Below are 57,671 nucleotides of genomic sequence, written 5' to 3'. Positions count from 1 at the left end.
AAAGGGCTTCGACGAGAACGAGGACTTCAAGAACCTGAGCCAGAAACTCCGCGACGCATTCGCCGAATGGAAGAATATCGTCGGAGAACAGAAGTTCAAGTACCACGACCTGTGGCTCGAGTACAAGAGCGCTACCGAACGTTTCCAGGAAATGCGCCAGTGGGAATCTTGGCACAACGAAAACGACCGCGCAAACATCCTCGAAGAGATGGAAATGCTTGCGAAGGAACCCGGTAGCCAGGACGTGCTTAACAAGTTGCGCGAATACAGCAACAAGTGGAAGAACATCGGACCCGTCTCCCCGGCGAAGTTCGTGGAATTCCGCGACAAGTTCCAGGCCCTCTACACCCAAATCCGTTCGAACTGCGCGCAGTTCATTGAAGAACGCGAGGCCGAACGCCAGAAGAACCTCGAAAGCAAGGAAGCCCTCTGCCAGAAAATCGAGGAACTCGTGGCGAACACCTCCATGTTCTGGAAAGACAAGTACAAGGCCATGCAGGAAATCCAGGAATCCTGGAAGGCAATCGGCATGGTGCCCAAGGAAAGCCTGAACGCCCTTATCGACCGCTTCAAGGCGGCTTCCAACGCATTCTTTGCCCAGTACAAGGAAAGCATCAAACAAGAAGACCAGAACCGCGAAGCGAACCTCGAAAAGAAACTGATGCTCTGCGAAGAAGCCGAAGCCCTGAAGGATTCCTCCGACTGGAATGCGACATCCAACAAGATGAAGCAGTTGCAGGATTCCTGGAAGGCCACCGGCCCTGTCCCCAAGAGCAAGTCCGAAGAAATCTGGACCCGCTTCCGCAGCGCATGCGATGCCTTCTTCGACAAGAAGCGCACGCACTTCGAAGAAATGGATTCCGCAAAGCAGGAAAACCTCGTCAAGAAGGTGAACCTCTGCGACAAGCTCGATGCGATGGACTCTGCAAACATCACTCCCGAGACCGTCGAAGCCATCAAGGCTATCCGCGAAGAATGGAAGGCCATCGGTATGGTGCCGAAGGAAGCCGTCGAATCCATCAACGAGCGTTTCAACTCCAAGATGAACCAGTTTATCTCTGCGATGGCCGAAACTGACGAAGCCCTCCGCAAGCAGCTGGAAGGCATCAAGAAAAAGAAACTCGAAATGATTGACAAGGTACGCCAGTTCGCCGAAAGTGCCGGCTCTAACCAGCTTGCCGATGCCGTTCGCGACCTGCAGAAGGAATGGCGCGAGCTCGGATCTTGCGGCATCGAGGACACAGAAATTCACAAGACCTTCCGCGAAGCCTGCGACGACTTCTTCACGCGCCGCCGCGACCAGCTGGACATCCAGGAACAGGCCCGCCAGAACAACCTGCAGAAGAAGGTTCTGCTCTGCGAACAGGCCGAAGACCTGCTTGGCGACCTGAACGAAGCCAACGTCGGTGCAGCGATGAACAAGGTGAAGCACCTGCGCAGGCTCTGGAAAGAAGTCGGCGCCGTTCCGCGCGACCAGTCCGACAAGGTCTGGAAGCGTTTCAATGGTGCCTGCGACAAGGTATTCGCATTCGGCCGCAAGGACGAACCGAAGCAAGAAGCCCCTGCCGCTGCTCCGGAAGCGTAACCGCAAGCAAAAGACAATCTTAAAGGGATGGCAAACTTGCCATCCTTTTTTTATTTTTGTGCCATAATGAAGTTCCCTCCATGGACAAGCGTTTCTGAAGCTGCCGACCTGCTAAAGGCCGGCGAAGTGGTCGCCATCCCGACAGAGACCGTCTATGGGCTTGCGGGGAACGCTTACAACCCCGAAGCGCTCGCGAAGATTTTTGCCGCCAAGGAGCGCCCGACGTTTGACCCGCTTATCGTGCATATTGCCGACATCGCGGAACTGGAGAACGTCGCCCGCGACATTCCCGATGCCGCATACCGGCTGGCGGAAGCCTTCTGGCCGGGCCCGATGACCATGATTTTGCCGAAGAAGGATTGCATTCCCGACTTGTGCACAAGCGCGCTCCCTTCGGTGGCGGTAAGGTTCCCGAGCCACCCCGTAGCGCAGGCGATTATCAAGGAATCGGGCCTGCCGCTTGCAGCCCCGAGTGCAAACCTGTTCAAGCACGTGAGCCCCACGACTGCCGAGCATGTCGCAGCACAGCTTGCCGACCGCATCGCAGGCATTGTCGATGGCGGCCCCTGCTCCGTCGGTGTCGAGAGTTCCATCATATCGCTTGTCGGCGCACCGACGGTACTGCGCCCGGGCGCCATCACGCCCGAGATGTTCGCCAGCGTTGTCGGCCCCGTTGCCATCAAGGAGTCTTCTTCTAAGCCCGGGCAGGCAATGGAAGCGCCGGGGCAATGCGACACGCATTACAAGCCTTCCGTACCGCTTTATTTCGGAACCGTTCCCACAAACTACAAACTGCCGGAACATACCGTGCGCATTGCATTCGGGCAACAGGCCGGGCCGATTCCCGCCACAGTGAGCTTATCCGAAACGGGCGACATGACCGAAGCGACTGCAAACCTATATGCGTTCATGCACGACCTCGATACGCCCGACTACGACCTGATTCTCGTAGACCCGATCCCGAATACCGGAGTCGGCATGGCGCTGAACGACCGCCTGAAACGAGCCAGCATCAAGGCGCTGCCGTAACCATTTACATCGGGAACAGCGGGTAGTGTTCCTTGGTATAGGCGCGGGTGTAGGCGTTAAAGTGCCACCATTCGCTACTAAGCGAAACCCAGCCGGCGCGCTTCATGATATTGCGCAGAAGCTTGCGGTTATCGACCTGCTGCTGAGTGAGCCGCCCGCTTTCAAGAGCGGCCGCCTCGCCCACCTCGCCCGCGCAGCGCTCGAACGAATCGAAATCTGTCCCCATGTCGAGCAAAGCGCCCGTGGAATCAGCCAGCGAAAGGTCCAGCGCGAGGCCGTAATTGTGGAGCCCGCCCGTCTTTCCAGAAGACACGTAATTCGTGTACGGCGTGCCCACAACCGCCTGCTTGAGCACCGACTGCGCATACATCGGGCGGGCGGCATCGAAAATCACAAGCGAGTATCCGGGCAGTTCCTTCGCGATAAGTGAAAGCGACCTCTTCAACTTCGGGAGTGCATCCCTGTGGACAAACGCCCGCTGGATACCGCAGTACATGTCATGCCCCGTCACGTTGTTGAACGTTCCGTAACGCAGGTCCATGCGAAGTCCCTTCATGTTCGTAATCTCGACAAGGTTCGTATCCTTGCTGGCGTACTCCACCCACTGCTTCGCGGCAGTACAGAACCGCAACGGCTTTTCGGGCTTCTTGGGCTCAAATGGGATGTCTGTTTCGTGAGCCATCGCCGCTACGGCGAAGAGAAAAAACAGAATGAAGCGCATCACTAGATTCCCAGCATGACTTCGATACCGAACTGGAAGTAGAGTCCCATGCCCTTCGCCATAAACGGTTTCAGGTCATATCCATTCTGCGTATTCTTGTCGGAATCCTGTACAACCCACGAACGTTCGCGCGCATTCTCAGAACCCAGGAAGCGCAGTGCATCCACATCGAGGTTCGCGAACAAGTTATCCACTTCCAGATAGAATCTCGACTTGCGGAACCATCCCTTCTCGCGGATGATATCGAGGTTCACGCGAATATCCGTGCGGAACATGTCGGTAAATTCCTCAAGATCGCGCAAGCGGCGCGTGCCATTGTACCGGACGGTCTCCTTGCCCTGCATTTCGGCATAGGACGGCGTAATGTTGTAGTAGTAGAGCGGCCTGTGCAAGGCGGCATGGTGCGTAAGGATAATCGAGAACAGGGAATCCTTGCGCGGGTAGTAACGGAAATGCGATATGATATCGAGTCTGGAATTCGCTTCCCACGGGAGAGAGCCCTCGTCGAGTTCGTATTCACCATACACGGAACTGATATTCGTAGACATCGCAAAATGATGCCAGGTTTTCCATTCCACCTTCGCATTTGCACCGAGCACCCAAGCATAATCCACAGGAGTAATATCCTTGTACTGCGCATAGGCCTTCGGCATCGGGAGCAAGGGATCGAAATAATAGCGACCAAATCCGCTCGCCTGGGCTACCAGGAACTTGGAATTAAAGCCAAGGCCAAGCTTTGCAGATGCTCCTGTTTCCAAACGCCCGCTCAGGTCGCCATCATCGTAGAAATGCTTCCAGTCGCTACGGTAGGCCGCATTACCAAAGACACGCCAATAGGAAGAATCCTTCTCGGTCAGGTTCTTCTCGAAATCGATAGAAGCAGTCGGCCTTGCATTATGGTCCACGGCATCGGCAATCGCGCCGAGCGAGAATATCGCCTGCGAATAGTCGTTCTTCCAGTTAAACCGGCTCGTTCCCGAAAGCACGCCCGTCTGGTAGTCGCTAGACTGCGTGCCACCAAAGTCCGGATAATTGCGTTCGACCAGGTGATGCTCGTAAAGCAGAGCTCCGCTCACGTCCGACCCGAGAAGTTTCATCTTGAAATTCTTGTCGGCACCCGCGCTGAACGTGGAATGAATTTCTTCGTAGGCATCGATAAATGCCGAAGCCTCCCTCGACATGGCGTTGCTGCGGAAACCAGTCGTATCCTGAAGCGTGTCGCTCAGGTACTGGCGTACATAGCCTGCATGCAAGCTTGTCCCGAACTTCGAGGCATATTCCGCACCAATAACCAAGTAGTTCTGGTTTCCCCTGATGATATCGACCGAGTTGACCTCGTCGTAAGAAGTCATCGTATCCTGGCTTATGGAATATTCATCCGTACTATAAAGGGAGCGCAGGGCCCATGTATTGCCCATACTGTCGGAACCATTCAGCTGGGCATAGAAGTCCATCGCAGACAGGTCGAAGGGGTCCGAAGACTTTACACGACAATCCGACGTACATTCGCCGTCGCGCTTGCGGAATTCCGTAAAGAACTTCTCGCCCAGGTTCTTGAGCATGTCACCATCGAGCCTGCGGAAGGCGAAGCGGAAACTATCCCAGAACAGGAACGGCGCATCGAACTGGATTTCTTGCACCGTAAGGCCCATAGCGCCCTTGAGGCCCCATTCTCCCTTTGTCTGTTCGGGCATGTACTGCACCGAAGTCGCAAGTCCCTGGCCTATCGGACCAGTCCCGTAATGGTCATGAATTTCTATCCCGCTCAGAATATGCGGATTCACGATCGAGAGGTTTCCAGGAAAGCCGACATCGAGATGGCGCATGTTCGGAATGCGCAGGCGCCCGAGGTGGTATGCCACGTCACCCGCACGGGAGCCTTCGTAATAAAGAGCGTTACTGAAATCCTTCTGGCCCGAAATTCCGGGCACCTGGCTCAAGTGTTCCGTGAGGTCAAAGCGCATGCCCGCCGCATCTTCCAGTTTGTCCACCGACACCTTGCGGTCAGGTTCCCACTTCACGGGTTCTCCCCCGCCGACAATCGTGCTGGCCCCGAGGTCCCGCAGGTTAGACGAAAGCGTCACGACCATATCCAGCAAGTCGGCAAAATCCTGCAGGTCAACATATACGCTGTCGAATCCTTCTTTCTGGAACACGAGCGACGCATTCCTGGAATCGACCGTAAGTTCAAAGCGGCCATCCGAAGATGTCTTGCCCAACTTCTTGCCGGAGCGGTATGTAATCTGCACATCGTCGAGAGGCAGATCCGACCCAGATTCAAGAACAACACCCACAATCGGGGTTGGAGTCGCGGAATAGGCAAGCGCGGCAAGGAAAAGAGCCAGTACAATCAGGAGGCTAAATCTCATATTCCACAAATTAGAATTTTCACAAGCGCGACAACCACATTCCCTCCACACAGAACCGCCATATTTTATATTTTCTTCAGTATGCTAGACATCTTTCTGGTTCAAATGGAAGTCGCCGCAAACGACAAGGCAAAAAACTTCGCGAAAGTCGAAGCTCTCGTACGCGATATCCGGAAAAAGGCCGACGACCCAGTCAAGGGACTAATTGTACTATCCGAGATGTTCGCCACAGGCTACCTTCCGCTCCACCCGGAAAAGGCTGCAGAAAATTTTTCGACATCGGCTGCCGGCGAAACGGCACAGTTCCTGCACGGGCTTGCACAGCAGACCGGATGCATCGTGATGGGGTCCGGAATTTCAAGCTCCGACACAGGCTTGCTCACAAACCACACTAGCGTGTACACCGCAGAAAGCGACATTGAATTTGCGCACTACGACAAGCGCAAGCCCTTCTTTATGGAGCAAGGGAAATTCACCGGCGGGAGCGACGCTAGTTTGTTCGAAATAAATGAATGGCAAGTTGCACCGACCGTATGTTTCGACCTGCGCTTCCCAGAACTCTACAGGGATGCAGTAAAGCTCGGCGCCAACCTCTTTACCGTGCAGGCCGCATGGCCAGCAAAGCGCATCGCGCACTGGAATGCGCTACTCAAGGCGCGCGCCATAGAGAACCAAGCTTACGTCGCCGGAGTCAACTGCATTTCTAGCGACAGAAACTACACAGGTAATTCACAAATAGTTAACCCTCTCGGCGAAATCATCGCAGAGGCGCAGGGGAACGAGGAATGCATCATTTCTGCGCGAATTGACGCAGAATTCGCGGAAAATTATCGCAAGGAATTCCCCGTTCTCGCAGGAATCTGACGTCAGCACTAGTGACTCACATCACACCAATAATCCATGTGGAAATAATCCCTCATGGAATACTTTTTGTGTAACTCCTTATTGTTCAAAGCAATACTGACATCATCACTTAAACTCGCGTGTGAGCAATAATACACGCTTTCAAAAACACCCCTAAAACGCCCTCCTTTTTTCATAAAAAAATACTATGTTTTTAATAACGAAAAGAAGTTCAACACCCCTTCCAGAGGTTCCTATGACAACACCCGACATGAACAAGATGAATTATGCTAGGGCCCTCATCAAGGCGGGAATCACCCGTGATCTGGTGCTGAGAATTACAGCAATTTCTAATTACCAGTACACGCAGATCCAACGCGAAGTTCTTGCCGCATAGTCCTAGCACAATGCCGCTTATTCTTACCATTCCAGCGCAGCCCGCAACCCAGATGATGGAGAGGCAGGCTGCGCTTTTTGCATGTTATAAAGATGGCTCGCTGCTCCTGGATTCGACGGACTACAAGAAGCCCGCGAGATTCATGTTGACGCAGGCAGATAAATTTCCGTGGGACCAGTTCATCGAGAAGATGCTTTACATGTGGCAACTCGGCAACTACCGCGATTTACCACCGCAGTTTAGGCCCCAAAAGCGTATCCCGCAGTTCGTGCTCGATGGACTCATGGCAGAACCGACCAACAACAAGCTGAAGGTGCTCGCGGCGTTGCGCCAGCAGGGGTACTTCCCCACGTTGCCATCGCACAAATAAAAAGTTTTTATACGGGGTAAAATGCTGCGGGGCATATAAGAAGCAACAAACGGCTTTTTTATATGCCCCGTTTCATTTGCTTATTGCTATAATTTTGCATATGGACGATATGCAAGGCATTTCCAGCAAGCGCTGGTTCATGGGCAAGGGCGCAAGGATTGATTCCGTTTCGGAGGAGACCCGCGCATCTATCGCCGGATGTGCCATCTCGATCGTCCGCGTAACATTTAATGCCAGCGAAAACCGCGCACCCGATTTCTACGCCCTCATCGAAGACGAATGCCGCATCGGGAACATGCTCGAAGAGGCGTTTTCTGCGCCAGAAAAAAGCTACGCGGCAAGTTCCGGGAAAATCGTCTTCAAATGCGGTCACGATTTTACAGCAAAGACTCAGCATGGCGACCTGCAAAAAAGCCTTTCGGCAATCCGCCCGCTCGATGCTGAGCAGAGCAATTCCGCATTCGCAAGCGAGCGTCTGTTCTTCAAGCTCTACCGCAGGCTGCAAGCGGGCGCCCACCCTGAAGTAGAAACCCTTGAGCACCTAGAAAAAGAAGGCCTTGACGCCATACCGCATTTCTATGGTTCGTGCAAGTACATCGATGATTCCGGCAATGAATATGCACTGGGAATTCTCGAGGAGCGACTCACCTGCATGCAAGACGCGTGGGCGTTCTTTACACAGGGCAAGCAAGACCAGAAATCGCTCACGCAGGCAGCGTTCGGCCTAGGCGAAGCGACCGCAGAAATGCACTGCGCATTGAAAGGCCTTACAGGAACGCAGCCGCAAGCCCCCGACATCCCGTTCGACAAACTGGAACGGCTCCTGCATAATGCAATAGGCGCCGGAACTCCCGCAGGCAACGAGACGAGCGCGCTTTTAGCAAGCGTTGCAGAGAAACTTCCTCGCCTCCGCGAGATTGCGGCAAAATCATTCGACGGCACAACAGAAACGCTGTTCGCCCCGCAGCGCATCCACGGGGATTATCACCTGGGGCAGGTGCTGGTTTCTGCGCAGTCCTCTACTGAAAAAAATGCTCAGGTATTCAAGATTCTCGATTTCGAGGGAGAGCCCTCCCGCAGTCTCGAGTACCGCAGGGCGATGCGTTCCCCCGCAGTCGACATTGCGGGAATGTTGCGCAGTTTCCAGTATGCAGGCGCCACCGCAGCCTACGACAGCGCCACCTGCGAACGCGCTTTTCTCGAAGGCTACGCGCAAGCCGCCCACATCGATGCCGCAGCCCTCGAAACCGCCTGCGCGCCCTACGTGCTTGCGAAAGCCATTTACGAGGCCTGCTACGAACTGGAATTCCGCCCCGGCTGGTTCCACATTCCGGCAAGCGCGCTCCTCAATTTTCTATATTTGCAACCGCTATGACAGTCGAAGAAATGGAAAAGTCGCTCCGCGACGAGGCAAAAGCCCTAGTCGAAAAAGAACCGCTCTCCAAGCTGATGCTCGAAGAACAGGTACTCAGCCGCAAAGACTTTGCGGACATGCTCGGCGTGACTCTCGCCTGTCAGCTGGCCGGTGAAGTTATTGACCGCGACGAACTGGAAAAGATGTTCCGCGAGATTTACGCCAAGTACCCGGACCTTCTACTCTGGGCCGCAAAGGACATCAAGGCTACCGTTCTCCGCGACCCCGCCTGCACCAGCTACCTCGAGCCGCTCCTGCTGTTCAAGGGTTTCCAGGGTTTGCAGGCATACCGCGTGGCACACGCCCTTTGGACGGAAAACCGCCCCTTCCCCGCCAAGATGCTCCAGAACATCATCAGCCGCAAGTTCGGCATGGACATCCACCCGGCCGCAAAGATCGGGCACGGTCTCCTGATTGACCACGCGACAAACATTGTCATCGGCGAAACTGCCGTCGTCGGCAACAACGTGAGTTTCTTGCACGGCGTGACACTCGGCGGTACCGGTAACGAGACCGGCGACCGTCACCCGAAAATCGGGAACGGCGTGATGCTCGGTGCACACGCCCAACTGCTCGGCAACATCCACATCGGCGACTGCGCGAAAATTGGCGCCGGAGCGGTTGTGCTCTGCGATGTGCCGCCGCACACGACCTACGCAGGCGTCCCTGCCGTCGAAGTCGGACACCCGACCGACGACATGCCCAGTTTCAACATGCAGCAGGACTTCACGCGAGACTGCGACTAGCCCGTTTGCCCGCGCAACTGAGGCCGCATGAAAAAAACAGACAAAATCAAGTTCATCGGCGATAAACTAGACGAGTTGTTCCCCAACCCGCCCATACCGCTCGACTACACCAGCCCCTTCACGTTGCTCGTAGCCGTCGTGCTGAGTGCGCAGTGTACCGACATACGCGTAAACCAGGTAACGAAAGTCCTGTACAAGAAGGCGAAAACGCCCGCTGCCATGGTCAAGCTTGGGGTCGAAAACATCGCCGAGATTATCAAACCCTGCGGATTCTTCAACACGAAAAGCAAGAACATCTATAACCTGTCGAAAACGCTAGTCGAGAAATACGGCGGAGAGGTCCCCCGCACCTTCGAGGAACTGGAAGCCCTCCCCGGCGTGGGCCACAAGACGGCAAGTGTCATGATGATTCACGCCTTCAAGACACCCGCCTTCCCCGTCGACACGCACATCCACAGACTTGCAAAGCGCTGGGGACTATCGGACGGCAGTTCCGTCGAACAGACCGAGGCCGATCTCAAGAAAATATTCCCCAAGGAAGAATGGGAAAAGCGCCACCTGCAGATTATCTACTTCGGGCGCACGTACTGCAAGGCAATGGGACACAAGCCTGAAAACTGCCCCATCTGCAAAGTAGTAGGCTGTAAGTAATCCTATTAAAAGAAATAAAGATGCCCGGTCAAGCCGGGCATGACAAGTCCTAGTATCTGCAAACTGCTAGCGTTCGCCCTTAAGCAGTTCCTCAAAGTAGACAATCGTCTTCTCGAGTCCCTGGCGCAGCGGGATAGTCGGTTCCCAGCCAAGTGCGCTCTTCGCAAGGTCGATATTCGGGCGGCGCATCTTCGGGTCGTCACCGGGGAGCGGCCTATAGACTATCTTGCTCTTGGAACCCGTCAGTTCGAGCACTTCCTTCGCAAGCTCAAGCATCGTGAATTCACCAGGATTCCCGATATTCACCGGACCGATAATCTTGTCCTGGTTCATCATGCGCACAAAGCCCTCAATGAGGTCGTCCACATAGCAGAAGCTGCGGGTCTGGCTGCCGTCGCCGTAAATGGTGAGGTCTTCGCCCTTGAGCGCCTGCACGATGAAGTTAGATACCACGCGGCCATCGTTGGGCAACATGCGCGGGCCGTAAGTATTGAAAATGCGCACAATGCGGATGTCCACATTATTTTGCCTGTGGTAATCCATGAACAACGTTTCGGCAACGCGCTTGCCTTCGTCATAACAACTGCGGATACCGATGGGGTTCACGTTTCCCCAGTAGTCTTCGGTCTGCGGGTGCACTGCCGGGTCACCGTAGACTTCGCTCGTTGAGGCCTGCAGAATACGCGCCTTCACACGCTTGGCCATGCCAAGCATGTTGATGGCACCCATCACGCTCGTCTTGATGGTCTTCACCGGATTAAACTGGTAATGGATAGGGCTTGCGGGGCACGCGAGGTTAAAGATGCGGTCCACTTCCAGCAAAATCGGTTCCGTAACATCGTGGCGGATGAGTTCAAAACTCCTGTTATCACGCAGGTGCGCGACGTTCGCCATACGGCCCGTAAAATAGTTATCTAGACAGATGACCTCGTGGCCATCGTCCAAAAGCCTTTCACACAGGTGGCTACCCAAAAAGCCGGCACCACCAGTTACCAAACAGCGCATAGATTCTCCAAATCAATAAACGTACAAACTACAAATCAATCATCCGGTGCAGATGCGCCCACCGCCTGTTCCAGCGTGGTAAGGCCCTGCAGAGCCTTGTTGATGCCATCCATACGCAGCGTAATCATGTCGCATTCCTTCATGGCGCAACGCTTGATTTCGTCACCGGAGGCACGCTTGATAACCAGGTTACGCACGGATTCGTTCGGCACGAGGAACTCGTAGATACCGCAACGGCCCTTGTAACCCGAACCATCGCACTTGTCACAGCCCTTGCCATGGTAGAACTGCATGTCGGGAGAGAGGTGCAGTTCTTCGCGCAGGGATTCGGAAATTTCCACAGGCTCCTTGCAGTACTTGCAGATGCGGCGCACAAGGCGCTGTGCAAGGATACCCTTGATAGCGGTAGACACAAGGAACGGTTCCAGGCCCATTTCCAGCAAACGCGGGAACGAACCGGCAGCGTCGTTCGTATGCAACGTACTGAAGACCAAGTGACCCGTCAATGCGGCTTCGATAGCCATGGACGACGTCTCCTGGTCACGCATTTCACCGATCATAATAACATCCGGGTCCTGACGGAGCAGGGCGCGAATGCCCGCCGCGAAGGTAAAGCCTGCGGCGTTGTTAATTTGTCCTTGGTTAACGCCATCGATGTTCAATTCCACCGGGTCTTCCATGGTAGAAATGTTAATCGTGGAATCAAGAATCTCGCGGATAGAAGCGTAAAGCGTAGTAGACTTACCGGAACCAGTCGGGCCGGTAACAAGCACAATGCCGTTCGGAGCGTTAATCGCATCGATAAACTGCTTGAACACGCGCGGGTCAAAGCCCATGTCCTTCAGCGGGAACTGGCCGGAGTTCGGGTCCAAGATACGCATAACAATCTTTTCGCAAACACCGCGCTTACGCAGCGAAATCGGGAACGAGCTCACACGAAGGTCAACTTCGGAACCCTTGTAGCGCACCGTGAAACGGCCGTCCAAAGGTTTACGCTTTTCGGCGATATCCATCTTCGACAAGAGCTTGATACGCGAAAGGATCTGCGGCATGAGGCGCGCGGGAATCGGCGCCATCACCTGCAGGTCACCATCAATACGGTAGCGGAGCTTGAGGAACGTTTCCTGCGGCTCCAGGTGAATATCGGATGCGTGGCGGGCAATGGCTTCGTGGATAAGCGTCGTCACGATCTTCACGACCGCACGGCCTTCTTCGTCACTCAGTTCGGGTTCGTCGTTTCCCCCTTGGCCACGTTCGACAGTTTCGAGTTCTTCGCCGTCCTTGCTTTCGCTGATAAGTTCGGCAAGAGATTCTTCTTGCGGACCATGACCTGCATAAACGCGCTCGATAGTCTTCATGACATCCGCTTCAGACGCCATCACGACATCCACGTCCATCTTGACCTTGAACTTGACTATCTGGATAACGCGCATGTTGGTCGGGTCGGTCATCGCAAGCGTCAGGGCCTCGCGAACCATCTTGCGGTCATCCTCGGACTTCGAGACGAACAGCGGTACCACCTTGTACTGCTTGCACATTTCTTCGGGCAGGTAGGTGTAGGCGTCGTTGTCGATGGAGAAGTTCTCGAGCTTTACGTACGGGACTTCGAACTGGCGGGAAAGGATTTCGACAAGCCTTTCTTCGGGCATGTAGCCCAGTTCCACCAGCGTACGGCCAAGACGCTTGCCCGTAGTCTTCTGCGTTTCGAGAGCCTTGTCCAGTTGCTCCTGCTTAATGTAGCCCTGCGCAAGCAGCATTTCGCCGATGCGCATCTTGGTGGCCGACTGCATCTGTACACCAAGAATGCTGGTGAGCGTATCTTCGGAAACCATCTGCAGGCGGACAAGCACCTTCGCGAGCGAAAGGCCCGTACGCTTGTGTTCCGAAATGGCATGGGCCAACCGGTCTTCGTCAAGGACATGCTGACGGAGCAGGAGTTCGCCTAAGTTCATTTTCACATTACTTATCATAAATGAGACCAAGCCTGTGCTTTAACAAACCTATTTTCCCCATCGGAGCAGCGCATACGGACTCCCGAACCATCTACTACGGTCCCAATCCTGAACACGCCTCCCGAAAGGGCGTCATCTCTTGGAAATATATCATTTTTGACAGATACGGTGAAAAGAAGTTCGTATTCTTCGCCACCATTTAACGCAAATTCAAGAGGGTCAAGGCCATAGCGCGCAGACAGGCGCAAAACCTCGGGGTCGACCGGGATATAGCGTTCCTCAATCTCGATTCCCACGCCCGACGAAAGGGCCAAGTGGTTGAGTTCCGAGGAAAGCCCGTCGCTTATGTCCATGCAAGCCCCGCGAACGCCCATTTCTACGAGCCTTGCGCCACAATGTTCGTCTATCGTGGGGGCCAGGTGGTAATCGACAAGCGTCGGAAATTCATCCTTCGCCTCCGGGTGGTTCATCAGGAGCCAGAGCCCCGCGGCAGACTTCCCGAGAGTGCCTGCGACAAACACGCCGTCGCCAACCTTGGCACCGGAGCGGAGCAGGGGGTCGCCCTTATCCGAGATTCCCAACAACGTTGTACTCAGCATTCCGCAATCCGCCGAAACGGTATCGCCGCCAATCAGGGCAATCCCGCGCCTCGCAAAGCCCTCGGCTACGGCATCGCCGATACGCTTTCGCGTCTGGGCGTCCCACGACTTGTTGATGCAGATTCCCGAGAGAGCAAACTTCGCAGACCCGCCCATCGAGGATATGTCCGAAACGTTCGAAACGATGTGCTTCTCGACAGCCTGTTCCGGAGTAGACCAGTCCATGCGAAAATGAGTCCCTTCGACCGAGAGGTCCTTCGTCACGAGCCAGCCGTCGAATATGGCGCAGTCGTCCCCGGCAGGGAGCCACGACCTCGAAACGGGCGACACGGGCGCCATCGGGGAGGCCTTTTTTAGCAAGGAATCGATGAACTTGAATTCGGCCAGATCAGGGAACATACCACAAATTTAAATAACTCGGAAGACCCCTAAAAAAACAACTTGGCGACAAATGGTGGATAAGTTGGCGATAATTATGGGGTAGAAAATAATTTTTCAAAATAGGGCAAAAAATCTATTCACAGCCCGTAATAAATACCTATCTTTTAGGCCATGGGACACATTTTCTTCATTTCGCCGTCTTCCCCGGGGAGCCTTGACAGGATGAGCCAGTGGACTCTCCAGTGGCTTTTGGAGAACGACATGGCGGAAGATTGCACGATGTACACCTGCAATTCCGTCGAAGAAGCTTCCGGAATTCTCGAAACGGCACTCATCGTCGGCGAAACCCCGTCCCTCATCATTTTCGACCATGCGGACCGCCCCACCGAAGTGAACATCGAGTTCAGCAAGAGGCTCCACAGCAGCATTCCCGAATCGTGGATCGTCGAAATCGTCCCGGATTCCATGCCCATCCAGAAGGATAACGACAACAGCCTTTACTGGATACGCCGCCCGCTCGACGAAGACGAATGGCGCGAGACCCTCGAACAGGTGCTCCGCAAGACCCCGACCCCGCAGTGGGCCAACGACTAATTCGCTCTAAATACTAAATTCTACTCATGATTAAAGGTGTAAGCTACTTTGGCGTACGCTCGCCCAAGCATGTTTTGGCCGACATGGCCGACATCAAGGCGGCGGGTTTCAATGCGGTTCTCCACACGTGGAGCGAAGAAGACCAGCAGTATTACTACGGCACGATGAAGGATATCGTGGACGCCTCTGCGGGCATGGGCCTGAAGGTCTATGTGAACCCGTGGGGTGTTGGCCGCGTGTTTGGCGGCGAGGCGTATTCGGAACTTACCGCCCGCAATCACGACTTGTGCCAGGTGGCGCTTGACGGCAAGCCCAAGGTGGCCGCCTGCCCGAACCATCCGGAATTCCGCGCGTACATGCACAAGTGGATTGAATCCGTTTGCGCGACAAAAGTAGATACGATTTTCTGGGATGAGCCGCACTTCTATTTCGAGAAGGGCGGGCTTAGCAACTGGAGCTGCCGCTGTGAAAAGTGTCGCGAGCTGTTCCGCGCACGCTTCGGGTACGAGATGCCCGCAGAACTCACCGACGATGTGAAAAAATTCCGCGAAGATTCGCTCATTGATTTTCTGAAGGAAATGACTGAGGACGTGCACGCCCGCGGGAAGCGGAACTGCGTGTGCATGCTGCCGCCGTGGTTCCCCGCGGGGCTCGACGACTGGAGCCGCGTTGCAGGCCTTGAAAGCGTAGACGAAGTGGCAAGCGACCCGTACTGGGAACGCGGGGCGACCGAAGAATGGGTCCGCGAGAAGTATGCGGAAACCGCGCGCAAGTTAGTGGATGTCGCCCGCAAGTATGGGAAGGCCGTGCAGATGTGGGTGAAGGCGTACCAGATTGAAGCGGGCCGCGAGAACGACCTCGCGATTGCTGTCGAAGAGAGCCGCGCCGCAGGTATCGACAACATCTTCGCGTGGAGTTACCGCGGCACCGAGACGCTCAGCTGGCTAAAAAGCGACAACCCGGACGAAGTCGCCCGGGTGTTCAGGAAATCGCTCGGTCTCTAACTGAACGCACAATCGCTAATTATTTCGTCACGCGTATCGTCGCAGAACCTGCGCGGGATTTCGCAATGAACATGCCGCCGGTCTTCACGAGGGTTTTCGCGCTGGCCCGTAGTTCCTGCATTCCAGAGGCTCGCACCTCTCCCAGATAGTTGCCGTTCATGTCGAAGATGCGGTAGCTTTCGGCTCCGGTCGCATGCGATAGCGCAGGCCTTACAAAGTCTGTGCATTTATCAACGCAAACGATTTCGTCTTCTCCGAACACAAAGTAATCCACGTCCATCCAGGAACCGGTTACCGTAAAGCGCAATATGTGTTCGCCCGCGGGAAGATCCACTTTTGCCATAACCTTACTGTAGTCATCGTAGTTGTCCTCGCCTTCGTTTTTCGGGACAGAGATCACGTCGGTGATATTCTTGCCGTCGAGCGACATCTGGAAGCCCGAAGTCTCGTTTGCGGATGCAACCGCCGCCAAGAAAGCGTACTCGCCCGCTTCCTTGACATTCACGCTGTATTCGAGCCATTCGCCTTCCTGGTTGTAACCCACGATGTACCCCGTCGCCTTCTTGTAAATGTCGACGCCCGTCCCTTCGCGGTAATTGGTACCGCCATGGTCTTCGGAATCGTTTTCCTTGTAGGAGTCGTTGCCCGAGCCGACACCCGGAATGTCGAAGTCTTCTGCCTCGATCTTGCCGGGAATTTCAAACGGTTTGCCCTTGAACGGCTTCTGCGGTTCGGGAACTATCGGAGCGCGGTTGATTGCCTTGAGCATCTGCTCCGCATAGCGCTTGCCGAACGTCACGTAGGCATCGTGACCGAAGTGGTAGCGGTCCACGCCGTTGCCGTCAAGGCCTTCGGACGACGCGTAATAGGTATTGTCCATCGAATTCGGGAGTTTCGATACGCGGTCGGAATAGCAGCAGCCCGAACGCAGGAGTTCGCCCGCCACGAACGGCACCGTATCGGAACTCATGCCGAGCGCCTTGAGGATATCGTCGCGGGTTTTCTTCACGATTTTCGGCCAGTCCGGGTAGCCGCCGTCGGTTTCGCCCTGGTGGAAGATGAAGCCCTTGATAACGCCCACCTGTTGAGCCTTCTTCGCGATATCGATAATCGTCTTGGTGACGTTGCCGTCGCTCGCGTATTCCTTCGCGTAGTTCTTCAGCCAATCCTCCGCCGTGGAGAGGTAACTCGCGTACTGGTCCTGGTCAAAAAGCTTGATGCTTGCGCCACCCACCGCGACCGGGATAATCCCGATGGTCACGTCGGGCATGCTGTCGGCCATAGTGCGCCCGAACCAGTCGGCAATGGAGATCGTGTTGCCGCAGTTGAAGAGCGATGGCACCGCCGGGTAGACCTCGCCCAGCGTGTTGCGGCCCTTGCCCGAACATTTCTGCGTCGCGAAAATCTTGAAGCGCGAATTTTCGACCTTGTCGGCGCTCTGGGCATCGGCAGTGCCGCCCATGTTGGACTGGCCGTACGCAATATAGATGTGGAAGTTCGGGTCCGGAGCGGCCTCTGCAGGCGCAGTCCCGAACGCAATGAAGCCCGCGGCAAGACACGCCACGGACGTAAACCGTGAGAGTTGTTTAAAAAATCCCATACATACTCCTTTCAAACAACACTCTAAATCTACCCTCCAAAACGCGAAAAAGGCGCCCGAAGCGCCCTTGTTCCATAGACAGATTGTCAATGCGTAAACTTTTTGAAAAAGTTAGGGATCGTCTTTGAGGCAACGGACAGAATACCCGTAGTACTTGACTATGACGCTCCAGCTCGCGCCATCGTAGTACAAATACATGTTGTACGCGAAATTGCCCGTCCACTCAGTAGCACTCCAAAAGTACGCGTAGTCGCCCGCGTTGCTGTAATACCCATCGCTACCATACCTTTTGCCAGCAGGGAGCGCCGAAAACGAGAAATCATCCGTGCCATTGCCGTTTCTGTTCCACCCGGACGTAGACTTGAGTTTTGTCCCTGCGGTTGATTTTCCATCGACTGCCGTGAACAAGGTTTCCCATTCGTCCTTGCTAGGCAGGTGCCAGCCCTCGGGACAAACTCCACGCACTGGATTTCTCTCCAAGCACGTTTTTCCATCACCGCAACCTTCACCATTCGCACTCCATGTACCAGCGCTGTCCATGGCAGCAGCCCATGTGTAAAGGCGCCCATACTTGATACAGTTGCTGGCGTTATCGTTGTAGCAGTAGCTATTTGCTGTTTCGTAGTTGAGGTTCTGAGCCATCCAGATCTGCGTGCCGATAGACACAGTCTTGTAAACCTGCCCATCGCGGCCATCCACCAACTCGCCGTACTCGCAGTTGTCTTCCGTTTCAGTCTTGCACGGAGTCGCCAATGAAACCAAATTCGACGAAGACCCGCCCGAGGGCCGAGTCGCAGAATCGCTGCCGTCGTCACCGCAGGCGACAAACATCGCTGCACAAACAAGAACTCCAAGCCAAAGGGAACGCATATATCCTCCTTAAAATACCTATTCAAGGCAAAACATAACAAAAAAGAAGCCTGATTTTAGCCTCAGGGCGTATAAAACCGGCAAAACAACGCGATTTATACGCCCCTTTATACGCGAAACAGCTCAAAGGCTCGCATCAAAACACCAAAGGGGCATATAAAACAGAACAATGAGCTTGATTTATACGCCCGAAAATTGCAAAATAGCCACAAATGCTACACACAACATAACAAAGGGGCGTATAAAAACCATTTTTCAATCATTTTATATGCCCCAACACCCTAAAGCGACCATTTTGATGGGGCAACACAAACAAAAAGCCCCGTCGCAAGGACGAGGCGAAATTTGTATGGATCCTATCGCGCTACGCGCTCCAGGATGACACGCTAAAATTACCGTGAGCAACAAGCGCTCGGTATTAACCGAGCGTGGTTGCGAGAGCGAGTGAGGAACCGGAGGTTCCGCACCCGAAACGACGAACGAGCGGTCTTATTTCGCGCGTTCGAGGTAAGAACCGTCGCGGGTGTCCACGCGGATCTTGGTGTTGTTCTCGATGAACAGCGGGATCATCACCTTGGCGCCGGTTTCGAGGATGGCTTCGCGCATCACGTTACCGCTGGTGTTGCCCTGCACTGCCGGAGGAGCTTCCACGATCATCAGGTCGACGAAGGTCGGCGGGATGACTTCGATGGGGAGCGTAGAACCGCTCTTCGGGTCCTTCCACCAGGTCACTTCGACGGTAGCGCCGTCAAGCAGCCACACTTCGCAGCCGTTGAGAGCTTCCTTGGCGATTTCCATAGTTTCCTGAGTGGTATTGTCCAGGAAGTACCAGGTAGAACCGTCGTTGTAGAGGTAAGTCATTTCGGTGTAGGTCACGTCGGCTTCTTCGACAGTGTCGCCGCTCTTCCAAGTACGTTCGAGAGTACGGCCAGTCACCAGGTTCTTGATGCGAACGCGGTTGAAGGCCTGGCCCTTGCCCGGCTTCACGAACTGGTTCTCGATGATTTCGTACGGCTGACCATCAACCATGATTTTTAACTTCTTGCGGAATTCGTTGGTGCTTACAGTACCCATATTATCCTCTTGTTGATTTTGATTCTAAATTTAGCAATATAATGGACGACGCCACAAAAGTTTTCACGCAAATTTCTGATTTTTTGGAATATCTGGGCCCGGAATGCGCGGCAGCCGTCGCAAATGCGGCCCCGCACGGCAAACTAGACTTAAGCCCCAAGTTTCCCTTTGTGTGCTCGAGGCACTACGCCGACCTAATCAAGAAGGCGGGCGAGCCCGAAGCACTTTTACGCGAAATCCTGCCGCATGTTGCCGAGCGCGAAAATGTCGCCGGATTCGTGGACGACCCGGTAGGCGACCTGCCCGCGGGCAAGGCGGACTGCGTCATCCAGAAATACGACCGGCGGGCGTTGATTGTCTCGACCGCCACCTGCGGTGCGCGTTGCCGCTTCTGTTTCCGTAAGAACTACCCCTTCCAGAACATACCCGATGTGGCACGGCAGGTGAGCGACTGGCTCGACACGCACAGCGACATCTGGGAAGTCATCCTTTCGGGAGGCGACCCGCTCATGCTGGGCCCCGGAGAATTCCGCGACCTGGTGGAAGCGATTGCCATGCACGGCTCTGTCACCACACTGCGCATCCACACGCGGCTCCCCATAATGCGGCCCGATGTGGCGATGCAGCACTTTGAACTGCTACGCGAACTGCCCGCACGCTTCGAGTGCGTACTTACGGCACACGTAGACCATCCGGACGAGCTCGACGAGGAATCGCAGATGGTTTTCGGGCAGCTGAAGTACTCCGGCTGGACGCTCTTGAACCAGAGCGTGCTCCTGAAGGGAGTGAACGACAGCGCCGAGACCCTCGAAAAACTGAGCCGCAAGCTGTTCACGCAGGGCGTGCTCCCCTACTACCTGCACCAGCTGGACCACGCAAACGGCGTCGCGCACTTTGAAGTCAGCGATGAAAACGCTCGCGCGCTGATTGAAGAAATCCGCAAGCGCCTGCCCGGATACCTCGTGCCGAAGTTGGTGAGGGAAATTGCGGGTGAAAAGAGCAAGACGCCTGTGTAAAAGATGCTCGCCTTCGCGAGCATGACGAAAGAAAGGCTCGCGAGCATGACGAGCTCCATCTAGAACAACGTTTTTACGCCGAAGCCGATGATACCGTCGAGGAAGTCGCTGCCGTTATGCAGTGCGTAATACAGGTTGATGCTCCAATTTCCGCGGTACTGCGTAAAGCCCACACCGTAATTCTGTTCGCGTGCCCAGCCGTGGCCGGGTGCGAGCCTGCGGTATAGTCCCGGCTGGTAGAACGCCTCGATGCTCAGGTCATAACCGTCCTGCCACAGGATAGCAAGTTCCGAAAGGCCGTAGGCGCGACTGCGCAGAGAGCGATAATGCATTCCCTTGAAATCGCCCGGGCCGCCAAGCGCAAACAAGTCTGTGCGCCGGAGCGTTGCTCCACTCGGGAATATTCCGCCGGCCATACCCGAGAAGCGGCTGATGAAGTTGCCATACAGCGGGTAATACGCCACCACGCTCGCCTTCGCCGACAAGAAGTTATCGAGCGAATCGGGTCGGGCCATTTTCCATGTGGCAGAAGCATTCAGGCGCCAGCCACTGCGGGGCAAAACAAACCTGTCGAGCGACACATACGACATCTCGAACGAGGAATGCTTATCGTCTTCGCTTATACCGAAATACACGCCGATGCTGAAATCGAACCCGATATCGCGCGTGATGCCCACCTCGCCCACGATAACCCTCTCGATGGTAGAGTCTTCAACCGTCTCCTCGTCGAAGTTCCCGCGCAGCACTACATTCCAAGCGGTCCCGAGAATCCACGGTTCCTTGTAGTAGCCCGAAAGATGGCGAGAGTCTTCGCCGGTAAAGCCTTCCAACTGCAGGTCGCGCGCCGTCCCCGCGATGTTGAAGAGGCTTACATCCAGTTTGCCCTCCCAGACATTTTCTTCGCTCGAATAGGTCAGCACACCTTCTGCCGTAGAAACGTTCGCCTTGCGCATGCTGTATGCGGGGAAAATCCTATTACGCGACGGATCGCGGTAGAGGCGCGCGGGAGCCGTCCTGTCGAAATAGCCGATGCGTGCAAGCCTGCGTTCGCTGCGTTCCAAGTCCGTAAGGGAAACGGGCGCGCCTTCTACAATGCCGGCAAGTCGCCGGAACACGTCCGCTTTTGTCCCGCTGGAATCCAAGTTTTCGGCAGGCGCCCACACCCAGGCAGAACCGCGGTCCAGTTCCAGCGTCAACACGTGCTTCCCGCCGGCACCTTTTCCGCCTGCGTCCTTCCCGCCGGCTTCAGCTACGTCGCCCTGCACGCGCGCCGCAATAAAGCCGTTATTCTCGTAATAGCGGACAAGTTTATCTGCCAGCGGTTTCCAGGCGTCACAGGGCTCGCCCTTCGCGCCATTCATCTGCAGTTCGTCAAATTCAGAATGTTCTCCGGCCCAAGCGATGCTGTCGACGGTACACACGCCCTCGCCCTTCGCCATCGCGAAGGCTGCAAGCAGCAATATGTATATCGTCAACCGTTTCATCTTCTTTAAACTACAAATTCCACATTACACATCACACACTTCACATTTTTCATCAAAACACCGCCTTCGCTTCTGTACTCAACTTCTGGAAAATATTCTCTTCGGCATCGCCAAAGCGCAAAATGTAATGCAGGCCAAAAGAAATATTCTGGTTCAAGGTAAACGAAAGGGATGTTTCCAGGCGGAACGTGGTCCCATCGCTGTAGCCCGACATCATCTGGTACGGGATAACATCGCCACCAGTTTCTACCTGGACAGTCGAGAAACGCACGAACCCGTCGAAGCGCTTAGACTTCGTGTAACCAAACCGCAAGCAGGCTTCCCAGAGGTAGGCATCGAAACCGGCGGCATAGCGGTCTTCACCTTCGCCATAGCGGTAGCGGCCCCCAGGTTCCAGGCTGAATCCGTCCAAAAAACTGAAACGGTAACGGCCCGCGATGCTCCTGATATTCCATTCCAAATCCTGCAAGGCCTGCAGTTCAACATCTTCCATAAAGGCTTCCGCAGCCACGTAATGGTTATCGTTAATCCTGTAACCACCTGCAATTTCGTGATGGAAAAGCGATTCATAATACTCGATAGCCGAAAGTTTCTTGTCGAACGAGGCGGATGGCCTGTACGCAATCATTGCTCCCGAAGGGTGAGCCCATTCCACATTCCCCGTCCACTGTATTGACCCCGAAGTAAAGTCGTGAAGCGTCGAAGGCAACACCATCGGGAAGTAAATTATCTTGCCCGTAGTATCTTCGGTAACCGTATTAAAGGTGCCGCCCAGCTTGATATCGCGAAGGATTCCGTGATTTATGCCAAAGGTCCTGCCCGGAATCCACTCGAGGCTAGCACTAAACGATGCATTCGAGGCGAGCACCGCCCCGACAGAATCATTACGGCCCATACCTTCATAGACAAAGTCTCCGTTATCCACACCCTCGATAAACGTCCCCGTCAAACTGTCGTAGCGCACGTCACCTGTCCCCTTCGCAACAGCCTTGTAGATGGCGGTATAGGTCTGTTCTTCGGTGAGCCCCATTTTGTGCGAAATAGTCCCTGTGAGTCCGGAATTGCTATTGCCAAATCGTGCGTTCAATTCACCCGTCCAGGCATGTTCTTCGGCAGATTCCTCCAAGTCGCGGTGTTCGTACTGAAGAAAATGAGTAAGTTCGATATTCTTGAAATGAATTTCCGCGGACTGGACCCACCTTATCTGCCTCAACGAATCGACCCAGTCGTCAAAAGTTTCCTCGCCCGTTTCAAAATAGGAATCGCCACCATGGCTAATATCCCAGATTTCAACAGCCTCGCGTACATTCCAGGTGTTCCCCTCAAGCAGAGTTCCCACCTTGCCCCTTACCGAAAGTTCCGCGTCATTTAACGCAGCGCTGTCACGCTCCGTATAACGGACGTCCGCAGTAACAATCGGCTGGATAAGCCCGCGGATAAATTTTTCGGAGAATGAAAACTGGTAACGTTCACGTTCCACATCTGTCGCACTCTGCACATACACTAGGGAAATTTCGCCCACACTGCGCTCCCGTTTATGTGTCAGGCTACCCTTCAAGCGCGAAGAACTCCAGTCCAGATTATCGCCCTGGCGACACCCCCACGACAGATCACCGAACCATTCCGGCCCCAAGCGGACCCGCAACGAAAATTCATCGTGCCTAAAATTCCCTCGCGAAAGCAATGAACTGTCTAAATCCCACTCGTCCTTTAGCTTGTACGAATTCCAGTCGTCATCGTCACCCTTGAATTCCGAAATATTGAAGCCCTCTTCTACATAGTTCCCATATACCGAAAAGGCCACCGGGAAATTCTTCATCGCCGACGAGGAATCCGTAGTCAGGAACCAGCGGAAAGCGCGCCCTTCAGGGCCTCCGATATCATCTGAAACGGTATTGGTATCGCGCCGCGACATCGCCAGTTCAAAATCAAGAAAATAGCGATGCTGCCCCTGGAAGCGCAACCTCGCGCCCGCCATATCTGTCTTTGCTGGCCGCGGAAGCGCCCCGAGACTATCTTCACGGACAAATTCACTTCCATCATCGCGCTTGAGCATCGCATAGTCTTCGTCGGTCCACACGCCCTTCTTGAGGCGGTCTACGTCGTTTTCGAGCCTAAAGCCCGATACATCCAAATAGAGATTCGGGTGGCGGTACTTGCCAGCCGCCGCATAGAGGTTCATCACGTTGTCATCTTCGTAGGCATCGTACTCCACACGGATTTCGTCTTCGATTCCGGGCATGCGCAGGCCCTTGAAATTCAAGAGACCGCCGGCATAGTTCACCTCGTAATCCTTGCCGCGCACGAGTTTTTCGCCGTTTATCCATACCGATTCGGATTGCGGGACAACCGAAATGTAGCCGCCGTCATCACCCAGGGCATAGCCTTCGCGCTGACCGCTCACTCCCGCAAAAGTACGTACAATGCGACTCACCTCATCTGTGCCGACGGCCGCCCGCGCATCAGAATACTTTGTACGAAATCCAACCATACCTCCAAGCGAGGTCCGCTCCAGCGAAAAAAGTCCCAGGTCGGCATCCTTCCATGTGAAGTCGCCCAAGTGGAGCATCCAGTGCCGCGAGGTCGCCCTGAAATAGACCTGGTCCACCTCCTGGAGCGTCGCCGTCGTCTGGTCGCCCGCCTTGCGGTCCACATCGCTGAGCAAGGCGTCTATAGCGACGCTATCGCCCACAATTCCCTGAATGGAGAGTTTGAGTTGTTGATCGACCTGAGTATCGCCATCGCCCACCGTCACCTGCATGGTCTTGTAACCATGCGTTTCCAGATTATTCGTCACTTGCACCGTGTCGGGAGGCGCCGCAGTTTCAACCTTGTTCAAAAGTTTATCCGGATTCCAAACCGGGAGCGAATCTATATCGAGAGCAAACGCCCCCGCCGGGAACGCGAGCAAACAAAAGAGCAGGGCGCCTGACCGCAGCAAACGCCTCATCGGGACTACCTATTGGGTTCAATGCGGAACTGCCTGCTCGAAAGCAGTTTGCGCCCCGCAACAAGGTCTACACTCCACTCGCCCGGCTTCAGGAGTTTCGGGGCAATCTCCGTATGGCAAACGCCTATCCCGGATTGCGATGACTCCTTCTCGTCGAGGCCCTTGTGAAATTCCGCCGCCTTGATGATGCAGCGTTCCGTCTGGATAGTGTCGGTACCCCAGTACCAGATATGCAGAAGCGTATCGGAAGAATAGCGCATGGAGTTCGATATCGTGGAATAGAAGTACAGCCTCGTGTTCTCCTCGAAAACGCTGTCGACACCGAAAGGCGTACCGCGCACAACGTCGCGGCAGACAACGCTCTGCGAGGGCGAGAGTTCGGCACCCGAGAAGCTCTGGAGCGAAGCGTCGTCCATCCAGAAGTTGACGATGCGGTGCGCAAAAAAACCTAAAAAGACGAGAGCAACAACAGCCGTCGTCTTTCTTAACTTGCGAAGTGGCGGAAGGCCTGCCACGGTAAACCCCTTTTACCTGAGTTTACTTGTGTTCTGGGTGAAAGCGGGAACAGCGTCCACCAGCTTTTCGACAAGCAGGCGGTTGAAGTCGTCGATGCGGTTCGGGAGCCTGGAACCGGGGAACACCTGCACCAGCAGTAAAGCCTCGTCTACGGGGGATATGTAGATGGAACGCTTCTCACCCGAGTACGAAACAGACTGGAACGTCTCGCCGCCAAGCATCATGCCCACCTGGCGTGCGGAGTCGAACGACGCTGTGCTAAGGACCGCGAGCGGAGTGGCGTCGATACCGAGCGTACCGACTTCGGCGATAATGGAACCGTCGCGGTGGCAAAGGACAATGTAGTCGGCCTTGACGCTAGCCTGGTAAGCAAGCATCAACCGGCGAACCTTCCCCACATCATCAGAAAAAATCGTAAAGTCGCTCATTCAAACCTGCTATAACCGTTTAAAACCAACTACTTCTTCTTGGGCACGTACGGACGCAATTCAATTTCATCGTCCGAGACCTCGGCATTGCCACGATCAACCGCACGGCCAAACGTCGGCATGCGCGGCGGCTGCGGAGTCGCACGCGGACGGCCAAACGGGGAGGACACCGGCTTCTGGAACGGACTAGCACCACCGGACGCCATGCCACCCACGGGGGGCTTGGCCGCAAACGACGGCATCTTGAAAGGCGTTGCAGCAGGGGCAGCAGGAGCGGCGGGCTGTGCAGGAGCCGCAGGAGCGGCCTGGGAAACAGACACGCCTTCCTTGGTGAGGCTCACGTCGTGCACGCCGGTGTTGTTCACACTCTCGGCAGCCTTGCGGAGGAACCCTTGCTTGACGTTGAACTTTTCAATCACCAGCATGGCGATGGTCTTGAGCGTAGTCACCACGCCCTTTCCGTTGTGTGCCGTTGCCGGGAAGAACGGGACGTTACGGAGGTTGAGTTCCGCATTCATCTCGTCGAGGGTAAATACGTTTTCCATGTCGCGCTTGTTGTACTGCAACACGAAGGGCATGTCGTCCAAGTCCATGCCATAGTCCTGCAAATTCTGGCGCAGGTTCTGGAGACTTTCCAAATTCTCAGCCTGACGGGAGCGCTGCGAATCAGCGACAAACACGATCCCGTCTACACCGCGGAGCACAAGCTTACGCGTGCTATTGTAGTAGACCTGACCGGGAACCGTGTACAACTGGAAACGAGTCTTAAAGCCTTTGATATCACCAAGATTGAGAGGAAGGAAATCGAAAAACAGCGTACGGTCACCTTCGGTTGCGAGGGACACCATGTCCGTACGCTTGTCCGAAGGCATCTTCTGGTGGATTACCTGCAGGTTCGTGGTCTTGCCACTAAGCCCAGGCCCATAATAGACCACCTTACAACTGATTTCGCGTGTAGCAAAATTGATTGAAGACATCACTAATCCTTGATACTTGCGACTAATCTAGTAAAAAAATGGCGTATCTGTATGCTAGTCAACGCAAAAAAGGGCTTACACGCACCCGTGGGCCAATCCGGGGTTTTGTTTAAAAACAGAAAACATCGGTGCACATAAATGCACCGGTATTAAGACCGTTTCAAGCCTTGTTACGCCCGATTAGGCGAAACCGTTGACGAGCTTTGCGACCTTAGCCTTGTAGTTGGCAGCGCGGTTGGCATTGAAGCCAGCGCGGCTCTTGTTGGCAGCGACGTCGAGAAGACGGAAAAGCTTCGGCATTTCGGCAAGGGCGGCATCCTTAGAGGTAGCAGTACGGATGACCTTGAGGCTTGCGCGAATTTCGGCGCGGGCTGCACGGTTCATGGCATTGGCCTTTTCGGCCTGACGCAAACGCTTTTTGCAAGATTGATGTTGAGGCACCTTATATCTCCGGGTAAAACCTACTTAAAATTTTTTGTAGGGACAAAGATAGCAAAGATTGGGAATTTGTCAACCCCCTAGAATAGGCCAAATTTGCTAAATTTAGGGCATTATGATGCCATTCGTGAACCTGACAGGGCAAAGAGAGGCCTATCGAGAAGAACTCGAGGCCGCAGAACGCGCCGTTCTGGACAGCGGATGCTACATCGGCGGGCCGGAGGTCAAGGCCCTGGAGGCGGAACTTGCGGATTATTGCAATTCTGGGAATTCGGATGCCGGAAAGCAAGGCTCTTTTGCTGGAAAAGACCGTGCGGAACCCGAAACCAGGGCCATCGCATGCGCAAGCGGCACCGACGCCCTCACCATCGCCCTCATGGCGCTCGGGCTCAAACCGGGGGACGAGGTCATAGTCCCCGACTTCACGTTCATTGCACCGGCGGAAAGCGTGGCATATCTGGGTGGCATACCGCGGTTCGCCGACATCGACCCCGAAACGCTGCTGATTGACCCGGAAAGCGTGAAGGCGCTGATTGGCCCCAAGACGCGCGGGATTATCGGCGTGGACCTGTTCGGGCAGTGCGCGCCATTCACGGAACTGCGCCGGATTGCAGACGAACACGGGCTATGGGTTATAGAAGATGCGGCACAGGCCTTCGGGGCGACCGCCGGCACACAACATGCCTGCACATTCGGAGACATTTCCATCACGAGTTTCTACCCAAGCAAGCCTCTCGGTTGCTACGGGGACGGCGGCGCTTTATTCACGCAGAATAACGAACTCGCCACAAAAATCCGTCAAATCGCGAACCACGGGAGCAGGGAACGCTACCTGCACGAGACCTTGGGCATGAACAGCAGGCTCGACGCCCTGCAGGCAGCAGTACTCCGGGTAAAGCTCCGCCACCTCGAAGAAGAACTGAAGGTGCGCCGCGAGAACGCCCGCAAGTACGACGAATTTTTCGCGGAATACAACGCGGGTATTCGCGCTTCCGGCGGCAATGACGGCGCAAAAATCGTGCCGCAGCACATCGAATACGGATGCACGAGCACCTACGCACAGTACACCGTGCTGGCTGATGACCGAAATTCGTTTATCGCAAAGTTGGACGCCGCGGGAATCCCGCACTGCATCCACTACCCGCAGCCGCTGCACGAACAGCCCTGCTTCAGGGGGCTCGCACAGGGCTGCGAAAACAAGAACGCCATCATGGCGAGCCAAAAGGCAGTAAGCCTCCCCGTCTGCGCCTTTACCGATGTAGATTTTATCATAAACAAGTTGAGGTCCGTTCTATGAGAAACACAGGCCTGATACCCAAAATCGCCAACGACAAGACTCCCCGCAAGGTCTCGGAGTCCGCGCTGGAATCGCACGCCATCGTGCACCCCGTCGACACGAACGCGCTGAACAACGCCTTCGGGGGCTACCTGATGAGCCTCATGGACGAAGCCGCCTGCATCGTCGCCTTCAAGCACGCAGGCCGCAAGGTGAACACCGTCTCCATCGACGGAGTGAGGTTCTTCCGCCCGACGGCGGTCGGCACCATCCTCAATATCCACGCGAGCATGAACCGCGTGTTCAACACCTCCATGGAAATCGGGCTCAAGATAACCGAGACCGACCCCGAGAACGGAGCCGAACTTCCGGTCGCGCACGCCTACTTCACATTCGTCGCCATCGACGACAACGGCAGGCCCACCGCCACTGCCCCCGTGGAACCTGAAACCGCCGAAGAAAAGCGCCGTTTTGACCAGGCCCTCATCCGCCGCGAAGCAAGGATTGCGCTGGGGAAGAAACTCCAGTAAAAGATCCTCGCCTACGCGAGGATGACGTTTTAGCTGTATACAGGCGGAACCATTATTTATGTTCGGGGCTCTTTCGCGGGCCCCTTCCCATTTCTAAAATTGTGCCATGCGCGGACCCAAAAAAGACGTCAAAGACCGCTCCCTGATAAGCCTCTCCTGGCCGCTTATCCTCACGTTCGCCGTGGGCATGATCCAGCCCATGATGGACAGCTGGTTCCTCTCGCGCACTTCCGAAACCGCAGCCGCCGGCGTCGGCGCCATGCTCCCGATTCTCGGGGCGCTCTTTACCGCACTCCACGCCTTCGCGCAGTCCGGCGCAAGCATCGTCTCGCAGTACATCGGCGCCAAGCAGAACAGCCACGCGAGCAGCACGCAGACGATGGTCCTCTTCGGGAGCATCTTGCTCGGGGTCGCCCTCACGCTCGTCATCTTCCCGCTTTCGGGGCATATCCCGCAATGGATGGGCCTTACCGAGGAACCCGCGAAATACGCGATGATGTTCCTGAGCGTCGTCTCGTTCGGTTTTGCCTTCCGCGCATTACAGACCATCCTTACCGCCCTCATCGCCACGCACGGCCTTACCGTATGGAACCTCGTGGGCAACACGCTCACCATCGCGAGTAACGCCGCCCTGAACGTCGTGTTCCTCGAAGGATATTTTGGGCTCCCCAAGATGGGCGTTTACGGCGTGGCCCTCGCCACAGCGCTCTCGTGGCTGATATCTTCGTGCATTCTGTGGATGGTGCTCAAGTTCAAGGTAAAGCACCAGAGCAGGGCCCGCGACTGGAAGCGTTCCCGTATTCTCCTCCCCGACTGGGTGCGCATCGGCCTCCCCGCCGCCGCCGAGCCCATCAGTTTCCAACTATTCCAGGTGTTCATCACCGCGATGGTCGTGTACGTGGGCACCACCGCGATGACCGCCCGCGTATTTGCGGGTAACTTCGCCGCCCTTTCCGTGATTCTCGGGGTCGGCCTCGGCAGCGGAAACCAGATTCTCGTGGCACACCTCGTGGGCGCGCACGACTTTGTGAAGGCGAACCGCCGCGTCTACCAGACGCTCGCCGTGGGCGTCGCGAGCGGGCTCTTGCTCTCGATAATCGTTGCACTTTTGGGCGAGCACCTGCTACGGCTCTACACCGACAATCCCGAAGTTCTCAGGCTCGGAAAAATCTGCCTATGGTGCGACGTAGCCGTGCAGCCGTTCAAGGCGATAAACTATATCCTCACCACATCGCTCAGGGCCGCGGGCGATTCCAAGTTCCCCGCAATTGTCGGGAGCGGCATGATGTGGACGCTCGGGCTTGCGACTTCGCTTATCCTCGCGTTTGTCGTGGGGCTAGGCCTCCCCGGACTCTGGCTCGGCATGGCAAGCGACGAATTCTACCGCTCGTTTGCCAACATCTGGCGCTGGCGCAGCGGCCGCTGGAAAAGCAAGGCAGTTGTTTAGTCTTGGATGCAACGAACAGAGAACCAGTTGTACTTATCGTAGCCGACCAGGTCCGCATTGAGGTAGTAGTAACCCAAGCCCATGCCGTACGCGTCGTAGCTATCGTACTCTGTAGAACTCCAAAAGTTCGCGTAATAGCCCTCGTTGCCGTAACCCTTATCGCCGAACCTGCCGCCAGCAGGGAGCGTCGAGAACCCGAAAGCATCCGTGCCGTCGCCACTTTTTTCCCATCCAGACATGGACTTAAGCACCTTGCCTGCCCTCGATTGTCCGTCGACTGCGTTGAACAAAGTTTCCCATTCGGCCCTACTAGGCAAATGCCAACCACCGGGACATACACCCTGAATGATTCCTGATGGCAATGAACATCTTTTGCGATAGCCACATTCGCTCTCCGACTTGCCTACTGCCACGCTCCATAAATAAAGACGACCATACTTCTCACAATACTCGACAGAATCGTTGTAGCAGAAACTAGAATCTACTTCGTAATTCAGGTTTTCCACCATCCATACCTGGCCCCCAATCTTTACGGTTTTGTAGGTCTGACCATCACGGTCATCCACCAACTCGCCGTATTCGCAGTTGTCTTTACTTTCTGTCTTACACCGAGTCGCTAAAGTGACCGAACTCGACGAAGACTCTGCCGAACTGCTGCTCGTCATGGCGGCCTCCGAGCCGCCATCTCCCTGCTTTTTACTGGACGAAGACCCGTCATCGCAGTCCTCGCACACGCTCGACGACGACCCGCCCGAAGGCCGCGTCGCGAAACTGCTATCGTCGTCACTACAGGCGACAAAGAAAAATGCCAAGAAAAGCGCAAGTACAAGATGCATGGATCCTCGCCTACGCGAGGATGACAACACTCTAGGATGACACATAAAATTCGCCACAATTTCTCCTATTTCCCACTACCCAAAATATAAGAAAAAGCCGTTTAAAGGAAAACCGAAGGGACTAACAGTCACAAGGTTTTCCTCCCGCCGCTCATTCCCTACATGCGCCATAGCAATAAACTATTCCCAAACAGAGATTTTATCGTTTTTTTTGCGGAGAGGGGCAATTCGCAAAGCGAACACTTAAACGAAGTGATCGTGTGAGCGTGCGAAGCGCCCCTCGTAGCAAACATTATAAGCAAGTAGATCCCCGCCTGCGCGGGGATGACAAATAATTGCTATCTTTGGGCGCATGCCCTTTTACCCGGAAGAAGTCATTCAGCAGCTCAAGTCGCAAGCAGATATTTCGCTTGTGATCCAGCAGTTCTTGCCGCTGAAGCGCACGGGTACAAACCGCTACGTGGGCGTATGCCCCTTCCACGACGACCACTCCCCCTCCATGAATGTGAACCCAACCGCAGGCTACTACAAGTGTTTTGCGTGCGGTGCCGGCGGCGATGTGTTCAAATTCGTACAAGAATACGAAAAAATTGACTTCAACGGTGCGGTGGAATGGGTCGCAAACTTCGTGGGTTTCGACCTGCCGAAATTTGCTTCGAAGGAGAACGCCGAGGTCACCGAAGAACGCGCGATGGTGCGCAAGCTCAATGAACTCGCCTGCGAATGGTTCGAGCAGCAACTCACGCTCAGCCCCAAGGCACTCGAGTACCTCGCCAAGCGGAGCGTCAGCGAGAAGACGCGCAAGGAATTCCACATCGGCTATGCCCCCGACGGGCGCGAAAACTTCATTGCCTACGCCGCGAAGAACGGCTTTTCGCCCCGCGACTGCGTGAAGGCGGGCCTAGCCACCGAAAAGCAGAACGGTGGCATCTCGGACAAGTTCCGCGACCGCCTGATGATTGCCATCCAGAACCAATCCGGCGTAGTAGTCGCCTTCGGCGGGCGCGACCTGGCCCCGAAACAAGAAGGCTTCGAGCGCCCCAAGTACATGAACAGCCCGGACACGGCGCTGTACAACAAGAGCGAAATTCTGTTTGGCCTGAACCACAGCCGCGCCGCCATCTCCAAAGAAAACGCGGTCATCATCGTCGAAGGCTACTTCGACCTCATCAGCCTTTACCAGGGCGGCGTGCAGAACGTGGTCGCGGCATCGGGAACCGCGCTCACCGAATTCCACGCAAATATCCTCGCCCGCTACGCGAAAACCGCCTACCTCGTATTTGACGGTGATGCCGCAGGCCAAAAGGCGACAATGCGCTCGCTGGAAATCGTACTTCCCAAAGGCATCAACCCAAGAATTTTTGCGCTCTCGCGCCCCGACGGCACCAAGATAGACCCCGACAACTTCGTGAACGAGCAGGGTGCCGACGCCTTTCGCGAGCAACTGAAAAATGCCGAAGACTGGCTCAGCTATCTCGCCCGCAAAAAAGATCTAAGCAGTATCGAATCGCGAGCCTCGTTTGTCACCTACGTCAAGTCCATCGTCAAGAGCATCCAGGACAGCGAACTGCGCAACCAGTATGTGAAGCTCATCTCGGAACGTTTCAACACCACCCGCTCGCTGGAAGGCATACAGAGCATCAAGCCGCAGAGGGCGCCCAAGGCTCCCGCGCCCCAACCGCAGCCAAGCCCAGAACTTGCGGAATACGGTGAAATGCCGCCGGCCCCCGAGCCCGAGCGCATCCCGTGGGAAATCCTCCCGCCGGTCGAAATCCGCTTCGCGAACCTGCTCGTGAGCAACCCCACCCTGATAGACCGCGCCTGCGAATATTTCGACGTAGAACTTGCCGCCAGCGGGATACAGTTCTTCGAATCCTCCCTCATCGAGGAATTCGTGAACACGATTATCGCAATCTACAGCGAAACGGGATACTTCTCCCCGAGAGTCCTGTACGAGCAGCTATCTCCACTACTCAAGCAGTTCATGGAGAACCTGCCCGAAGAATCGTGGACGCCCCCGAAAGAAATCATTGAGCTCTACGAAAGCCTCATGGTGCTCACCTTCAGGCTGTGCGACCGTTTTCGCAAAAGCATCGCGCTCGACACGCCAGAGGGAGTGCAGAAGCGAATCGAGCTCAACAAGTTCATGCAGAACATGGAAAAACTCGACAGGCAGTACAAGGATGGCAGGCTTTCCATCGACATGCTCGCCGACCAGCTCATCAGAAGCAAGACACCTTTAATCAATACCCTCTCCGTCACGAAAGGATAAAAATATGTTATCGATAAAGAACCTGAAAGCAAGTATCGAAGACGGGACACAGATCCTCAAGGGAATCGACCTCGAGGTAAAACCCGGCGAAGTCCACGCCATCATGGGCCCGAACGGTTCAGGCAAGAGTACCCTTTCGAAGGTCATCATGGGCCACCCTGCCTATCACGTAGACGGTGGTTCCGTGGAACTCGACGGCAAGAACCTGCTCGAGATGGAAATCAGCGAACGCGCAAACTCCGGGCTGTTCATCAGCACGCAGTACCCGACAGAAATCCCCGGCGTAAACAACGTGGAATTCCTCAAGATGGCGCTCAACAGCAAGCGCGCCTACCTCGGACAGCCCGAAATAAACGACGACGAGTTCAAGAAGCTCATCGACGAAAAGATGGAACTGCTCGAGATGGACGAACGCTACCGCGACCGCGGCGTGAACGACGGCTATTCCGGCGGTGAAAAGAAGCGTAACGAAATCCTCCAGATGGCGATTCTCGACCCGAAGGTGAGTTTCCTGGACGAAACAGACTCCGGCCTCGATATCGACGCGCTCCGCATCGTCGCAAACGGAATCAACCACATCATGACGCCAGAGAAGGCGGTCATCCTCGTGACGCATTACCAGCGCCTGCTGGACTACATCAAGCCCACCTACGTGCACGTGCTCCGTCACGGCAAAATCATCCTGAGCGGCGGGCCGGAACTCGCCCTGAAGCTCGAAGAACAGGGCTACGACTGGATCGAGGAGAAGTAATGGACGCACTCTCCCGCATCAAGCAACTCGGAATGCCCCGTCGTAACGACGAACTGTGGACATTCTTCCCCATAGCAAAGATTCCCGCGCCGGAGTTCCCCGATGCGTGCACCTGCGATGAGGACTTTTCACAAGAAACCGACTTCGCAGCACTTCTCCCGATAGCACAAAACGCACGCCCGATGGTCAGGGATATTCCCGATGGCGCAAACGAGATGGCACTCATCAAGTGCAACAACGACTTCGGGCACACCGTCTTGAACATCGGCAAAGGCGCGAAGGCGAGCATCGAGATTCTCGACAACAAAGTATTGCACGCACTCGACGCCGAACGCTTCGACATCAACGTGGGCGAAGGCGCCGACGTAGAAATATTCTTCGCGAACCCGGCAAACGACCTTCCGCTCCGCTTCCGCCACTTCCGCATCTCGCAGGCAGCGAAATCTACGGTGAGGTTCTCCGCCATCGAACGCGGGAACGGCATTAGCCGCGTAAGCATCGACACCTTCCTGAATGCCGAGGGCGCCAATTTCGAAATCCGCACGCTTAACGTGCTCAGCGGTAACGCCGAAAGCCACCACAGGCTGCATATCTACCACAACGCCCCCGAGACGACAAGCACGCAGCTTTCCAGGAACCTGCTCGACGGCAGTTCCCGCGCCAGCTACGACGGCAGCGTCATCGTGGGTAACGGGTGCACCAAGGCAAACTCCAGCCAGCTCGTGAACACCATCCTTCTTTCCGAAGACAGTTCCGTCTCCGTGAAGCCGGTGCTCAAGATTTACCACGACGACGTGGAATGCACGCACGGCAATACCGTGGGCGAACTCGACGCCGAACAGATGTTCTACCTGGTGAGCCGCGGAATCCCGCAGGAGACCGCAAAGAAGATGCTCATCTCGAGCTTCGCGAAAGAGACCTTCTACCCACTGCCGGATTCCCCCGCCAAAAAGCGCCTGTTGCAAAATATCCAATAAAAAAATTTGAAAAGCATACAGAAAAGGCAGCCCAGGTGGAAACGGGCTGCCTTTTTTTGGAGGGAGTCGATTAGGTTTTTAAACTACAGAACTGAGCAAGAAGAGCGTAACACCCATAAATGCTACCATGTATTTCGCGATGAAGGTCGGCTTGGAGAAATCCTTGATGATTTTAGTTTTCATATTCAATCCCTTTCCTTTATGTCTGTAATATAGATTTGCGCGACGCAGTTTCAAAGTAAGGCGAATCACACTGCGACGTGGCTCACATTGACTTGCGACAAAAAAAACAGATTTCACCAAAACAAAAAGGAACGGCCGCGTGACCGTTCCTTTTTGGATTTTGATTGGGAGTCTCTACGTAAGAGTATTCAAGAGATAGAGGGTCACACCCATAAAGGTGACCATGAAGTTTGCAAAGAACGTGGTGGAGGCGAGGTCTTTCATGATTTGTGCTTTCATCCCGATTCCCTTTTGTTTTTTGATTGTAGCCCAAATATAAAATGGAATATTCCAAATTACAAGTAACGCAAATCACACTGCGACACGGCTCACATCCAAACGCACCGGGCACAACCCAAACGGGAAGAAAGCCCCCAAAAAAACAGGGCTTGTCACAAAAAAAACAGAAAAGTTATTTCTCTTCGATCTTGACGATGGGTTCGTCCATCATCTTTTCGGCGATGACTTCGGGAGTCTCTTCGGCAATAGCCGCGTTAGATTCCTCAGGCATCCAGGGCTTGTCGAGGCTCTTTTCCCAGGAAACCGTAGGCGCCGGCTGCACTTCGTGAGAAGCATCGACAACAGGCAGGCCAAGCAGTTCGCGGGCACGGTTGAGTGCTGCATCAATGTTACCGAGAGCATTCTCTTCGCCAAGCTGCTTCAAGACACCGGCACGAGTAAGCGCAACCACCGGCTGGGCATGCACGCCACTGAGCAGGAGTTGCGTCCCTTCGCGCTTGCAACGGCTAAGCAAATCTTCAATCATCTGGATACCGGCGGCATCGATGCTCGAGACACTACGCATACGCAAGATGAGGATCTTCGGCTTGTCGGAAATGCGCGCCATCGTGTCCTTGAACTTGTCGACCGCACCGAAGAACAGGGAACCGGCGAGTTCGTAGACCACCACGCCCTTCGGCACCTGGCGGCTCAAGTCGTTGTGGGCGGCTTCCTCGTCGTCTTCCTTGAGGGCTTCGGTCACCGTTTCCATCTCGGAAACGTCGCTCATGCGCTTGATGAAGAGCACCGCGGCCAGCAAAACGCCCACTTCGATGGCGACCGTAAGGTCGATAATCACCGTGAGGAAGAAGGCCACGAGCATCACGATGACGTCGCTCTTGGGGGCCTTGAACATCTTGATAAAGCTGCGGTAGCCGCACATGTTGAACGCCACCTGGAAAAGCACTGCAGCGAGGGCCGCCATCGGGATCATTTCGGCATACTTGCCGAGCACGAGCATGATAAGGAGAAGGACAACCGCATGCTCCAGGCCCGAAACCGGGCTCACCGCACCGTTACGGATGTTGGTCGCCGTACGGGCAATCGCACCCGTAGCCGGGATACCGCCAAAAATCGGGGAAAGGATGTTCGCCACGCCCTGGCCAAAGAGTTCGGTATTGGAGCGGTGCTTGGTACTGGTCATACCGTCGGCCACAACTGCCGAAAGCAGGGATTCGATGGCACCGAGAATGGCAATCGTGAGTGCCGGCTGGAACACCTTCTGCATCATCTCGAGGCTAATGTTAGGCAGGTGCGGAGTCGGGAAACCGGTCGGAATGTGGTTCTTCATGCCGATGGTCACCACACCGTGGCCCGTAATCGGGTCGTCCCAGCCGAGGACCTTCACCATCACGGTAGCAACGATAATCGCAATCAGGGAGCCGGGCACCTTCGTGGTAATCTTGGGCCACAGGATGCATACGGCTAGCGCCACGAGGCCAACGATGACGGCATATATATTAACAGTGTCAAAGGAAGTCGCATAGAGCTTGATCTTGCCGATGGCGTCGGCAGGGTCCTTGGCCAAAAAGCGCAGCCCGAAGAAGTTCGGGACCTGGCCAAGCGCGATAATGATGGCGATACCGGCAGTAAAGCCCACCGTCACGGGGAACGGGATGAACTTGATGATGGCGCCGAACTTCGCAAGCCCGAAAATAATGAGCAATATGCCCGCAAGGAGCGTCGCAGATGCCAGGCCGTCGTAGCCGTACTGGCTCACGATGCCGTAGACAATCACGATGAAGGCACCCGTGGGGCCGCCAATCTGGAAGCGGGAGCCGCCCAGCAGGGAAATCGCAAAACCCGCGATAATCGCCGTGTAGAGACCCTGTTCAGGGCCGACGCCGGAGGCGATGGCGAACGCGATGGCGAGCGGAAGCGCCAAAATGCCAACGATGACACCCGACATGAGGTCGCTCACGAAGTTTTTCTTGGTGTAGCCCCTGCGAAGAGCCCTCACGGACTCCGGGGTGACGGTTGCCTTGACACCCGAAAGGAAGTTCTTGAAGGATTCCTTGGCGTGAATGTTGGTCATCTTGCACTCCGATCTGGAAGAACGGCGCCAAATTTAGAAATTTTTACAAAACCCGTTAAGGGTGAAAATGAAAAAATAATTTCTAGATTTGCACCCGAAATGAGGATCCCTGTACAGCTAGCCATCATCTTTGCCATCTGCCTTGCGGGCGAATTCCTGAACCGCATCGTAGGCATTCCCCTCCCGGGGAACATCATCGGCATGGTGCTGCTGCTTATCCTCCTGTGCCTTAAAATCGTCAAATTGGAGCATATTTCGACCGTTTCCACCGTATTCCTGAAGTACCTTCCCCTGTTCTTCTTGCCCCCGAGCATCGCCATCATGGCCGTAGGCGAAGACATCCTGAGCCGCTGGCCCCTATTGCTGGCCATGTGCATCGCTTTTACCGTCGTTACGATGGCCATGACGGGCATTTCCACGCAGTTCCTGATACGCCTGCAGGAGCGGCACGAAGGCCAAAAGGCTAACGCAGGCATAGACGGCGCCGGCGGGGCAACCCCTAGCGAAAAAGGGGGCAAGGAATGAGCGTCCTCATCGACACCCCCCTGTTCGGCATCCTCCTCACGCTCGTCGCCTTCGAAATCGGCGTCCTCGTGAGCAGAAAGTGGAAATACGCCATCCTGAATCCCATCCTCATCGCGAACGTGCTCATCGTGGGGTTCCTGCTTGCAACCGGAATAAGCCTCGAAAGCTACAATATCGGCGGAAACTACATTTCGCTCTTTCTCTCCCCCGCCACCGTCATTCTCGCAGTCCCGCTCTACAAGCAGATCTCGAAGCTGAAAAGTTACTGGAAGCCGATCCTGGCGGGCATCGCCATAGGAAGCCTCACATCCATCGCGTGCGTCATATTCTTCTGCAAACTACTCGGGCTAAGCGGCATACTCATGCTCTCTCTGCTGCCCAAGTCCATCACCATCCCCATGGGCTCCGTGGTTTCCGCACAGATTGGAGGCATCCCTTCGGTGACCATCATCGCCATCACGGTCACGGGAATCACCGGGGCCGTCACGGCACCCATCGTATGCAAGTTTTTCCGCATCAAGAACAGTGTTGCCCAAGGAGTAGCCATCGGTACCGCAAGCCATGCGCTCGGGACAACCAAGGCCATGGAAATGGGCGAAGTGCAGGGGGCGATGAGCGGCCTTTCCATCGGGCTTGCAGGGCTATTCACGGCCATCGTCGCACCGGTAATCATCTCGCTGCTATAGGCAGCATATTTTATATAAACTAACGTCCGACCAGCACTTCGCAAAGGAGCGTTTCGTTCTCGGGGAACCTGCACGCCTTCTTCAAATCCTGTTCGCAGAAGAACGGCTCGCGACGCGCAAACTTGCCGAGCCCGCGGGCCGATTCGCGCAGCATTTCCGCCACGTAGCCGGCGTTCATGTTCAGGTAGCGGTAGGCGCGCTCCCCAAGCATCTTGCAGGCTTCCTCCAGGTCGGCAGAGAACAACACCGCAAACGAAACATTCCTTACCGAATCCCCGTCCAGATGGCACTTCGCGAACTTGTCGCGGTCCTTGAAATTCGTACGCAGGTAGAGCGTCTTCTTGAGCGGCAAATAGCGATATAGGCCCGGGTACACGAGCTGCACGTCGAAGGATACAACCCAGATTTTCAGGAGTCCCGCTCCGAACGAATTGAGGTTGCAAATTTCCATCCAGCGCAGCACCGTCGAAAAGTCGTCGAGCGATGCCTTCCAGGGCTTGAAGTTACGGAAACTCACGGCGCCGGGCCCGAGGAACTCGTACTCGCGGAAAAAGTATTCGTTCGGGAACTTGAGCGGCGTTAGCGGGAATTCCTCGCCTTCGACAGGCTGGCTTACCACGCGGCACACCTTCATACAGCGCGAAAGATCGGTAATGCATTCCACGCGGTTCTGCATAAAGAACCGGGCCATATAGCGGCCACCGCTGCCCGCACTCTCGGGCAATTCACTGCGATTGCTATAGGCGAATTCGGATATGGTCTCGTATTTTTTTAGGGCCTTCGGCATTATGCTTAGGGCGGCAAGCGGCACCTCCGAAGGCGAAAGCGAAAGCGCCACCGCGACATCGTCGTCTACGAACGCGCTGAACGGGATGGCGGTACCCCCGAGCGACCTCGCCAAAATCGAGACAAGCCCCGCATAGCTGCCCGCGTCAATCTGCAGTTCCCTGTAGGCGGCCTCCTTGTATCGCCATACGATGCGGTCGAATATACCCGTAAAGAACAGCGTGATGTTCGCCCCGCGAATAAAGTCCCCCGTCGGGAACGCGGCATACAGGCTCTCGATATTCGCGCGGCGCGCCTTCGCGTTCTCGGCAGGCAGGGCAACCAGTTCGCCCGAGACGCTATCGAAATAATAAAGCCCGTCGGGAATGCGCTCGCCCTGCAGCAGGGCATACACGCCTATGGACCTGAGGCCGTCGGCACACACGTCGTTCTGCAACTGCGAAAAAAGCCTGTTCAGCATCGAAGAGGGTGTGCCCACAAGCGAAAACAAGTCGCCATCTACCGGCGAGCCGTGATTCTCGGCAATAGAATACCGCTTGGCTCCCGGGTAGCTCTTGTCGGGCGGCATGCGGGACTCCCAATGCAGCGTAACGGGATCCCCCGCAGAACGGCGGGAATACCGGACAGACTCGTGATATGCGACGGAAAAAAAAGCCACTGGCGCAAAATATACTTAGTTTTTGGCCCCCTTTTCAAAAAAAATGCCCCATTAGGCTCTTTTTTTGAAATTTTTCCCAATCCATCCCAAAACAAAACACTTGATACAGTTTGGCATTTTTACCCCCATTCTCACGTTTCAACACCCCCTCGGGAATGTATATTATGTTTGTAAAATAACATGCGAGGCTAATATGTCTTTCAAGAAACTCATTACCACATCGACCGCAAGCGTAATCGCACTCTTTATTGCCGCCTGCGGCGATTCCGATTCCGGCTTACGCCCTGTCAACGAAAACCCCGACACCCCCTCCAGCGAAGCCGCTGTCGACCCGAGTTCCTCGTCCGTCGCAGACACCTCCGCCCAGATTCCGCCTGTCACCGGAACGGGCCTGCTCATCGACGACCTCGAAGACGGTGACGGCAGCACACTCATCGGGTCGGGCTGGTACACTTACGACGATCACGACAACGGCGGTGCATCCGTTATCACGACCCCGAACGTAACAGAGAAGGGCGACCCGCTCCCCACGGCAACAGACAACGGTTCCCTGTACGCATTTACCGTCAACTACACGCTCGACAAGGGCGATTACGCCTACGACCCGTACGTGGGCTGGGGGCTCCTTGTTCCCGATGCTATCGACTGCAGCAACTTTGGCGGCATCAGCTACTGGTACAAGGGCGGCAAGCACGAAATCCACGTGGAAACCACCGACGTGACGGACTACGACGTGCATCTCGCAACCGTGCCCGCATCCAGAGAATGGAAGCAGGTGTCCATCCGCTTCAAGGACCTGGCCCAGGGCGGCTGGGGTGAAGAAGTCGCATTCGATCCTTTCCACATCAGGGCCGTCAGCTTCCAGGCGAAGGGCGACAAGGTAACCGACTCCCTCTCGATTGACAATCTCTACTTCCAGGACACGAGTGAAGTCGAGAAGGACAAACCCGACATGACAATCATGGACCCGATCATCCCCACGGTGGTAATCCCCGAAGATCTCACCATCAGCAGTCCGCTCCAGGAAAAGGCGATGAAGTACCTCAACAAGGGCATCAACATCACCAACTGGCTTGAAGAAAACAAGGCCTACTTCAAGGGCAAATTCAAGTTCGACGAGAGCGACGTGAAGCTCATGGCCGATAACGGAATCAAGTCGCTGCGCTTCCCCATCGACCTCGACAGCTACGCCACCAACCGCGATGAATTCGTGGCCGACACTACCGACACCGTCGAACTCAAGTTCGACGACGAGAACCTGTTCGCCGTACTCGACTCCTTCGTGGAATGGACCGGCAAGCACAACATGTCGTTCGTAATCGACTACCACGAATACGACAACAGCTACAACATCACCAGTTCCAAGAACGCAAGGTACATCAAGATGATGGCCAACGTGTGGAAGCACGTGGCGGCTCACTACGCAAGCAACGAGCGCGAAGACATCTTCTACGAACTCCTGAACGAGCCCGACATGACAAACGGCGCCGTAAAATCCCCAGCCTGGCACGCAGCCGCCCAGGAAGACGTAGACTCCATCCGCACAGTCGATACAAAGCACACCATCATCTTTGGCGATGCGGAATGGTACTCCATCTCGGTACTTTCGAAGAGCGAACCGTTGAATGACGACAACGTCATCTACGCCATCCATACCTACGAACCGTTTATATTCACGCACCAGAGCGCCAGCTGGGCCGAGACCAAGACCATCAAGAACCTCATGTTCCCCTACGACAAGGAAAAATGGTCCGAATACAGCGCCGACTTCGGTGTAACCAAGAGCACCCCATCGCACATCAAGAACAGCCTCAAGAACTACAACAGGACTGGCAGCATGGAAGCCATCCTCAAGAGTGTCGTCCCGGCAAAGAAATGGGCCATAGAACACAATGTCCCGGTGATTATCAACGAGTTCGGCGCCTACAACCTGAAGACCGACAAGCAGTCCGTGCTGAACTACATGTCCGCCATGAGGACTATCAGCGACACGCTCCAGATTCCGCTCACGCACTGGGGCTACACCGGCGGCTTCGCCCTGTTCGATTCCGAAGACGGCGTGAAGGGCACCAAGCTCATCGATGGCATGAAGGAAGCCTACGGCCTGTAAAGATTCTAATCGAGTACTCCTCCTAATAAACAACGAACCGTGCGGGCAACTGCACGGTTCTTTTTTTAGCCCCAGCCCAAAACTTTCATTTTTCTTACAAAATAAGTTCTCGATACTTACAAATGATTTTTTTCATTACAAACTGCAGTCATCGAATCCATCCAAACTAAACTAATCACTTTGTCTACAAAGCAAATAAGTTAAATTTGGGCAAATTAAAAGGTTTACCCCGAGGGACCACCATGCCCACACGATTCTACATGCTATTCCTTTGCCTCCCCCTGCTCCAGCTCGCAGCATGCCTCCAGAATGCCGAAAGCAGCAGGGTTCCCGTACGCTACACGGTCCTTGTGCGCGACAGTTACACCGGAGAAACCATCGAGGGCGCCGAAGTCGCACTTACGGGCGAAGATGAAACCGAACGCAAACTCAAGACAAACGACGCCGGAAGGGTCGTTTTCCCCTCCCTCGAAAGCTACGTGAACCAGGTTATCGTAACCAAGAAGGATTACATCCCCACCGATACTGTAGATGTCGTGACTGTATCCGACACATCGCTGTCGTTAATGTTGCGTACCCTGAACCTCACCCTCACGCCCAAGGATTCGGCATCGGCCGATTCCACGACTGATTCGGAATAATGCCGTTCGTTCTCAAGACACCCCCTCCCGGGAAATGTCTCCGCACGCTCCCGCGCGAGCTCATGGAACGCTATTGCGTGTTTCCTGTAGCGCTGGACGAGACGGCCAACAGGCTTTCGGTCGCCATGCCCGACATTTACGACTACGACCTGGTGGCCGACCTGCAGATGGCCTCGGGGATGCTAGTCGTTCCTGTAGAGGCAGACACTTCTAACATTCTGGAATGGATTGCGACGTTCGTAGAAAAGGATTCCAAGTTCAAGGCTAACGGCAGGCAGGCGGGTTCTTCGCCGGTCATCCGCCTGGTCGACGAGATTATACAGGAGGCCATGCACTCAGGCGTCTCGGATATCCATTTTGAACCGGGGGAAAGGTCATACAATGTACGCTTCCGTAAAGACGGCGTGCTACACCTGGCCCGCAGGCTCCACGTGCGCCAAGCCGCGGAGGTTACATCGCGCCTGAAAATCATGGCGAGCATAGACATCGCCGAAAAGCGCAGGCCGCAAGACGGGCGCATCCATTTTGACGACGGGAGCAAGGCGGTCGACATCCGTGTATCGGCGCTGCCCACGGACTACGGGCAGAAGATGGTGCTCCGCCTGCTCGACAAGGGGCAGATTATCCACAGGCTCGATTCCCTCGGCATGCAAGAGAAGGACATCGCGCAGGTAGACGCCGAAATCCGCAAGCCCTACGGGATGTTCCTCATCACGGGCCCCACGGGTTCGGGCAAGACGACGACGCTCTACACGCTGCTGCAGATGATCCGTTCGCCCGAACTGAACATTTCCACTATCGAGGAACCTATCGAGTACAAGCTCGAAGGCATCACGCAGACGGCGGTGAACCCGAAAATCGACCTTACGTTCGCGGCCGCACTCCGCACGCTGCTGCGCCAGGACCCGGACGTTATCATGGTGGGCGAAATCCGCGACAGCGAAACCGCAGAACTCGCCATCCGCGCAGCCCTGACCGGGCACCTCGTGTTCTCGACGCTGCACACTAACGACGCCGCTTCGGCTATCGTACGCCTTACGGACATGGGCATCGAGCCGTTCCTCGTGGCATCGGCAGTGAACTGCATCGTGGCCCAAAGGCTTGTGCGCAGGACCTGCCCCAAGTGCGGCGGCAAGGGCGGGAACTGCCTGAACTGCGGCGGGAGCGGGTTCCACGGGCGTCTCGGATTGTACGAAATTCTACGGCTGGGCGAACCCCTGCGCGAAATGATACACGCGCGCAAATCCGTATCGGAACTGAAACAGAAAGCCATCGAACTCGGGATGAAGACCCTTGCCGACGACGGCCACGAAAAAATCGCACTGGGACTTACGACAGAGGCAGAAGTCGCCTCGGAGGTTGTCGCATAATGAATACTATACTGAAGCTCATCTTGGGAATCGCGCTCTGCACTGTTACCGCGTTTGCACAGGCGCCGGTAAAGCCGGAACTCCCCGCGCTCCCGATTCCCGACTCGCTCGTGGTGAAAAAGCTGAACGTGAAGAACACCGAAATCCGCGACCTGCTGCAGGGCATGGCGGTGCAGTACGGGCTGAACCTTTTCCTCGAGAAGGACGTCTCGGGCCCGGTGACGGTCAACTTCAACAACCAGCCACTCAAGGACGCTCTCAAGGTATTGCTCACAGGCAACGGCTACGAATACCGCATCGAGAATGGCGTGATTCACGTGTACAAGCCCGTGCCACCCGAGCCCGAAAAACCGAAGCCGCCCGAGAAAAAGTTCGAAGTCAAGTGGGAAAACGAAAAGCTCTCGCTTGATGTAGAAGACGCGCCCCTCAACGTGCTCGTCCGCAAGGTCATGGAGATTACCGGCAAGAACGTGTTCGTGGAGCAGAACATTGAGAAGCCGATTACGCTGTTCATAAACGAGATGGAATTCGGCAAGGCCATGCAGTATATCGCGCGTAGCCTGGAACTTGACGCCGTCGAAGAAGAGGGCTCGTACGTGATTACCAAGGCGAACTGGACCATGGGCGGCAAGAGCGACGCTTCTGGCAAGTTCAAGGTCAAGTATGCCGATTCGCTCCTGAGCATCGACGCCATCGAGGCCCCGCTTTCGAACCTCGTGAGCGAAATCCTCGCCCAGACAAAGATTAACGCCATGGTCTACGGCAAGCTCGACGGCAACGTATCGGCACATGTCGAAAAGATTTCTGTCGAGAACGCGCTCAAGTTCTTGTTCCGCGGGACATCTTACACCTTCTGGAGCCGCGACGGCGTGTACTTCATTGGCCCGCACGAAATGCAGACCGCCGACAACTCGCTCCTAATCAAGCTCAAGCACTTGAAGGCCGAAGATGTCGTTAAGCTTTTGCCCACAACGCTCACCAAGAACACACAGATTCAGGTGGTGAAATCCCAGAACGCACTGATGGCGGTAGGCCGCTACGACGTGCTCGACGCCATTTCGCAGTATGTCGAAAAGATGGATCTGCCTGTCGCGCAAATCCTTATCGAAGTGCTCGTCGTAGACATGGATATGGAAAAGGGCCACAGCCACGGCATGAACATGCTGTTCGGCGACGCCGCGAAGGTGCAAGGGTCCGAGACGCTGTTCCCGAGCGTCGACCAGACATTCAACCGCAAGCAGGTGCAGAGGCTGTTCAACGGCATCGGGCTCGGCGACATCATCTCCGTCCCGAAGGACTTTGTGCTCAAGCTGCAGGCGATGGAACAGGAAAAAATTCTCGACGTGAAGGCGCGCTCACAGATAGCGACCCTCAACGGCGAAACGGCCGTACTCACTATAGGCCAGACGCAGTACTACATGCTGAGTTCCGAAGTGGACTACAACCAGGGCGACGCCGTGACTGCAAAAACAACGCAGCGGTTCGAAAAAATCGAGGCGAACTCGAACATCACCGTGACCCCCTACGTGACCGGCGAAGGCGAAATCACTTGCGAAATCGTGCCGGACTTCTCGGAGCCCGAAGGTTCGTTCAGTTCCGAAGTGCCGCCTACCCTGAACAAGCGCTACGTAAAATCGTCGGTACGCCTGCTCGACGGCGAAACCATCGTGCTCGGCGGCATGGTCAAGGAAAGCCAGAACGACGTTTACCGCGAATTCCCCTTCCTCGGTTCCCTCCCCATTATCGGATGGTTATTCAGGAACGTCGAAAAAGTCAAGTCGAAGAGCCAGCTGCTTATTTTCGTCACTCCGCACATCTACTACGGCAAGGAAGGCAGCGTAGACGTGAAAAAGGAAATCGAAAAGCTGGAAAAAGAAGGGGTGATATGAGCCTCTCCGTTTTCATGGGGCGATTCTGGTGGTGCCTAGAGGTCCACGAGAACTCCGCCAGCATTTCGCGCGTCGTAAAAAGAAGGGGCAAGCCTGTTGTAGAATGCACCTTCAGCGGCACGCTTGAAGCATGCCGCAATTACCAGAACGTGAACGGCGGCTCGGCCGAAGGCGTCATCCTTATAGACGATGTCACGCCCGTCAAGGTGGTCTTCGAAAAAGAATCCTTCACGCTTCCGGGTTTTGAAACCGAAAATTTCGAGTTCGTTGATTCCGTTTCTGGAGATTTTACCGTAGTCGCCGCCAAAAAGAGCGTCGAGAAGGCGGTAGAATCGGTGACAGCCGCGGGCTTCAAGATTTTATTGCACACGCCCGCCGTCTGCTACAAGGTGGCACTCTCGCTAGAATCCGCCCCCGACGGCAACTCCATTTTTGTGCAGGAGCAGGAATCGAGTTCTGACCTGTGGGCCTTTACCGACGGCGAATTCCGAGCCTACTACCGCATTGCAAAAGGGAGCGGCTCCGTCGAATCGCTCAAGAATTTCGTGACCAGCGAATACGGGATAGAAAACGCCCCCGTAGAAAATTTTGAGGCAAGCCTCGCTCCCGCTGTCGCAAACGACGCCTGGGTTTTCAAGACCACCGCGATGCCGGCGTTCTCGACCCTGCCCGATGCCGCCAGCATGAAGCGCCTGCACGAAGCCTCGCTGTTCCGCAAGACCTTGAAGGTTGCGGCCATTTTCGTTGCACTGTCGTTCCTCGGCACAGGCGCTATCGGAATCATCAACCACATTGAAGAATCCGGCAACGAAAAAGACCGCATTGCCTACGAAAAAGAACTCCAAAACGAAAAGGAATTCAACGAGCTGGTAAAGGACCTGGAAAAGCGCACCGAACGCATACGCAAATTTTTGGCTCACCGCTCCAGGACCGCATCAAAAATGGCGCTCGTCGGCGAAACCATCCAGCAGGATTCCTGGATTACACACTGGAAAATAGACGGCAAAGTCCATTCCATCCAGGGGCTCGCCGCAAACGCGAACGAGATTTCGGCAACGCTCCAGGCTCTTGAAAAGTCGAACAACTTTGTGAACGTGCGGTTACGGACAACCGAAAAGACAACCTTCAGGCGGAAACCTGTAATCCGTTTTGACATCGTAGCGGAGGCAATGTGAACAAGCTTTACCGCTACAAGTACATTTTCTTGACGGTGCTCGTTATCGCCGCAGCGCTTGCCGCCATACTGGGCATCTGCGTGCCCTACATTATGGAAGAATCGTCAAACTTCCAGAAACTCAAGGGCCAGCGCCAGCTGTACGAACTTGCCTCGAAGCAAGAAATTTCGGCAGATTCCCTGCTCAGCGAGTACCGGGATATCTCGGGCAAAATCAATTCGCTTGTCCGTACATCCGTCTCGTCGTCCGAAATCCTGATGATGATTCACGGGAAGGCGGCAGAGAACAACGTAAACATGATTGACCTCACCACACAGGAATCCCTGAAGGGGGACGGCCGCATAGAATACCCTGTTTCGTTCAAGGCCGTTTCGGAATATACCGATTTCCTCAGGTTCATCGAAGCCCTCGAAAACGAGGCCTTCTGCATTTCTGTAAATTCCATTGACATGAGCGGTAACGGCAGCGGCAAGGTTACTGCCGCAGTCAGGCTTGCCGTACTGGGAGGTGAACAATGAACAAGTTTATCGCCCTCGTCGTCGCGGTAACCCTCCTTTTTTGGGGAGCGCTTTTGTACAAGCTCACCGGAAACCAGGACAGCCCCACGCAGGAACAGGCAAGCAGCCTTGAAGTCGGCAAGGACCTGAAATTCAACGATCTGCTTGACCGCCTTAAGCACCAGACGCTCGACACCAAGGGCATCCGCAACCCGTTCGAACAGCCGGCAGCGCCCAAGCCCGTAGTCAAGGTGGTCAAGGAAGTTGCCCGCGACACCGTTGTCGAAAAGCCCAAGCCGGTAAAGCCAAAACCCAGAATTACGCTAGACGCTATCCTCCCGGGCGACAACCCCGTCGCTATCCTCAAGCACAACGGGGAATCTGCCGTGGTGAGCGTCGGGCAAGATATCTGGAATGTCCATATCGAATCCATCAGTGCCGACAAGGTGACCATAGCGTATGACGGCGGGACGCTGGAACTTGCGCCGTAAACACGGCTACACCTTGTCCCTGGCAATGATTGTCCTGCTGATTGCAGGCAATATCGGCCTCGCCATTTTTACGATGATAAAGTCCGAAAGGATTGAATCGTTCCACCGCTATGTAAAAAGCCAGGCGGAACTGGATATCGAAAGCGCGCTGGACTACTCGCTCGTCAAGTTACAGTCGAGCAAGGAACCTTGGCGTACGGACAGCCTCGCCTACCAATCAACCGACGGAAACATTCGCTTTTCGCTTTCGCACAAGCAAAAAGGGGCATACGCCCTGCTCGATATTTTCTCCAAGGATTCCCTGGAGGAATCTTCTGTGTATTCTGGCTTTGTGCAGGCAAACCTCCCCGCCGTCACGGTGCTTTCAAAAAACGCCACGCTCGCGCTGGCACAGGGTTCCAAGATAAAGGGCGGAATCGCCATCCCCGGCGGGCAGGTCAACTACAGTTCGCATTACAAGATGATGGCCGACAAGTCGACATCGTACGATACCGTCTTTTCTGAAAAGGTTTTCACGCTGTTCGATTCGTTGCAGTATTTTCCGCAAAACACGCGCGACCAGTTTGATTCTGTTTTCAAAAAACGGCTCTGTGAATTCGACGCAAAAGACAGAATTCCAAATGATTTAGTTTGCAAAAAAGTCATCGTCCAGGGGGACGCCCTGTGCGACAGGTGCTCCATCAATGCGGAATCCATCAAGATTATCGGGAATTCCATTTTCAAGAAGGCACAAATAAAGGCACGTACCGCCGAACTTGGCGAAAATGCCTCCATTTCGGGCGTAGTTTTCGTGCAAGATACTTTATCTGTAAACTTACGCAAGGAACAGGAACTCCCCCTGAAGCTGATCCTGCAGGGGCGCAAGACCGGGCCTGCCGAATACACAGGCACCATGGACATCGAAATGTTGCGTGCAAAAAATGCCCTGGTCATGTTTGTCGGCGACAACTGGGACGAAACCATGCCGAATGTTCCCGTACGTATTTCGGACAAGTGCAATATCGTCGGGAACCTAGTAAGCAAGGGCACGGTCAATTTCCAGGGAACGCTGAAGGGCAGCACCATTGTTTGGGATTTCGGGTTCGACGAAGGCGGCACCCGCTGGCGGAACTTTTTACGCAAGGCATCGTTCGAAAGGGATTCTACCATAACGATACTCATGCCCGATATTTTCCACATGGGGGGCGATGCTTCGTATGAAAAACTGTAAGGGATTTACACTCATGGAAGTTCTCGTCAGTTTTGCCGTACTGACAACTACGGGCGTGGCGATGTTCAGCTTCTTGTACCCGGGGAAAATCGAAAACCAGGCCTGGGTAAACGACTACGGAGCAGAACTTTCCAAGATAACGCTGTTATCGGCCCCGGCACTGAAAGATACTACATACCAGCACATCGACGGCAACGGCATACACTGGGAAATAAAGTGCATAGTATCTAGCTTCGATACGGAAACATGCGCGACGGCAGTTTCCATACGCAACAAAGCAGACACCACCAGGGCACAGCACCTCTGCAGGTTCAGGAGCAAAAAATGAAAAAGGGATTCACGCTCATTGAACTTGTAGTAACCATAAGCGTAGCCGGGATATTCTCGACATTCGCCATGAACTACTACCTGCAAGCCATCAAGGCCAAGCAAGCCATGGTCGAAAAGCACGACGAATACTTCGAGTACAATGTAGTCAAAAGCAAGCTGAAGCGCGCCCTGTTGGATTACGAAGGCGAATGCAAAGGAGGCAAGTACACCTTCAAGGCCGATCAGAGCAATTTTGAACAGCCCACAGTCCCTGCCGCAGGGCTTGAATGCAAGGTTCTCGACCACAGTCGCGTACTCGTTTACTACCTGGGGAAGCTGGATTCGAGTTCAAAAAAACTCGTTGGGTTCAGCACAGTCCTTGCAAAATAGCCCTGAGTTAATTTTTTAGTGCCCAAAAAGTGGGCGCAGGGGCCCGAATTTCCTAAATTAGGGGTAGAATGTTTTTTGACGCGAAGAAATTTTTGTGTTGTGCTACGGCACTCCTTGCGGTAGCCGCGAATGCTGCCGGTTTTTACGGTAACCAGAGCGATATCAAGTGGAAGACCGCCGGCACGACGCACTTCCAGTTTATTTACCCGCAGGAATATACCGAGCACGCCTCTCGCCTTTCTTCGTATGCAGAAGCCGTCTACGATTCTGTCGTGGGCCGCTACAAGAAGGATTTACCGGGCCGCGTGAACGCCGTGCTCAATAACGCGCTCTACAGCAACGGCAGTGCCGTCCCGAGTGAAAACGCGCTAAACCTGTGGCTCACCAACTGGGATTTCAAGGTCCGCAGCAGCCACGGCTGGATTGCCGACGTCATCACGCACGAATTCAGCCACTTGGTAAGTATCGAAAACGGTAGCAAGCTGCTCCCAAATATCTACGGCCTGCAAATCGGCTACACCGACTATTACAACGAGCGCATCACCAGCGACTTCACAAGTTTTGTCCCCTTTACGCTGCAGCCGCTCTGGTTTGCCGAGGGCACGGCTCAGTTTGAATCCGCCCGCATGGGGTTTGACGCCTGGGACAGCCACCGCGACATGCTACTGCGCGTCGCCGCACTGAACGATACCCTGCTCCCGCTCGAATACATGCACGACTTTGCCGACAATTCGCTGTTTGCCGAACTCGGGCCCTACACGCAGGGGTTCGCACTCGTACGCTACATCGCGAAGCACTACGGTGAAGATGCCGTCCCGAAAATCTGGACGGAGCTTTCGAATCCCTACCGCGTAACACTCGACGGAGCGCTTAAGAAAATTCTCGGAATTGGCGAAAAAGAACTCTACGAAGCCTGGAAAAAAGAAATTACCGAAGCTTACAAGGCGCAGAAGGATTCCCTCGGGCCACTCGTCGAAGGCAAGAAGCTAACTACCGAAGCCTTCTGGCAGGACTTCCCCGTAGTCGCAGGCAAGAACCTCTACGGCGTTTCCAACTTTGGCGGGCCGTGGTTCGACGGCGCGGTTTTCAAGATGCCGCTAGAACCTGATTCCGCTTCCGAGGACTCTACCGCGAATAAGATTCCCGCCTCCGCGGAGATGACGAAGAAAAATGAAAAAGTTGACGGTGTCGAAATCGGGCAGATTTCCATCGAGGAAGAGGAAGGCGACTCCACCATCGACATTAGCGACTACGCGAAGAGCGGGTTCCGCGCGAAGAAGCCCTGGTTCGACAAGGGCATCGACGTGTACGACGCCCCGGAAAAAGGCCCGATTCTTGCCTACGTGACGTTCCAGAACCGCGACAAGGACGGACACGCGCACTTTGACATCGCCGTGAGTGACACGAACAAGAACAAGCTTACTCTGACTTACCTTGTAGATGCCGTCTACCCCGCATTCAGCCCCAAGGGGAACGAAGTCGCCTTCGTGCGGCGCGAACCCTTCAGCACGCGCTTCGTTTTGAGCAAGGTCCCCTTCACCGCAGACTTCAGTGAATACACGGCAGAAGACCCGATAGACATCTACGTGCCCGACGCGAAATTCAGGTACTACAATATCTATAGCCCCAAGTACAGCCCCGACGGCAAGCGAATCGCCTTCAGTTTCTTCGACGACGTGCATCGCGGAATCGCCGTGATAGACGCCGACGGCAAGAACATGAAGGTCGTGAGCACCGAAGGCTACGACGAGCGCGACGTGAACTGGATTGACGACAGCAAGATCGTGTTCGCGAGCAACAGGAACGGGATATTCAACCTCATCGAGAAAAACATCGATACCGGGAACGAGCGCCCGCTCACGAACGTGGTCGGTGGCGCATTCACGCCGGTACTCGCAGGCGACACGCTCTACTTTACGCAGTACGACAAGGACGGATTCTCGCTCTACAAGCTCCAGTACACTCCAGTCGCGATGGTAAACGACACGACGGTGAACGTGACGGAACGCGACAGCGTATTGCAGGTCGCCGATACGGCCTGGAACAACTGCGAAGCAACTGATTCTACAAAGATCCCCGCCTCCGCGGGGATGACGAAGGAAGGGGCATCCGCGGGGATGACGAAGGAAGATGCCCCGGTTGACTCTATCGCGGCGCTCGCAAACTGCACGACAGAGCCAACTGTAACGATGCGCGACAGCATTATCAAGGTGTACGACACGACATACACAATCACGCAGAGGCCCGCCCCGAGCGAAATCGTGCTCAAGGGAACGCTCCCGCCCAAGATCGAGAAGCATATCGAACTCGAAGACCGCGAATTCGCTGGCGCCGAGCGCGACTACAAGCCCATCCCGACCGTTCCGATGTTCATCCCCATCCTCTCCTTCAACGAGAACGCCCCCGACCTGACCGTCTTCGGCGAAGGCCAGCTCAAGGCGAAAGCGGGCCTAGCAGTCATCCTTTCCGACCCGCTCAAAAAGAACACCATCCAGCTGGGGCTCCTACTTGAACTCGGGCAAGGCTTCGACTACATAAACACCGACGGGCTCAACCCCAAGCAGGAGAAGGAATTCTTCGTCGCATGGGAAAACCACAGCACGCCTATTGACTTCGCACTCAGCTACACATATGCGAACTACACGAGCATGGACACCGTCCGCTACGAGGATGTGCGCCAACATGACGGCGATAGCCTGGGAATGGACCATTACGCCATCCCGATGCAGGCAATCGTAGGTGGAGCAGGCTACAGCATATTCAAGTCAAGCGACACCCTGCAAATTGCACTCGGCTACGACTGGGCAGACTTCAACCTCTACGAAGACAACTTCTCGTGGACATACCAGAAGCGCTTCACCGCGATGGCGCTCTTCGGGCTCTACGGCGATGAAGAAGGCGAAGACGGCACGGGAATCAGCGGCCAGGGGAACGGCATTACAGCATACTACCAGTATTCCAACAGCAACCTTTACCGCCCGGGTACATTCGCCGAAAGTTTCTACGTCACCGAAAGCGGTTCCATCAAGCCCAAGTACAGGAACTTCAACATCAACGAGTTCGGCATCAACCTCTACGGCAGCATCCAGAGCCCGCTCACCGGTGCACGCCTTGCCGCAGGCGCCAAGCTCGCCGGAATTTTCCATTGGGATACCGACGCGAAAGAGGATACGCTCGACTCGTACTACTACAGTCCCGTACTGCTCGAAGGCTACCCCTACCTGCGAAATTCCGAAAGTTATACGCGCGCAGGCACCAAGACCGCCATGGCCGAACTCCACTACCTATTCCCCATTTACGACGACTGGCGCAAGGGATTCTGGATTTTCGAGACCCGCGGATTCTACATCGACGCCTTCGCACAGATTGGTGCTGCGTGGAATTCCAAGTGGTTCGATACGGACAAGTTCACTGACCACGATTTCTGGGACCGTTCCGTCGGCCTCTCGTTCCGGTGGAGCAACAAGATTTTCTATAGCATTCCGTTCGACATCTCGCTCACGTTCGCACGCGCCCTCAGCCGCATCGGCGACGAGAACGGAAGGGACGGCAGCTGGAAGCCCTCGCCCATCGATGTTCCGCTACTCCCGGATGTAGCCTCGCCCACACGAATCAAGTTCGCGATAGGAATGGGATTCGTCAATAGCTGGCAGTAAGGGAGATCCCCGCCTTCGCGGGGATGACAATCATACAAGCAGGGATGACAATAATGCTCACTTCGTTGACGCAATGAGTTTTGCTTTTGCGTCAGGAGTGCGAGAAAGCACGCAGTCCTCTAGCAGGCAACTCAGCCTGTACGGAATTTCTTCGTAAACCGGGAACCTTTCCGCATCCATCACGATAAAGTCAAGGTCGGCCTTTTTCGCATGGTGCAAAAAGACCGAGCGCAGCCCCGCCTGGATTTCTTCGTCATCAAAAGCAAGCCCAAGCATCGAAGCATCGCCCAGCACATGGGCATAAGGCAAGTTCGCCTTCACGTAGCGGCACACCTTGAAAAGCATGTTCACCGGGTCTTCAGCAGGCATCTTCGGTTCAAAAACGATGTCTTCGGCAAGGAAGTTCAGCTTGCCCACCAGCAGGCGGTACATGCGTTCGACAATGGCGGTTTCGCGCTCGAACGTTTCTGCAGGGCCATTTTCGTCTTCGGCAAAGCAAACTACGGCAAACCCGCGCTTGCGGATTTCGGCAGCCTTCACGAGGAACACTTCTTCGCCTTCGGCAAGGCTAATAGAACGGGCTATACCCTTGCCCTGCACGCATTCCATGCCAGCAACAAGCTTGTCCCATTTCGCGGATTCCACCATCACGGGAATGCGGGAAAGGTGCGCGTCGGCAATAGCGCCACCCGCATCCAGGTTTACCGCAAGGATTTTCACGCCGTCTTCCTTGCCAACCATCACGCAAGGGCCCTCGTTCGCAATATCCATCGGGTCGAGCCCGCTCAGGAGCATGTTGTAGCGCCGCGCCGGGACACGCCTCGAACGGCACCCCTTCAACGCCTTTACAAAGAACCGCACCGTATCGGGTCCAGCTCCGCGGTCACCACCGACAATACTCACGAGCCCGTCGTCGGAATAGCGCCAAATCCTTTTCGCGCATTCCTTGACCGACTCGCTATCATGCGGCTTGACTGCCCCGAGATTGACACCTTCCATTACGCTCATGCGGACAGGAGCATTCCCCATGCCCTTCAGGTAGGGGAAAACGTCGTGTTCGTCACCGGCGCCCTCCAGCCCGATGCAGAACACCGGGAAACTACTCACACTGTACCGCAGGGCATCCACCGTCTGGCCCGACGTCATGCGCCCCCCGGGTTCCGAAACCATTCCCGAAACCATAATCGGGACAAGTTCATTACGCTCGTTGCACACCTTATCTATCGCATACAGCGCGGCCTTCACGTTCAGCGCGTCGTTCACGCCATCTAAAAGCAAAATATCCGCGCCTCCGTCCAGAAGCCCGCGCGCCTGTTCCGCGAAGGCATCTACCAGGTCGCGGAACCCGCATGCACAGCCCTCGCCCTCGGCACAAGATATCGGCCCCATGCAGCCCGCGACAAACTTGCGTTCCACGACCTGGCCAAGCTTCCCTGTACGGCAGTTCAGCACGTCGTCATTGTATTCTGCAAGCGTTTCGCAGGCAACTGCCGCGCCGGCCTTCGCGATATCGTACGCCATGTTCTCCAGGCGGAACGCAGATTGCCCAAACGATGTCGCATTGTTCGTGTTGGTACGAATAATGTCAGCGCCCGCCTCCAGGTATGCGCGGTGAACCTTCTTCACACGGTTCGGCGCCGTAACGCAAAGGATTGCATCGTTCCCCATGAGGTCTACCGAATGGTCCGCAAACATTTCCCCGCGGAAATCCTTCTCCTTGAGCATCTGGAGCGATAGCTGCGAACCGAAATCCCCGTCCATGACGAGAATACGTCCATTGCACGCACGTGCCAGATCTTGGTAGGCCTGAGAAAGATTCACGACAACCTACCTTCTCCGGGTATTCGGGACCTCTCCGGGTAGCAACTGCCCAGGGCTCGTGCGCTGACCGTCACGGCCTTTAAAATTCGGATTATACTGCTGGATTTGCGCCTTCTTCACCTCGGACTGCACCTCCATCAGGTGAGTTTCCCAGTCCTTCATCGCGTCGTCAAGTTCCCCGCGCGCCTGCAGCATGAGATCGCGCAGCTGGATAAGTTCCTGCATCTGTTCGCGCTTCATTATCCAGAGTTCCTCTTCTTCGGGCATGCGCTCGATATTGAAGAGCAGGTTCAAGTAACGTTCCTCGGCTTCCTTGTACGCCCTGTACGTTTCCTTGTACATCATGTAACGGTCGTCGACCATCGTCTGCTGCGGGGACGGGTGCGATGTGCAGCCCGCAAAAAGCGCCGCGACAGCAACAGCAAAAAAGGCACAGGCAATGCGGGCATAACGATTCATAAACTACTCCGCAGATTCGCCGCGCTTGATGTTGTAGAGGCGTTCGTGGGTGATATGGCTTACAAAGGTCGCCGTATCGTTGGTTACGGGGTTCACCATGGTGTGCTTGCCCACCTTCACTTCGCGTTCCTGGCAGGGCACGCCCGTCTCGGGGTCCATCATCACCTCGTATTCGGTATCATATTCAGCCTTGTGGCCCTTGGTGTAGGCCATGAACTTCTCGGGAACAATCTTGCTGTTCACGTGCTGCTCCCAGATGTAGTACGGGAAGCTTTCTGTTTCGTGCAAGTAAATCTTGTAATCCAGGCAATGGCGGTGGTCGCGGTTTTCGAACCCGCGGGTCACCACGGAATCTATCTTGATGAGGGCGAAATTGAGGCGGCCCTGGTCCTTGAGCATCTGCGTGATGTTCGCCTTCACGGGCACGGTTCCCGTAAGCAGGTGGTCCATTTCCCAGCGGTGCTTTTCGAGGCGCCTCAGGTGCGGCTTGTAATCCGGGTTCAGGAGCTGCTTGCGCCAGCGTTCGGGCATCGGGATATGCGCGAGCAGCGTGTCGTAGCCATCGTCGAGGCCTTCAACAGCAATCACGTCGCGGTCAATTGCCGCAAGGTCCACTTCCTTCACGCGCCAGGCAAGTTCCGAGGGCATGAAGTTCTTAAGGTAGCCGCGGGAATTATTCACCCTGTAATAGCGCTTCACCTTCGTAGTATCACCCGATGTCGAATAGTTCAAGTCCACATAGGCAGCAGTAATCGTGCCCATCTGCTCTTCGCCCTTCAGGTCAATCGTCGCGAAGTAACTTTCGGTATAGACCTCCACGTCCACAGGCTGTGCAAGCTTGTAGTTGAGGGTTACCTCGGATTCCCCGCACCCAGCAAGGAAAGCTGCAGGCAAAAGACCTAAGACACCGATGATTTTTTTATAAAGCATGAATCTCCCATAGCGAATCTATTTTCGCAATTGAACACATCCAGAAGGCCGGTAGACTACGGCTTGTTCTTCACAAGCATAATCTCTTTCACGGCAAGGAGCCTATCGCCCGAGGTCGCCTCGATGACAATTGGGCCAGGAGCCCTGTGGCGCGTAAGTTCAGCAGCCGTCATGAGCCCCCCGCGTTTGGAGTGGCCCTGGAGCGTGTAGACGCTTACCTTCTGGTTCACCTTGGTTTCGTAATTCCAGATTTCCCGGCCCTTGCTCTTTTCCGTACCTTCGTAGAAGGCGATCTTGAGCGTCGGGAAGTCAAAACCCGTGCCGTAGCGGAACTGCACGATCATCGGGTTGATAAGTTCAAATTCGCTGGTCGTATCGGCCACCAGCTGCAGGGCCGGATTCCATTCACGGCCACACACGATATGCGGGT

At 55.1% G+C, this 57,671-nt stretch carries 50 protein-coding genes and 1 pseudogene (2 of these 51 only partly in view); 30 read left to right on the top strand and 21 right to left on the bottom strand.

All coding sequences use genetic code 11. From position 1 onward, the window contains the following. Together B7994_RS02770 and B7994_RS02765 are read left to right on the top strand one after the other, a co-directional pair. A protein-coding gene (locus tag B7994_RS02770; protein WP_088636935.1) for a DUF349 domain-containing protein crosses the window boundary here: on the top strand, window positions 1-1,585 show its 3' portion. 1,316 nt of this gene lie to the left of the window's left edge; only the last 1,585 of its 2,901 coding nucleotides appear in the window; its start codon lies off the left edge, out of view; it ends in the stop codon at window positions 1,583-1,585. A gap of 66 nt (window positions 1,586-1,651) precedes the next feature. Next, window positions 1,652-2,614, top strand: coding sequence for an L-threonylcarbamoyladenylate synthase (locus B7994_RS02765; protein ID WP_233142961.1), 963 nt, complete (start codon window positions 1,652-1,654; stop codon window positions 2,612-2,614). 4 nt (window positions 2,615-2,618) lie between these two features. On the opposite strand, the gene B7994_RS02760 is transcribed toward B7994_RS02765, so the two are convergent. Further along, on the bottom strand, window positions 2,619-3,296 hold the full coding sequence (locus B7994_RS02760; RefSeq protein ID WP_233142959.1) for a M15 family metallopeptidase: 678 nt from the start codon (window positions 3,294-3,296) through the stop codon (window positions 2,619-2,621). A gap of 41 nt (window positions 3,297-3,337) precedes the next feature. After that, window positions 3,338-5,704, bottom strand: coding sequence for a hypothetical protein (locus B7994_RS02755; protein WP_088636932.1), 2,367 nt, complete (start codon window positions 5,702-5,704; stop codon window positions 3,338-3,340). 81 nt (window positions 5,705-5,785) lie between these two features. Between B7994_RS02755 and B7994_RS02750 the strand changes: the two genes are divergently transcribed. The 6 genes from B7994_RS02750 (at window position 5,786) to nth (ending at window position 10,125) form a co-directional block, all read left to right on the top strand. Continuing rightward, window positions 5,786-6,568, top strand: coding sequence for a nitrilase-related carbon-nitrogen hydrolase (locus B7994_RS02750; RefSeq protein WP_088636931.1), 783 nt, complete (start codon window positions 5,786-5,788; stop codon window positions 6,566-6,568). Between the two features lie 235 nt (window positions 6,569-6,803). Continuing rightward, window positions 6,804-6,944: a hypothetical protein gene (locus B7994_RS14140; RefSeq protein ID WP_173824323.1), complete on the top strand. Its 141-nt coding sequence runs from the start codon at window positions 6,804-6,806 to the stop codon at window positions 6,942-6,944. Between the two features lie 10 nt (window positions 6,945-6,954). Beyond that, entirely contained in the window at window positions 6,955-7,314 is a 360-nt protein-coding gene (locus tag B7994_RS02745) for a hypothetical protein (protein ID WP_088636930.1), read from the top strand. A gap of 100 nt (window positions 7,315-7,414) precedes the next feature. Continuing rightward, window positions 7,415-8,689, top strand: coding sequence for a phosphotransferase (locus B7994_RS02740; RefSeq protein ID WP_144063719.1), 1,275 nt, complete (start codon window positions 7,415-7,417; stop codon window positions 8,687-8,689). Next, window positions 8,686-9,474, top strand: a complete 789-nt coding sequence (cysE, locus tag B7994_RS02735) for a serine O-acetyltransferase (protein WP_088636928.1) — start codon at window positions 8,686-8,688, stop codon at window positions 9,472-9,474. The genes B7994_RS02740 and cysE overlap by 4 nt, the downstream gene beginning before the upstream one ends. A 27-nt stretch (window positions 9,475-9,501) precedes the next feature. Continuing rightward, window positions 9,502-10,125 carry an endonuclease III gene (gene nth, locus B7994_RS02730; protein WP_088636927.1) on the top strand — a complete coding sequence of 208 codons (624 nt, stop codon included), beginning with the start codon at window positions 9,502-9,504 and terminating at the stop codon, window positions 10,123-10,125. 66 nt (window positions 10,126-10,191) lie between these two features. Here nth and B7994_RS02725 read toward each other — a convergent pair whose 3' ends face one another. The 3 genes from B7994_RS02725 to thiL are packed head-to-tail and all read right to left on the bottom strand — an operon-like array spanning window position 10,192 to window position 14,080. Further along, window positions 10,192-11,130, bottom strand: a complete 939-nt coding sequence (locus tag B7994_RS02725) for a UDP-glucuronic acid decarboxylase family protein (RefSeq protein ID WP_088636926.1) — start codon at window positions 11,128-11,130, stop codon at window positions 10,192-10,194. A gap of 35 nt (window positions 11,131-11,165) precedes the next feature. Further along, window positions 11,166-13,082, bottom strand: coding sequence for a GspE/PulE family protein (locus B7994_RS02720; protein WP_233143006.1), 1,917 nt, complete (start codon window positions 13,080-13,082; stop codon window positions 11,166-11,168). Between the two features lie 14 nt (window positions 13,083-13,096). Next, on the bottom strand, window positions 13,097-14,080 hold the full coding sequence (gene thiL, locus B7994_RS02715; protein ID WP_088636925.1) for a thiamine-phosphate kinase: 984 nt from the start codon (window positions 14,078-14,080) through the stop codon (window positions 13,097-13,099). Window positions 14,081-14,233: 153 nt separating this feature from the next. Here thiL and B7994_RS02710 point away from each other — a divergent pair, with 153 nt between their 5' ends. Both B7994_RS02710 and B7994_RS02705 read left to right on the top strand, forming a co-directional pair. Continuing rightward, window positions 14,234-14,656, top strand: coding sequence for a hypothetical protein (locus B7994_RS02710; protein WP_088636924.1), 423 nt, complete (start codon window positions 14,234-14,236; stop codon window positions 14,654-14,656). Between the two features lie 26 nt (window positions 14,657-14,682). Then, entirely contained in the window at window positions 14,683-15,660 is a 978-nt protein-coding gene (locus tag B7994_RS02705; RefSeq protein ID WP_088636923.1) for a hypothetical protein, read from the top strand. 19 nt (window positions 15,661-15,679) lie between these two features. Here the strand turns inward: B7994_RS02705 and B7994_RS02700 are convergent, their stop codons facing one another. The 3 genes from B7994_RS02700 to efp form a co-directional block, all read right to left on the bottom strand. Continuing rightward, a complete protein-coding gene (locus B7994_RS02700) occupies window positions 15,680-17,260 on the bottom strand; it encodes a sialate O-acetylesterase (RefSeq protein WP_088636922.1) in 1,581 nt (526 codons plus the stop codon). Between the two features lie 111 nt (window positions 17,261-17,371). Next, window positions 17,372-18,130, bottom strand: a complete 759-nt coding sequence (locus B7994_RS02695; RefSeq protein ID WP_088636921.1) for a fibrobacter succinogenes major paralogous domain-containing protein — start codon at window positions 18,128-18,130, stop codon at window positions 17,372-17,374. 489 nt (window positions 18,131-18,619) lie between these two features. After that, the gene (gene efp / locus B7994_RS02690) at window positions 18,620-19,204 is read right to left on the bottom strand and encodes an elongation factor P (RefSeq protein ID WP_088636920.1); all 585 of its coding nucleotides are present in this window, start codon (window positions 19,202-19,204) and stop codon (window positions 18,620-18,622) included. Window positions 19,205-19,245: 41 nt separating this feature from the next. Here efp and B7994_RS02685 point away from each other — a divergent pair, with 41 nt between their 5' ends. Further along, entirely contained in the window at window positions 19,246-20,220 is a 975-nt protein-coding gene (locus B7994_RS02685) for a KamA family radical SAM protein (protein ID WP_088636919.1), read from the top strand. Window positions 20,221-20,279: 59 nt separating this feature from the next. Here the strand turns inward: B7994_RS02685 and B7994_RS02680 are convergent, their stop codons facing one another. From B7994_RS02680 to rpsT, 6 genes and pseudogenes are all read right to left on the bottom strand, one after another. After that, window positions 20,280-21,704, bottom strand: a complete 1,425-nt coding sequence (locus tag B7994_RS02680; RefSeq protein ID WP_088636918.1) for a BamA/TamA family outer membrane protein — start codon at window positions 21,702-21,704, stop codon at window positions 20,280-20,282. 52 nt (window positions 21,705-21,756) lie between these two features. After that, window positions 21,757-24,615 (bottom strand): hypothetical protein, encoded by a 2,859-nt coding sequence (locus B7994_RS02675; RefSeq protein ID WP_233142957.1) that lies wholly within the window; start codon window positions 24,613-24,615, stop codon window positions 21,757-21,759. Between the two features lie 44 nt (window positions 24,616-24,659). Beyond that, window positions 24,660-25,169: a hypothetical protein gene (locus B7994_RS02670; RefSeq protein ID WP_088636917.1), complete on the bottom strand. Its 510-nt coding sequence runs from the start codon at window positions 25,167-25,169 to the stop codon at window positions 24,660-24,662. 12 nt (window positions 25,170-25,181) lie between these two features. After that, complete coding sequence (locus B7994_RS02665) at window positions 25,182-25,598, bottom strand: roadblock/LC7 domain-containing protein (protein WP_088636916.1); 417 nt, start codon at window positions 25,596-25,598, stop codon at window positions 25,182-25,184. Window positions 25,599-26,011: 413 nt separating this feature from the next. Further along, window positions 26,012-26,575, bottom strand: a pseudogene (locus B7994_RS14415) (ATP/GTP-binding protein); the annotation flags it as partial. Window positions 26,576-26,755: 180 nt separating this feature from the next. Continuing rightward, on the bottom strand, window positions 26,756-27,016 hold the full coding sequence (gene rpsT, locus B7994_RS02655) for a 30S ribosomal protein S20 (protein WP_072808151.1): 261 nt from the start codon (window positions 27,014-27,016) through the stop codon (window positions 26,756-26,758). A gap of 112 nt (window positions 27,017-27,128) precedes the next feature. On the opposite strand from rpsT, the gene B7994_RS02650 reads away from it, so the two are divergent. The 3 genes from B7994_RS02650 (at window position 27,129) to B7994_RS02640 (ending at window position 30,266) form a co-directional block, all read left to right on the top strand. Continuing rightward, window positions 27,129-28,310, top strand: a complete 1,182-nt coding sequence (locus B7994_RS02650; protein WP_088636914.1) for a DegT/DnrJ/EryC1/StrS aminotransferase family protein — start codon at window positions 27,129-27,131, stop codon at window positions 28,308-28,310. Beyond that, on the top strand, window positions 28,307-28,819 hold the full coding sequence (locus B7994_RS02645) for an acyl-CoA thioesterase (RefSeq protein ID WP_088636913.1): 513 nt from the start codon (window positions 28,307-28,309) through the stop codon (window positions 28,817-28,819). The genes B7994_RS02650 and B7994_RS02645 overlap by 4 nt, the downstream gene beginning before the upstream one ends. Before the next feature lie 106 nt (window positions 28,820-28,925). Next, window positions 28,926-30,266 carry an MATE family efflux transporter gene (locus B7994_RS02640; RefSeq protein WP_088636912.1) on the top strand — a complete coding sequence of 447 codons (1,341 nt, stop codon included), beginning with the start codon at window positions 28,926-28,928 and terminating at the stop codon, window positions 30,264-30,266. On the opposite strand, the gene B7994_RS02635 is transcribed toward B7994_RS02640, so the two are convergent. Further along, window positions 30,263-31,102, bottom strand: coding sequence for a fibrobacter succinogenes major paralogous domain-containing protein (locus B7994_RS02635; RefSeq protein ID WP_158213051.1), 840 nt, complete (start codon window positions 31,100-31,102; stop codon window positions 30,263-30,265). The genes B7994_RS02640 and B7994_RS02635 overlap by 4 nt on opposite strands. Window positions 31,103-31,454: 352 nt before the next feature. Between B7994_RS02635 and dnaG the strand changes: the two genes are divergently transcribed. Genes dnaG through B7994_RS02620 form a run of 3 tightly spaced genes read left to right on the top strand, consistent with a single transcriptional unit; the run spans window position 31,455 to window position 35,102 of the window. Next, window positions 31,455-33,374: a DNA primase gene (gene dnaG, locus B7994_RS02630; protein ID WP_088636910.1), complete on the top strand. Its 1,920-nt coding sequence runs from the start codon at window positions 31,455-31,457 to the stop codon at window positions 33,372-33,374. Window positions 33,375-33,378: 4 nt separating this feature from the next. Continuing rightward, window positions 33,379-34,125, top strand: a complete 747-nt coding sequence (sufC, locus tag B7994_RS02625; protein WP_088636909.1) for a Fe-S cluster assembly ATPase SufC — start codon at window positions 33,379-33,381, stop codon at window positions 34,123-34,125. After that, window positions 34,125-35,102, top strand: a complete 978-nt coding sequence (locus B7994_RS02620; RefSeq protein ID WP_088636908.1) for a SufD family Fe-S cluster assembly protein — start codon at window positions 34,125-34,127, stop codon at window positions 35,100-35,102. The genes sufC and B7994_RS02620 overlap by 1 nt, the downstream gene beginning before the upstream one ends. A 634-nt stretch (window positions 35,103-35,736) precedes the next feature. On the opposite strand, the gene B7994_RS02615 is transcribed toward B7994_RS02620, so the two are convergent. Beyond that, on the bottom strand, window positions 35,737-37,638 hold the full coding sequence (locus B7994_RS02615) for a SulP family inorganic anion transporter (protein ID WP_088636907.1): 1,902 nt from the start codon (window positions 37,636-37,638) through the stop codon (window positions 35,737-35,739). A gap of 99 nt (window positions 37,639-37,737) precedes the next feature. Here B7994_RS02615 and B7994_RS02610 point away from each other — a divergent pair, with 99 nt between their 5' ends. Further along, a complete protein-coding gene (locus tag B7994_RS02610; RefSeq protein ID WP_088636906.1) occupies window positions 37,738-38,163 on the top strand; it encodes a CidA/LrgA family protein in 426 nt (141 codons plus the stop codon). Beyond that, window positions 38,160-38,849, top strand: coding sequence for an LrgB family protein (locus B7994_RS02605; protein ID WP_088636905.1), 690 nt, complete (start codon window positions 38,160-38,162; stop codon window positions 38,847-38,849). Before B7994_RS02610 ends, B7994_RS02605 begins: the two co-directional genes overlap by 4 nt. A 19-nt stretch (window positions 38,850-38,868) precedes the next feature. On the opposite strand, the gene B7994_RS02600 is transcribed toward B7994_RS02605, so the two are convergent. Next, window positions 38,869-40,293: a nitroreductase family protein gene (locus B7994_RS02600; RefSeq protein WP_144063718.1), complete on the bottom strand. Its 1,425-nt coding sequence runs from the start codon at window positions 40,291-40,293 to the stop codon at window positions 38,869-38,871. 193 nt (window positions 40,294-40,486) lie between these two features. Between B7994_RS02600 and B7994_RS02595 the strand changes: the two genes are divergently transcribed. The 11 genes from B7994_RS02595 (at window position 40,487) to B7994_RS02545 (ending at window position 54,031) form a co-directional block, all read left to right on the top strand. Then, window positions 40,487-42,403 (top strand): cellulase family glycosylhydrolase, encoded by a 1,917-nt coding sequence (locus B7994_RS02595; protein ID WP_088636903.1) that lies wholly within the window; start codon window positions 40,487-40,489, stop codon window positions 42,401-42,403. A 242-nt stretch (window positions 42,404-42,645) separates the two neighbouring features. Next, the gene (locus B7994_RS02590; protein ID WP_144063717.1) at window positions 42,646-43,044 is read left to right on the top strand and encodes a carboxypeptidase regulatory-like domain-containing protein; all 399 of its coding nucleotides are present in this window, start codon (window positions 42,646-42,648) and stop codon (window positions 43,042-43,044) included. Then, entirely contained in the window at window positions 43,044-44,414 is a 1,371-nt protein-coding gene (locus B7994_RS02585) for a GspE/PulE family protein (RefSeq protein WP_088636901.1), read from the top strand. The genes B7994_RS02590 and B7994_RS02585 overlap by 1 nt, the downstream gene beginning before the upstream one ends. Beyond that, on the top strand, window positions 44,414-46,303 hold the full coding sequence (locus B7994_RS02580) for a secretin and TonB N-terminal domain-containing protein (protein ID WP_088636900.1): 1,890 nt from the start codon (window positions 44,414-44,416) through the stop codon (window positions 46,301-46,303). The genes B7994_RS02585 and B7994_RS02580 overlap by 1 nt, the downstream gene beginning before the upstream one ends. Then, window positions 46,300-47,478, top strand: a complete 1,179-nt coding sequence (locus tag B7994_RS02575; RefSeq protein ID WP_158213050.1) for a PilN domain-containing protein — start codon at window positions 46,300-46,302, stop codon at window positions 47,476-47,478. Before B7994_RS02580 ends, B7994_RS02575 begins: the two co-directional genes overlap by 4 nt. Then, entirely contained in the window at window positions 47,475-47,996 is a 522-nt protein-coding gene (locus B7994_RS02570; protein ID WP_088636898.1) for a hypothetical protein, read from the top strand. Before B7994_RS02575 ends, B7994_RS02570 begins: the two co-directional genes overlap by 4 nt. Then, window positions 47,993-48,466, top strand: a complete 474-nt coding sequence (locus B7994_RS02565) for a hypothetical protein (protein ID WP_088636897.1) — start codon at window positions 47,993-47,995, stop codon at window positions 48,464-48,466. The genes B7994_RS02570 and B7994_RS02565 overlap by 4 nt, the downstream gene beginning before the upstream one ends. Before the next feature lie 25 nt (window positions 48,467-48,491). Then, entirely contained in the window at window positions 48,492-49,676 is a 1,185-nt protein-coding gene (locus B7994_RS02560; protein WP_088636896.1) for a hypothetical protein, read from the top strand. Beyond that, a complete protein-coding gene (locus B7994_RS02555) occupies window positions 49,663-50,004 on the top strand; it encodes a prepilin-type N-terminal cleavage/methylation domain-containing protein (RefSeq protein WP_158213049.1) in 342 nt (113 codons plus the stop codon). The genes B7994_RS02560 and B7994_RS02555 overlap by 14 nt, the downstream gene beginning before the upstream one ends. Next, a complete protein-coding gene (locus tag B7994_RS02550; protein WP_158213048.1) occupies window positions 50,001-50,375 on the top strand; it encodes a type II secretion system protein in 375 nt (124 codons plus the stop codon). The genes B7994_RS02555 and B7994_RS02550 overlap by 4 nt, the downstream gene beginning before the upstream one ends. A gap of 68 nt (window positions 50,376-50,443) precedes the next feature. After that, window positions 50,444-54,031 (top strand): PD40 domain-containing protein, encoded by a 3,588-nt coding sequence (locus tag B7994_RS02545; protein WP_088636893.1) that lies wholly within the window; start codon window positions 50,444-50,446, stop codon window positions 54,029-54,031. 57 nt (window positions 54,032-54,088) lie between these two features. On the opposite strand, the gene B7994_RS02540 is transcribed toward B7994_RS02545, so the two are convergent. The 4 genes in view from B7994_RS02540 to B7994_RS02525 are tightly spaced (at most 56 nt apart) and all read right to left on the bottom strand, a layout consistent with a single transcriptional unit that may run on beyond the window. Next, entirely contained in the window at window positions 54,089-55,852 is a 1,764-nt protein-coding gene (locus B7994_RS02540; protein WP_144063716.1) for a homocysteine S-methyltransferase family protein, read from the bottom strand. A 6-nt stretch (window positions 55,853-55,858) separates the two neighbouring features. Further along, on the bottom strand, window positions 55,859-56,311 hold the full coding sequence (locus B7994_RS02535; protein WP_088636891.1) for a hypothetical protein: 453 nt from the start codon (window positions 56,309-56,311) through the stop codon (window positions 55,859-55,861). A gap of 3 nt (window positions 56,312-56,314) precedes the next feature. After that, window positions 56,315-57,241, bottom strand: coding sequence for a hypothetical protein (locus B7994_RS02530; protein ID WP_088636890.1), 927 nt, complete (start codon window positions 57,239-57,241; stop codon window positions 56,315-56,317). A 56-nt stretch (window positions 57,242-57,297) separates the two neighbouring features. Further along, on the bottom strand, window positions 57,298-57,671 hold the 3' portion of the coding sequence (locus tag B7994_RS02525; RefSeq protein WP_088636889.1) for a hypothetical protein. It continues 76 nt past the right edge of the window; 374 of the gene's 450 nt are visible here — the last part of the coding sequence; the start codon falls outside the window, past its right edge — the gene reads right to left on this strand; the stop codon is at window positions 57,298-57,300.

Origin of the sequence: Fibrobacter sp. UWR2 (assembly GCF_002210285.1) — a bacterium.
In the GTDB taxonomy this organism is placed as follows: Bacteria; Fibrobacterota; Fibrobacteria; order Fibrobacterales; family Fibrobacteraceae; genus Fibrobacter.
Note: the sequence above shows the minus strand (reverse complement) of the source record. Positions and strands in the feature narration are given on the sequence as shown.

Bases quoted from the DNA above. Each gene is read 5' to 3' on its own strand.
- B7994_RS02765 (WP_233142961.1), top strand. From the start codon at position 1,652: ATGAAGTTCCCTCCATGGACAAGCGTTTCTGAAGCTGCCGACCTGCTA.
- B7994_RS02760 (WP_233142959.1), bottom strand. From the start codon at position 3,296: ATGGCTCACGAAACAGACATCCCATTTGAGCCCAAGAAGCCCGAAAAG.
- B7994_RS02755 (WP_088636932.1), bottom strand. From the start codon at position 5,704: ATGAGATTTAGCCTCCTGATTGTACTGGCTCTTTTCCTTGCCGCGCTT.
- B7994_RS02750 (WP_088636931.1), top strand. From the start codon at position 5,786: ATGCTAGACATCTTTCTGGTTCAAATGGAAGTCGCCGCAAACGACAAG.
- B7994_RS14140 (WP_173824323.1), top strand. From the start codon at position 6,804: ATGACAACACCCGACATGAACAAGATGAATTATGCTAGGGCCCTCATC.
- B7994_RS02745 (WP_088636930.1), top strand. From the start codon at position 6,955: ATGCCGCTTATTCTTACCATTCCAGCGCAGCCCGCAACCCAGATGATG.
- B7994_RS02740 (WP_144063719.1), top strand. From the start codon at position 7,415: ATGGACGATATGCAAGGCATTTCCAGCAAGCGCTGGTTCATGGGCAAG.
- cysE (WP_088636928.1), top strand. From the start codon at position 8,686: ATGACAGTCGAAGAAATGGAAAAGTCGCTCCGCGACGAGGCAAAAGCC.
- nth (WP_088636927.1), top strand. From the start codon at position 9,502: ATGAAAAAAACAGACAAAATCAAGTTCATCGGCGATAAACTAGACGAG.
- B7994_RS02725 (WP_088636926.1), bottom strand. From the start codon at position 11,130: ATGCGCTGTTTGGTAACTGGTGGTGCCGGCTTTTTGGGTAGCCACCTG.
- B7994_RS02720 (WP_233143006.1), bottom strand. From the start codon at position 13,082: ATGAACTTAGGCGAACTCCTGCTCCGTCAGCATGTCCTTGACGAAGAC.
- thiL (WP_088636925.1), bottom strand. From the start codon at position 14,080: ATGTTCCCTGATCTGGCCGAATTCAAGTTCATCGATTCCTTGCTAAAA.
- B7994_RS02710 (WP_088636924.1), top strand. From the start codon at position 14,234: ATGGGACACATTTTCTTCATTTCGCCGTCTTCCCCGGGGAGCCTTGAC.
- B7994_RS02705 (WP_088636923.1), top strand. From the start codon at position 14,683: ATGATTAAAGGTGTAAGCTACTTTGGCGTACGCTCGCCCAAGCATGTT.
- B7994_RS02700 (WP_088636922.1), bottom strand. From the start codon at position 17,260: ATGGGATTTTTTAAACAACTCTCACGGTTTACGTCCGTGGCGTGTCTT.
- B7994_RS02695 (WP_088636921.1), bottom strand. From the start codon at position 18,130: ATGCGTTCCCTTTGGCTTGGAGTTCTTGTTTGTGCAGCGATGTTTGTC.
- efp (WP_088636920.1), bottom strand. From the start codon at position 19,204: ATGGGTACTGTAAGCACCAACGAATTCCGCAAGAAGTTAAAAATCATG.
- B7994_RS02685 (WP_088636919.1), top strand. From the start codon at position 19,246: ATGGACGACGCCACAAAAGTTTTCACGCAAATTTCTGATTTTTTGGAA.
- B7994_RS02680 (WP_088636918.1), bottom strand. From the start codon at position 21,704: ATGAAACGGTTGACGATATACATATTGCTGCTTGCAGCCTTCGCGATG.
- B7994_RS02665 (WP_088636916.1), bottom strand. From the start codon at position 25,598: ATGAGCGACTTTACGATTTTTTCTGATGATGTGGGGAAGGTTCGCCGG.
- B7994_RS02650 (WP_088636914.1), top strand. From the start codon at position 27,129: ATGATGCCATTCGTGAACCTGACAGGGCAAAGAGAGGCCTATCGAGAA.
- B7994_RS02645 (WP_088636913.1), top strand. From the start codon at position 28,307: ATGAGAAACACAGGCCTGATACCCAAAATCGCCAACGACAAGACTCCC.
- B7994_RS02640 (WP_088636912.1), top strand. From the start codon at position 28,926: ATGCGCGGACCCAAAAAAGACGTCAAAGACCGCTCCCTGATAAGCCTC.
- B7994_RS02635 (WP_158213051.1), bottom strand. From the start codon at position 31,102: ATGCATCTTGTACTTGCGCTTTTCTTGGCATTTTTCTTTGTCGCCTGT.
- dnaG (WP_088636910.1), top strand. From the start codon at position 31,455: ATGCCCTTTTACCCGGAAGAAGTCATTCAGCAGCTCAAGTCGCAAGCA.
- sufC (WP_088636909.1), top strand. From the start codon at position 33,379: ATGTTATCGATAAAGAACCTGAAAGCAAGTATCGAAGACGGGACACAG.
- B7994_RS02620 (WP_088636908.1), top strand. From the start codon at position 34,125: ATGGACGCACTCTCCCGCATCAAGCAACTCGGAATGCCCCGTCGTAAC.
- B7994_RS02615 (WP_088636907.1), bottom strand. From the start codon at position 37,638: ATGACCAACATTCACGCCAAGGAATCCTTCAAGAACTTCCTTTCGGGT.
- B7994_RS02610 (WP_088636906.1), top strand. From the start codon at position 37,738: ATGAGGATCCCTGTACAGCTAGCCATCATCTTTGCCATCTGCCTTGCG.
- B7994_RS02605 (WP_088636905.1), top strand. From the start codon at position 38,160: ATGAGCGTCCTCATCGACACCCCCCTGTTCGGCATCCTCCTCACGCTC.
- B7994_RS02595 (WP_088636903.1), top strand. From the start codon at position 40,487: ATGTCTTTCAAGAAACTCATTACCACATCGACCGCAAGCGTAATCGCA.
- B7994_RS02590 (WP_144063717.1), top strand. From the start codon at position 42,646: ATGCCCACACGATTCTACATGCTATTCCTTTGCCTCCCCCTGCTCCAG.
- B7994_RS02585 (WP_088636901.1), top strand. From the start codon at position 43,044: ATGCCGTTCGTTCTCAAGACACCCCCTCCCGGGAAATGTCTCCGCACG.
- B7994_RS02580 (WP_088636900.1), top strand. From the start codon at position 44,414: ATGAATACTATACTGAAGCTCATCTTGGGAATCGCGCTCTGCACTGTT.
- B7994_RS02575 (WP_158213050.1), top strand. From the start codon at position 46,300: ATGAGCCTCTCCGTTTTCATGGGGCGATTCTGGTGGTGCCTAGAGGTC.
- B7994_RS02565 (WP_088636897.1), top strand. From the start codon at position 47,993: ATGAACAAGTTTATCGCCCTCGTCGTCGCGGTAACCCTCCTTTTTTGG.
- B7994_RS02560 (WP_088636896.1), top strand. From the start codon at position 48,492: ATGATTGTCCTGCTGATTGCAGGCAATATCGGCCTCGCCATTTTTACG.
- B7994_RS02555 (WP_158213049.1), top strand. From the start codon at position 49,663: ATGAAAAACTGTAAGGGATTTACACTCATGGAAGTTCTCGTCAGTTTT.
- B7994_RS02550 (WP_158213048.1), top strand. From the start codon at position 50,001: ATGAAAAAGGGATTCACGCTCATTGAACTTGTAGTAACCATAAGCGTA.
- B7994_RS02545 (WP_088636893.1), top strand. From the start codon at position 50,444: ATGTTTTTTGACGCGAAGAAATTTTTGTGTTGTGCTACGGCACTCCTT.
- B7994_RS02535 (WP_088636891.1), bottom strand. From the start codon at position 56,311: ATGAATCGTTATGCCCGCATTGCCTGTGCCTTTTTTGCTGTTGCTGTC.
- B7994_RS02530 (WP_088636890.1), bottom strand. From the start codon at position 57,241: ATGCTTTATAAAAAAATCATCGGTGTCTTAGGTCTTTTGCCTGCAGCT.